This is a genomic window from Mycobacterium sp. NPDC048908, assembly GCF_043197955.1.
Classification (GTDB): Bacteria; Actinomycetota; Actinomycetes; order Mycobacteriales; family Mycobacteriaceae; genus Mycobacterium.
The window spans coordinates 650,029-707,417 of sequence record NZ_JBICUE010000001.1 but is presented as its reverse complement, the minus strand read 5'-3'; the positions used below and the strand labels follow the sequence as shown (position 1 = coordinate 707,417).

General features: G+C 66.6%; 52 protein-coding genes (2 of these 52 only partly in view). 16 read left to right on the top strand and 36 right to left on the bottom strand.

The window, feature by feature from the left end; all coding sequences use genetic code 11:
• Positions 1–1,159, top strand: the 3' portion of a protein-coding gene (gene mtr, locus ACGFK1_RS03420; protein WP_393425553.1) for a mycothione reductase. The gene continues 257 nt to the left of window position 1, outside the view; 1,159 of the gene's 1,416 nt are visible here — the last part of the coding sequence; the start codon falls outside the window, past its left edge; the stop codon is at positions 1,157–1,159.
• Between the two features lie 11 nt (positions 1,160–1,170).
• Here the strand turns inward: mtr and ACGFK1_RS03415 are convergent, their stop codons facing one another.
• The 5 genes from ACGFK1_RS03415 to ACGFK1_RS03395 all read right to left on the bottom strand — a co-directional run bounded on the left by ACGFK1_RS03415 (position 1,171) and on the right by ACGFK1_RS03395 (position 9,529).
• A complete protein-coding gene (locus tag ACGFK1_RS03415) occupies positions 1,171–2,286 on the bottom strand; it encodes a HoxN/HupN/NixA family nickel/cobalt transporter (RefSeq protein WP_393425550.1) in 1,116 nt (371 codons plus the stop codon).
• Positions 2,287–2,348: 62 nt separating this feature from the next.
• Positions 2,349–3,188 (bottom strand): class I SAM-dependent methyltransferase, encoded by an 840-nt coding sequence (locus tag ACGFK1_RS03410; protein ID WP_393425547.1) that lies wholly within the window; start codon positions 3,186–3,188, stop codon positions 2,349–2,351.
• A gap of 99 nt (positions 3,189–3,287) precedes the next feature.
• Positions 3,288–6,107, bottom strand: a complete 2,820-nt coding sequence (locus tag ACGFK1_RS03405; protein WP_393425544.1) for a BTAD domain-containing putative transcriptional regulator — start codon at positions 6,105–6,107, stop codon at positions 3,288–3,290.
• 30 nt (positions 6,108–6,137) lie between these two features.
• Entirely contained in the window at positions 6,138–8,597 is a 2,460-nt protein-coding gene (locus ACGFK1_RS03400) for an FAD-dependent oxidoreductase (protein ID WP_393425541.1), read from the bottom strand.
• 8 nt (positions 8,598–8,605) lie between these two features.
• Positions 8,606–9,529, bottom strand: coding sequence for a phosphotransferase (locus ACGFK1_RS03395; RefSeq protein ID WP_393425538.1), 924 nt, complete (start codon positions 9,527–9,529; stop codon positions 8,606–8,608).
• Between the two features lie 46 nt (positions 9,530–9,575).
• Here ACGFK1_RS03395 and ACGFK1_RS03390 point away from each other — a divergent pair, with 46 nt between their 5' ends.
• Positions 9,576–10,316, top strand: coding sequence for an HAD family hydrolase (locus tag ACGFK1_RS03390; protein WP_393425535.1), 741 nt, complete (start codon positions 9,576–9,578; stop codon positions 10,314–10,316).
• Here ACGFK1_RS03390 and ACGFK1_RS03385 read toward each other — a convergent pair.
• Entirely contained in the window at positions 10,267–11,052 is a 786-nt protein-coding gene (locus ACGFK1_RS03385; RefSeq protein ID WP_393425532.1) for a GntR family transcriptional regulator, read from the bottom strand. The genes ACGFK1_RS03390 and ACGFK1_RS03385 overlap by 50 nt on opposite strands.
• Positions 11,053–11,078: 26 nt before the next feature.
• Complete coding sequence (locus tag ACGFK1_RS03380; RefSeq protein ID WP_393425529.1) at positions 11,079–11,408, bottom strand: ArsR/SmtB family transcription factor; 330 nt, start codon at positions 11,406–11,408, stop codon at positions 11,079–11,081.
• A gap of 99 nt (positions 11,409–11,507) precedes the next feature.
• Here ACGFK1_RS03380 and ACGFK1_RS03375 point away from each other — a divergent pair, with 99 nt between their 5' ends.
• The 6 genes from ACGFK1_RS03375 (at position 11,508) to ACGFK1_RS03350 (ending at position 16,551) form a co-directional block, all read left to right on the top strand.
• Complete coding sequence (locus ACGFK1_RS03375; RefSeq protein ID WP_393425526.1) at positions 11,508–13,034, top strand: PucR family transcriptional regulator; 1,527 nt, start codon at positions 11,508–11,510, stop codon at positions 13,032–13,034.
• 115 nt (positions 13,035–13,149) lie between these two features.
• Entirely contained in the window at positions 13,150–13,977 is an 828-nt protein-coding gene (locus ACGFK1_RS03370; RefSeq protein ID WP_393425523.1) for an SPW repeat protein, read from the top strand.
• Positions 13,977–15,242, top strand: a complete 1,266-nt coding sequence (locus ACGFK1_RS03365; protein WP_393425520.1) for an NAD(P)/FAD-dependent oxidoreductase — start codon at positions 13,977–13,979, stop codon at positions 15,240–15,242. The genes ACGFK1_RS03370 and ACGFK1_RS03365 overlap by 1 nt, the downstream gene beginning before the upstream one ends.
• A 108-nt stretch (positions 15,243–15,350) precedes the next feature.
• Positions 15,351–15,815 (top strand): GreA/GreB family elongation factor, encoded by a 465-nt coding sequence (locus tag ACGFK1_RS03360; RefSeq protein ID WP_393425517.1) that lies wholly within the window; start codon positions 15,351–15,353, stop codon positions 15,813–15,815.
• Complete coding sequence (locus tag ACGFK1_RS03355; protein WP_393425514.1) at positions 15,815–15,985, top strand: hypothetical protein; 171 nt, start codon at positions 15,815–15,817, stop codon at positions 15,983–15,985. Before ACGFK1_RS03360 ends, ACGFK1_RS03355 begins: the two co-directional genes overlap by 1 nt.
• A gap of 68 nt (positions 15,986–16,053) precedes the next feature.
• Entirely contained in the window at positions 16,054–16,551 is a 498-nt protein-coding gene (locus ACGFK1_RS03350) for a universal stress protein (protein WP_393425511.1), read from the top strand.
• A gap of 18 nt (positions 16,552–16,569) precedes the next feature.
• On the opposite strand, the gene ACGFK1_RS03345 is transcribed toward ACGFK1_RS03350, so the two are convergent.
• Positions 16,570–17,982 (bottom strand): APC family permease, encoded by a 1,413-nt coding sequence (locus ACGFK1_RS03345; protein ID WP_393425508.1) that lies wholly within the window; start codon positions 17,980–17,982, stop codon positions 16,570–16,572.
• Between the two features lie 103 nt (positions 17,983–18,085).
• Between ACGFK1_RS03345 and ACGFK1_RS03340 the strand changes: the two genes are divergently transcribed.
• Both ACGFK1_RS03340 and nagB read left to right on the top strand, forming a co-directional pair.
• A complete protein-coding gene (locus tag ACGFK1_RS03340) occupies positions 18,086–19,294 on the top strand; it encodes an ROK family protein (RefSeq protein WP_393425505.1) in 1,209 nt (402 codons plus the stop codon).
• On the top strand, positions 19,295–20,074 hold the full coding sequence (gene nagB, locus ACGFK1_RS03335; protein ID WP_393425502.1) for a glucosamine-6-phosphate deaminase: 780 nt from the start codon (positions 19,295–19,297) through the stop codon (positions 20,072–20,074). It begins immediately after the preceding gene.
• Between the two features lie 99 nt (positions 20,075–20,173).
• On the opposite strand, the gene ACGFK1_RS03330 is transcribed toward nagB, so the two are convergent.
• From ACGFK1_RS03330 to eat, 10 genes are all read right to left on the bottom strand, one after another.
• Complete coding sequence (locus ACGFK1_RS03330) at positions 20,174–20,920, bottom strand: FadR/GntR family transcriptional regulator (protein ID WP_393425499.1); 747 nt, start codon at positions 20,918–20,920, stop codon at positions 20,174–20,176.
• Positions 20,920–21,696: a 3-oxoacyl-ACP reductase gene (locus ACGFK1_RS03325; RefSeq protein ID WP_393426331.1), complete on the bottom strand. Its 777-nt coding sequence runs from the start codon at positions 21,694–21,696 to the stop codon at positions 20,920–20,922. Before ACGFK1_RS03325 ends, ACGFK1_RS03330 begins: the two co-directional genes overlap by 1 nt.
• Positions 21,693–23,057 (bottom strand): aldehyde dehydrogenase family protein, encoded by a 1,365-nt coding sequence (locus ACGFK1_RS03320; protein WP_393425496.1) that lies wholly within the window; start codon positions 23,055–23,057, stop codon positions 21,693–21,695. The genes ACGFK1_RS03325 and ACGFK1_RS03320 overlap by 4 nt, the downstream gene beginning before the upstream one ends.
• Entirely contained in the window at positions 23,054–23,824 is a 771-nt protein-coding gene (locus ACGFK1_RS03315) for a gamma-glutamyl-gamma-aminobutyrate hydrolase family protein (protein WP_393425494.1), read from the bottom strand. Before ACGFK1_RS03315 ends, ACGFK1_RS03320 begins: the two co-directional genes overlap by 4 nt.
• A gap of 43 nt (positions 23,825–23,867) precedes the next feature.
• A complete protein-coding gene (locus tag ACGFK1_RS03310) occupies positions 23,868–25,226 on the bottom strand; it encodes a glutamine synthetase family protein (RefSeq protein ID WP_393425491.1) in 1,359 nt (452 codons plus the stop codon).
• A gap of 102 nt (positions 25,227–25,328) precedes the next feature.
• Positions 25,329–26,075 (bottom strand): GntR family transcriptional regulator, encoded by a 747-nt coding sequence (locus ACGFK1_RS03305; RefSeq protein WP_393425488.1) that lies wholly within the window; start codon positions 26,073–26,075, stop codon positions 25,329–25,331.
• A gap of 10 nt (positions 26,076–26,085) precedes the next feature.
• Positions 26,086–26,778 carry a 1-(5-phosphoribosyl)-5-((5-phosphoribosylamino)methylideneamino)imidazole-4-carboxamide isomerase gene (locus ACGFK1_RS03300; RefSeq protein WP_393425485.1) on the bottom strand — a complete coding sequence of 231 codons (693 nt, stop codon included), beginning with the start codon at positions 26,776–26,778 and terminating at the stop codon, positions 26,086–26,088.
• A 10-nt stretch (positions 26,779–26,788) separates the two neighbouring features.
• Complete coding sequence (locus ACGFK1_RS03295) at positions 26,789–28,159, bottom strand: iron-containing alcohol dehydrogenase (RefSeq protein WP_393425482.1); 1,371 nt, start codon at positions 28,157–28,159, stop codon at positions 26,789–26,791.
• On the bottom strand, positions 28,156–29,622 hold the full coding sequence (locus ACGFK1_RS03290) for an FGGY-family carbohydrate kinase (RefSeq protein WP_393425479.1): 1,467 nt from the start codon (positions 29,620–29,622) through the stop codon (positions 28,156–28,158). Before ACGFK1_RS03290 ends, ACGFK1_RS03295 begins: the two co-directional genes overlap by 4 nt.
• Before the next feature lie 13 nt (positions 29,623–29,635).
• Complete coding sequence (gene eat / locus ACGFK1_RS03285; protein WP_393425476.1) at positions 29,636–31,210, bottom strand: ethanolamine permease; 1,575 nt, start codon at positions 31,208–31,210, stop codon at positions 29,636–29,638.
• A 247-nt stretch (positions 31,211–31,457) separates the two neighbouring features.
• Between eat and ACGFK1_RS03280 the strand changes: the two genes are divergently transcribed.
• From ACGFK1_RS03280 to ngg, 3 genes are read left to right on the top strand one after another with little or no spacing between them, the layout of a single operon-like run.
• Positions 31,458–33,029, top strand: coding sequence for an amino acid permease (locus tag ACGFK1_RS03280; protein ID WP_393425473.1), 1,572 nt, complete (start codon positions 31,458–31,460; stop codon positions 33,027–33,029).
• A gap of 54 nt (positions 33,030–33,083) precedes the next feature.
• Positions 33,084–34,925, top strand: a complete 1,842-nt coding sequence (locus tag ACGFK1_RS03275; protein WP_393425470.1) for an N-acetylglutaminylglutamine amidotransferase — start codon at positions 33,084–33,086, stop codon at positions 34,923–34,925.
• Positions 34,922–36,709, top strand: a complete 1,788-nt coding sequence (gene ngg / locus ACGFK1_RS03270) for an N-acetylglutaminylglutamine synthetase (protein WP_393425467.1) — start codon at positions 34,922–34,924, stop codon at positions 36,707–36,709. The genes ACGFK1_RS03275 and ngg overlap by 4 nt, the downstream gene beginning before the upstream one ends.
• Before the next feature lie 4 nt (positions 36,710–36,713).
• On the opposite strand, the gene ACGFK1_RS03265 is transcribed toward ngg, so the two are convergent.
• The 3 genes from ACGFK1_RS03265 to ACGFK1_RS03255 are packed head-to-tail and all read right to left on the bottom strand — an operon-like array spanning position 36,714 to position 38,737.
• A complete protein-coding gene (locus ACGFK1_RS03265; protein ID WP_393425464.1) occupies positions 36,714–37,277 on the bottom strand; it encodes an alpha/beta fold hydrolase in 564 nt (187 codons plus the stop codon).
• 50 nt (positions 37,278–37,327) lie between these two features.
• Positions 37,328–37,990: a hypothetical protein gene (locus tag ACGFK1_RS03260; RefSeq protein WP_393425461.1), complete on the bottom strand. Its 663-nt coding sequence runs from the start codon at positions 37,988–37,990 to the stop codon at positions 37,328–37,330.
• 18 nt (positions 37,991–38,008) lie between these two features.
• On the bottom strand, positions 38,009–38,737 hold the full coding sequence (locus ACGFK1_RS03255) for an SDR family oxidoreductase (RefSeq protein ID WP_393425458.1): 729 nt from the start codon (positions 38,735–38,737) through the stop codon (positions 38,009–38,011).
• Positions 38,738–38,767: 30 nt separating this feature from the next.
• On the opposite strand from ACGFK1_RS03255, the gene ACGFK1_RS03250 reads away from it, so the two are divergent.
• Entirely contained in the window at positions 38,768–39,406 is a 639-nt protein-coding gene (locus ACGFK1_RS03250) for an HAD-IA family hydrolase (RefSeq protein ID WP_393425456.1), read from the top strand.
• Position 39,407: 1 nt separating this feature from the next.
• Here ACGFK1_RS03250 and ACGFK1_RS03245 read toward each other — a convergent pair whose 3' ends face one another.
• Genes ACGFK1_RS03245 through ACGFK1_RS03230 form a run of 4 tightly spaced genes read right to left on the bottom strand, consistent with a single transcriptional unit; the run spans position 39,408 to position 43,316 of the window.
• Positions 39,408–40,469 (bottom strand): ABC transporter substrate-binding protein, encoded by a 1,062-nt coding sequence (locus tag ACGFK1_RS03245; RefSeq protein WP_393425453.1) that lies wholly within the window; start codon positions 40,467–40,469, stop codon positions 39,408–39,410.
• Positions 40,466–41,539 carry an ABC transporter permease gene (locus ACGFK1_RS03240; RefSeq protein WP_393425450.1) on the bottom strand — a complete coding sequence of 358 codons (1,074 nt, stop codon included), beginning with the start codon at positions 41,537–41,539 and terminating at the stop codon, positions 40,466–40,468. Before ACGFK1_RS03240 ends, ACGFK1_RS03245 begins: the two co-directional genes overlap by 4 nt.
• Entirely contained in the window at positions 41,536–42,300 is a 765-nt protein-coding gene (locus tag ACGFK1_RS03235) for an ATP-binding cassette domain-containing protein (RefSeq protein ID WP_393425447.1), read from the bottom strand. The genes ACGFK1_RS03240 and ACGFK1_RS03235 overlap by 4 nt, the downstream gene beginning before the upstream one ends.
• Positions 42,297–43,316: a class I mannose-6-phosphate isomerase gene (locus ACGFK1_RS03230; protein ID WP_393425444.1), complete on the bottom strand. Its 1,020-nt coding sequence runs from the start codon at positions 43,314–43,316 to the stop codon at positions 42,297–42,299. The genes ACGFK1_RS03235 and ACGFK1_RS03230 overlap by 4 nt, the downstream gene beginning before the upstream one ends.
• Positions 43,317–43,466: 150 nt before the next feature.
• On the opposite strand from ACGFK1_RS03230, the gene ACGFK1_RS03225 reads away from it, so the two are divergent.
• A complete protein-coding gene (locus ACGFK1_RS03225) occupies positions 43,467–44,501 on the top strand; it encodes a LacI family DNA-binding transcriptional regulator (protein WP_393425441.1) in 1,035 nt (344 codons plus the stop codon).
• On the opposite strand, the gene ACGFK1_RS03220 is transcribed toward ACGFK1_RS03225, so the two are convergent.
• Both ACGFK1_RS03220 and map read right to left on the bottom strand, forming a co-directional pair.
• A complete protein-coding gene (locus ACGFK1_RS03220; RefSeq protein WP_393425438.1) occupies positions 44,482–45,951 on the bottom strand; it encodes a cobyric acid synthase in 1,470 nt (489 codons plus the stop codon). The two genes, ACGFK1_RS03225 and ACGFK1_RS03220, sit on opposite strands and share 20 nt — an antisense overlap.
• A gap of 73 nt (positions 45,952–46,024) precedes the next feature.
• Complete coding sequence (gene map / locus ACGFK1_RS03215; RefSeq protein WP_393425435.1) at positions 46,025–46,882, bottom strand: type I methionyl aminopeptidase; 858 nt, start codon at positions 46,880–46,882, stop codon at positions 46,025–46,027.
• A 39-nt stretch (positions 46,883–46,921) separates the two neighbouring features.
• Here map and ACGFK1_RS03210 point away from each other — a divergent pair, with 39 nt between their 5' ends.
• The gene (locus ACGFK1_RS03210; protein WP_393425433.1) at positions 46,922–47,368 is read left to right on the top strand and encodes a nuclear transport factor 2 family protein; all 447 of its coding nucleotides are present in this window, start codon (positions 46,922–46,924) and stop codon (positions 47,366–47,368) included.
• On the opposite strand, the gene ACGFK1_RS03205 is transcribed toward ACGFK1_RS03210, so the two are convergent.
• The 9 genes from ACGFK1_RS03205 to dxr all read right to left on the bottom strand — a co-directional run.
• A complete protein-coding gene (locus tag ACGFK1_RS03205) occupies positions 47,365–47,946 on the bottom strand; it encodes a DUF1707 domain-containing protein (protein WP_393425430.1) in 582 nt (193 codons plus the stop codon). The genes ACGFK1_RS03210 and ACGFK1_RS03205 overlap by 4 nt on opposite strands.
• Before the next feature lie 27 nt (positions 47,947–47,973).
• A complete protein-coding gene (locus ACGFK1_RS03200) occupies positions 47,974–49,788 on the bottom strand; it encodes a penicillin-binding transpeptidase domain-containing protein (protein WP_393425427.1) in 1,815 nt (604 codons plus the stop codon).
• Positions 49,789–49,843: 55 nt separating this feature from the next.
• Positions 49,844–51,088 carry a DUF1501 domain-containing protein gene (locus tag ACGFK1_RS03195; RefSeq protein WP_393425424.1) on the bottom strand — a complete coding sequence of 415 codons (1,245 nt, stop codon included), beginning with the start codon at positions 51,086–51,088 and terminating at the stop codon, positions 49,844–49,846.
• 10 nt (positions 51,089–51,098) lie between these two features.
• Positions 51,099–52,421 carry a DUF1800 family protein gene (locus tag ACGFK1_RS03190; RefSeq protein WP_393425421.1) on the bottom strand — a complete coding sequence of 441 codons (1,323 nt, stop codon included), beginning with the start codon at positions 52,419–52,421 and terminating at the stop codon, positions 51,099–51,101.
• A 97-nt stretch (positions 52,422–52,518) separates the two neighbouring features.
• Positions 52,519–53,178 carry a GNAT family N-acetyltransferase gene (locus ACGFK1_RS03185; protein ID WP_393425418.1) on the bottom strand — a complete coding sequence of 220 codons (660 nt, stop codon included), beginning with the start codon at positions 53,176–53,178 and terminating at the stop codon, positions 52,519–52,521.
• An 11-nt stretch (positions 53,179–53,189) separates the two neighbouring features.
• Complete coding sequence (locus ACGFK1_RS03180) at positions 53,190–54,044, bottom strand: GNAT family N-acetyltransferase (RefSeq protein ID WP_393425416.1); 855 nt, start codon at positions 54,042–54,044, stop codon at positions 53,190–53,192.
• Positions 54,045–54,099: 55 nt separating this feature from the next.
• On the bottom strand, positions 54,100–55,263 hold the full coding sequence (gene ispG / locus ACGFK1_RS03175; RefSeq protein WP_393425413.1) for a flavodoxin-dependent (E)-4-hydroxy-3-methylbut-2-enyl-diphosphate synthase: 1,164 nt from the start codon (positions 55,261–55,263) through the stop codon (positions 54,100–54,102).
• 8 nt (positions 55,264–55,271) lie between these two features.
• Positions 55,272–56,498, bottom strand: a complete 1,227-nt coding sequence (locus ACGFK1_RS03170; RefSeq protein WP_393426328.1) for a M50 family metallopeptidase — start codon at positions 56,496–56,498, stop codon at positions 55,272–55,274.
• On the bottom strand, positions 56,498–57,389 hold the 3' portion of the coding sequence (gene dxr, locus ACGFK1_RS03165; RefSeq protein WP_393425410.1) for a 1-deoxy-D-xylulose-5-phosphate reductoisomerase. 284 nt of this gene lie beyond the right edge of the window; the window shows 892 of its 1,176 coding nt (coding positions 285–1,176); the start codon falls outside the window, past its right edge — the gene reads right to left on this strand; its stop codon occupies positions 56,498–56,500. Before dxr ends, ACGFK1_RS03170 begins: the two co-directional genes overlap by 1 nt.

Here is a 57,389-nt window from a genome sequence, read left to right as displayed (position 1 = left end):
GCGTATCGACCCGATCGCGCTCGGTGGTGAGAACTACCGCCGCTCCTCACCCAATGTGCAGGTGTTCGCCAGCCACACCCGGTTCCGGCCGACGCTTCCCGACGGTCGCTACGTGCTGCGCACCGACGACGGCGACGAGTTCACCGCCGATCAGGTGGTGATCGCCGCCGGGGCGCGCGCGGTGGTGCCGGACGCGGTGGCCGAATGCGGTGTGCCGCATCACACCAGCGACACCATCATGCGTATCGCCGAGGTGCCTGAGCATCTCATCATCATCGGCGGCGGATTCGTGGCATGTGAGTTCGCCCATGTCTTTTCGTCGCTCGGCAGTCGGGTGACGATGCTGATCCGCGGCAGTTCGCTGCTCCGCGGCCACGACGACGACATCACGATGCGCTTCACCGACATCGCGAGCAAGAAGTGGGAACTCCGCAACCACCACGAGTTGGCCGACGCACGTGCCGTCGGCGACGGGGTGGAGATCCATTGCACGGACGGTTCGATCGTGCGCGGCGATGTGCTGCTGGTGGCGACCGGGCGGGTGCCCAACGGCGACCTTCTCGACGCCGAACACGCGGGCGTGAAGGTCAACGCCAGCGGGCAGGTGGTGGTCGATCAGTTCCAGCGCACCTCGGCACGCAACGTCTTCGCGCTTGGCGACGTGTCGTCGGACTATCAGCTCAAGCACGTAGCCAACCACGAGGCCCGCGTGGTCAAGCACAACCTGTTGCAGGACTGGGACGACACCGAGGCGCTGATGTCGTCCAACCACCGGTATGTGCCGTCGGCGGTGTTCACCGACCCGCAGATCGCCAGCGTCGGCCTCACCGAAAACGAGGCGCGGGCAAAGGGATTCAAAATCAAGGTGAAGATCCAGGACTTCGGCGACGTGGCTTACGGGTGGGCCATGGAGGACACCACCGGCATCGCGAAGATCGTCGTCGACGAGGACAGCGGGCTGATACTGGGCGCCCACATCATGGGTCACCAGGCGGCGTCGCTGATTCAGCCGTTGATTCAGGCGATGTCGTTCGACCTGCGGGCGCAGGACATGGCCCGTGGTCAGTACTGGATCCACCCGGCACTGCCAGAAGTGGTCGAGAACGCGTTGTTGTCGCTATGCGGCGAACCGCCGTGGCCGCCGTCCAAACGGCACTAGTCCAGACCGCGCTACGGCGCGTCGACGGCAGGCGCCCACCGCTTCTCGACCTGCCCGAACCGCCAGACCGCGACGGCGATCAACCACGCCGCGATGAACAAACCGACGATCATGAACCCGACGAACTCCAGGTTGGCCGACGCGATCGCGGCCAGTGGACCCGAATGGATGCCGAGGCGGTCGGCCACCAGACCGGAGAGCACGATGACGCCGATCACCAGCGCGACGATCACCGACAGCACCGTCACCGTGAGGTTGTAGTAGACCTTGCGAACCGGTTGCAGAAACGCCCAGCCATAAGCCCTCGACATCAGGATGCCGTCGAGCGCGTCGAACAGGCTCATCCCCGCGGCGAACAGCACGGGCAGCACCAGGATCGCGTACCAGGGCAGCGTGAAGGCCGCCGTTCCCGCGGCGAGCACCAGCAGCGCCACCTGTGTCGCGGTGTCGAAGCCAAGGCCCATCAGCAGCCCGACCGGGTAGAGGTGCCACGGCTTGCTGACCCGGCGCATCACCCTGGCGAAGATCCTCGCCAGGAATCCCCTGCTCTCGAGTTGCCGCTCGAGTTCGGCCTCGTCGAGTTCGCCGGAGCGCATCCGGCGGAACACCTTGGCGATGCCCACCGCGGCGAACAGGTTCGACAACCCGATCAGGATCAGAAACGTCCCCGCCACCAACGAGCCGATCAGGCCGAGGGTCTGCAGCAGCGGCGAACCCTCGTCCTGCACCGGGCCCACCACCGCACGCACGCCGATCGCCAGCAGAAACGCCAGCCCGAACACCACACTGGAATGTCCGAGCGAGAACCAGAATCCGGCCGATAGCGACCTGGTGCCCTCACCGACCAGCTTGCGGGTGGTGTTGTCGATGACGGCGATGTGATCGGCGTCGAACGCGTGGCGCACCCCGAGCAGGTAGGCGGTCACGCCGAGCCCGATGCCGAACACACCGGCCGATCCGAGGGTGATGTGCTGCGGTGCCACCCCGAAGACCAGCGCACCCCAGCCGAAGAGGTGCAGCGCCACGACCACGCCGGCCATCGCGGCGATCGTCGTCCAGTCCGTGCGGTCGAATTGCCGGTTGAATTGCTTGGAAACCTTCGCTTCGGGCTGTTCGGCGATGGTCATCTGGCGAGCCTATGCCGCCGCCCGCTCATCTGTCTAGATGTTCAGATGATCATGCCAATGTTTTAACGCTTGGTGGCGGTCACCAACAGATACTCGGCGTCCCAGACTCCGTCCCGTTGCCACTGTGTCAGAAACGTCAGGAAGTCGCGATCCAGGGCTTCGACTCGTTCCTCGTTGTCCTCGTTGAACCGGTAGGCCGCGATGGTCGGGCCGTAGTTGCGCTTCCAGTACTCGCGAAACTCCACCGCGTCGGCGCAGTGGTCAAGGCGCACGGTCTGCCGCCGCGTCGTCAGGTGGGTAACCCGTTCGCCGAACAGTGTCCGCACGTGATCCTCGTCGCCCCACAGTGGCGCGGGACTGGCGCCGGGCGGCGGCGGGGGCGCATACGGCTTGATGGTGGCGAACAGGTTGCCGAGAAAGCCCTCGGGTGTCCAATTGATCAAGCTGATGGTGCCGCCCGGCCTGCAGACCCGAATCAACTCGTCGGCGGCGGCCTGGTGGTGCGGCGCGAACATCACGCCGACGCACGACATCACAACGTCGAAACTGTTGTCCGCGAACGGCATCGCCTCCGCGTCGGCCTCGACCCACTCCAGTTGGACGCCACGCGCTGCCGCGTTCCGCCTGCCGACGTCAAACATCTCGGGTGTCAGGTCACTGGCGGTGACCACCGCGCCCGCCGCCGCGGCGGGTATGGCGGCGTTGCCCGACCCTGCTGCCACGTCGAGGACCCGGACGCCGGGTGTGACTGCGCTGGCCCGCACGAGTTCGGGCCCGAGTTCGGGGATCAACTCCGCGGCGACGGCGGGGTAGTCGCCCGACGCCCACAACGCACGATGTTTGGCCTTCAGCGCACGGTCGGCTTCGTAGTCATACAGCCGTTCTTGTTCAGCGGTGCTCATGTCGTCCTCCTCGGATCTGCTGATCGGTTCACGCTGACAATGGCCTGCGCGCGTTCGGCGACGGTTCGGCAATTGTGAAATCGCCTGGTCACCGCGGGTTCAGCCGAAGCGGCGCAGGCCGGCGAGCGCCATGGCGACAGCCTGCGCACCGGTCAACCCCGCGCCGCCCGCCTGCTGGTCGCGCAGTGGTGAGGCCTTACCCGCCGAAACCAGGGCACGGTGCAGCGTGGCGGCGTCGTCGTGGGCGCCAAGGCGCTTCAGCAATCGCGTGACGTACCGCAGGTTGAGCCATTGCTGACTCCAGTCGCCCACCCGATCCCAGTGGTCGAGCACATCGATGAAAAGCCGTGCCGCCGTTGCGGGATCGCCGTGTACCGCGCGGGTTGCCGCAGCCTCCATCAGCGCGATGCCGTGCCACCAGAAATTCTGGACGGACGCGGCCAGCTCCGCCGCCTCGTCGAACAGGGCGAGTGCGCGCTCCGGCTCGGACTTCTTCAGCACAAGGCCGAGCGCGTACCGTGCCATCGACCGCGCAGTCGGATTGGCCGTGCTGTCGGCGACACGGACCGATTCCTCGGCGGCGGGTAAGCCGGCGGCGGGATCGCGCAACACGGCATGGCAGATCGCCAGATAGAACAACGTCCACACCAACCGAACCGGGTCCTCGTCGCCTCGCGCACGCGCCGCCTCGGCCTCATAGTGCCTCAACGCGGCGTGCGGATCACCTTCGTAGAGAGCCAGATCCGCGAGCACGTCGCCCGGGTACCCGACGCGACCGGTGCCGCGGCCGGGGTTACGTCCATGCGCTTTGGTCGCCAGAGCCCGCGCCCGAGCGAAATCGCCGCGGTTCCATGCCCCGCGCGCGGCGAATCCGACAGTTGCGGCGAACAGAGGGTGATCGGAGTCCGTCACCTCGATCAGATGTTCGGCCCAGCCCGACGCCTCGTAGCCAACGCGCAGATGCGCGAGTTCGACCATCGACGTGACCAGTCGCAGCGCGAGGTCGATATCGCCTGTCGCGAGGGCGTGTTCGTATGCGGCGCGCAGGTTGTCGTAGTCGGGGGTCATCCGCTCCACCCACCCGCGTTCATCGGCGGTGTGCATACCCGCGGCCGCCCGCTCGGCAAGCTCGGTGTAGTAGGCCGCGTGCCGCGCCGCGTAGGTGTCCCCAAGGCCGTTGTGGCGCAATCGATTGCGACCGTATGCCCGTAGCGTCTCCAGTAGGCCGAATCGTGACCGGTCGGTTCCGCCGCGCAAAGTCACCATCGACTTCTCGACGAGCCCGGTCAGCGACTCGAGCGTGTCGTGTTCGTCAGCGCCGCTGTCGGCGCATACCCCGTGCGCCGCGTCGAGGTCGAATCCGCCGGCAAACACCGACAACCGCATGAACAGCGACTGCTCTGGCCCCGTGAGCAGGTGGTAGGACCAGTCAATGGTCGCGACAAGGCTCTGCTGCCGGGGATGCGCGCTTCTGGAACCCCCGCTGAGCAGGCGAAGCCCGTCAAGTCGCCGCGCCACGTCAAGGCTGCTCATCACGCGCATCCTCGCCGCTGCCAATTCGATTGCGAGCGGCAGCCCGTCGAGTCGCCTGCAGATCTCGGCGACCGCACCGACGGGTTCGTGCTCGAGGTCGAAGTCGGGCCTGCCGGCTTTGGCGCGGTCGGCGAACAGTTGGGCGGCTTCGGCATCGGTCAGCGGCGAGACACCAAGCAGCCGTTCGCCTTCCACTCCGAGCGCCGCCCTGCTGGTGGCCAGCACCGACACCGTGGCGCAGTGCCGCGCGATCCGGTCGAGTATCGCCGCGGCGGCGTCGAGCACGTGTTCGCAATTGTCGACGACCAGCAGCAGTTCACGAGAGCGCAGATACTCGATGAGCGTGTCCTCGACGCCGAGGCCCTGCTGTTGCTGCAACCGCAAGGTGGCCGCCAACGCGTGGCTGACCGCGCCGCTCTCGACGGGCGCCAGTTCGCAGAACCACACGCCGTCGGCGTAGCGGTCCGTTGCAGCGCTGGCTGTTTCGAGCGCGAGGCGGGTCTTGCCGACGCCACCCACACCGGTCAGCGTGACCAGTGCCGCGTCCTGTAGGGCCGCGGTCACTCGCCGCACCTCTTGTGCGCGGCCGATGAAAGTGGTTGTCCGGCGTGGCAAATCGGACTGTGGGCGGCTGACAGGCGCTGGCTTCTGCGCGGGTTCGCCTACCAGGATCGTCTGATACACCTCCCGCAGCGACGGGCTCGGATCGACGCCCAGTTCGTCGGCGAGTCGGTCGCGGACACGGGTGAAGGTGGCCAGAGCGTCGGCCTGTCGGCCGCTGCGGTACTGCGCCAGCATCAACTGCGCGGCGAGCCGCTCGTCGAGCGGCTGGGTTTGCACCGCCGCGGTGAGCTCGCCGAGCAATTCGGTATGCCTGCCTGCGCGCAGCGCGGCATCGTTGCGGTCCAGCTGCGCCGAAAGCCGTTCGGACTCAAGCGCAGTCCGGACGTCGTTGACCCACGGCGTGTCGATCGACGCGAATGGCTCACCGCGCCACAGGTTCAGTCCGGCTTCGAACTTGGCCGCCGCTTCGACTGGTTCCGCGGTCGCGCGGGCCTGCGTGATCGCGTGCCGGAACTGGTGCAGGTCGACCGACAGCGGGTCGGCTGTCAGTTTGTATCCGCCGGGTTCGCGGACGATCTGAACGTCCGGTGCATCGGCGAAGAGGTGGCGAAGCCTCGAGAGGTAGGCCGCCAGCGCGTTGCGCTCCTTGTGCGGCGGGTCGTTGGCCCATACGCGGTCGATGAGCTGATCGGCGGAGACAGGTTGGTTGACGTTCACCAGCAGGGCGACCAGAACGCACCGCTGACGGACGTGACCGATTTCCAGGCGCTGCCCGTCGACTCGGGCCTCCACGTCGCCGAGCAGTCGGAATTCGGTCGCCACGGGCTACAGCTTTCCGCAGCTGAGGTCCGGCTAGGGGCGAATGCGCGCGTTCGTCGGATCGTAAAGCGGCTTGGTCGACACAGCGACCGGATACAACTGTCCGCCGACGTTCACCTCGTAGCTGCCCGCGGTCACCCAGTCGACGTCGATGACCGAGTTGTCGGCAGCGCGCACATACGCCAGCCCGACGCAGGACCCGGTCGCCTCGCCCCATGCCGCGGAGGTCACCTGGCCGGCGACGACGCCGTCACGGGTGAGCAATTCGCCACCCCACAACATCGGGTCGGGCGAATCCACTTTGAACCCCACGAGCTTCTTACGCGGGCCTTCGGCCTTTGCCTTCTCGACGGCTTCACGACCGAGGAACGCGATATCTGTTTTCAACTTGCACGCGAACAACAAGCCGGCTTCGACGGGATTCTCACTCGGGGACAGCTCGCGGCCGAACGCGCGGTACCCCTTTTCCAGTCTCAACGAGTCGATCGTGTAGTAGCCGCCGGGTCCGACGCCGAACTGCGCGCCCACCGCCATCAGATCCTGGTAGACGCCGACGGCGAACTCGGCGGGAACGTAGAGTTCCCAACCCAATTCGCCGACATAGGTGATTCGGGTGGCACGCACGGTGGCATATCCGATGGGGATCTGTTGGCTGGTGGCGAACGGGAACGCGTCGTCGGAAAGGTCGGCCGATGTCAGCGCGGACAACAGGTCGCGAGACTTCGGGCCCATCACCCCGAACACCGCATACGCCGAGGTCACGTCGACCAGTGCGGCACTCGCTCCGTCGGGCAGATTCTTCCGGATGTGGTCTTTGTCGCGCTCAGTGGTGGCCGCGCTGCTGACGATCAAGAATTCGTCGACACCGGTGCGGGTGACCGTGACGTCGGATTCGTAGGTGCCGCGCGCGTTGAGCATTCCGGTGTAGACCGAGGCGCCGATCGCAACGGCCACGTCGGCGGTGCACAGCCACTGCAGCGCTGCCTCGGCGTCGCGGCCGACGAGCAGGTACTTGGAGAACGAGGTCTGGTCGAACACCGTGACACCCGTGCGGGTGTTGATCTGTTCCGCGGCCGACCATGGCAGCCAGTTAGGCTTGCCCCAGGTGTATTCGATCGTCGGCGCGACCCCGTCGGGGGCGAAGAAGTTGGCCCGTTCCCAGCCCATCTTGCTGCCGAAGTTCGCCCCAGCGGCTTGCAGCAAGTGATGCACGGGTGACCGGCGGAACGGCCGCGCCGTTGTCATCTCGCGGTTGGGCCATGGGATTTCGTAGTGGATGCCGAGCACCTCGGCGACCCGGTCCCGCAGCCACCGGTTGTTGCCGTTGAACGGCGCGAACCGGCGGATGTCGACGCTGGTCAGATCGCTGGTCGCCGCGCCGTTGACAATCCACTCGGCCAGTGCCCGGCCCGCGCCCCCCGCGGTCGCGATGCCGACCGAATTGAACCCAGCGCCGACGAAGAAGTTGGCCACCTCCGGTGCTTCGCCGAGGAGGAACTGGTTGTCGGGCGTGAAGCTCTCGGGCCCGTTGTAGAACTTCTTGATTCCCGTCGTCTCGAGCGCGGGGATGCGCAGCAGCGCATTGTTCATCAGGATCTCGAAGTGGTCCCAATCCTCGTCGAGGAGTTGGAACTCGAACGGGTAGGGAATCTCGTCGGGCGCGACCCAGGGCTTGGCCTCGGGCTCGAAGCCGCCGATGACCAGGCCGCCGACCTCCTCCTTGAAATACGTGTAACCGTCGGGATCTCGCAGGATCGGCAGGTCGGGATGCACGCCGTCGATGTGCTCGCTGACCACGTAGAAGTGCTCGGCGGAGTGCAACGGCACGTTGACTGAAGCCATCGCGCCCACCTGCTTGGCCCATTGGCCCGCACAGTTGACGACGATTTCCGCCTCGATGTCGCCATGGTCCGTGCGTACCCCCGCCGCCCGGCCGTCGCGGGTGACAACACCGGTGACCCGGACCTTTTCGGTGATGCGGGCTCCGCGCATCCTGGCCCCTTTGGCCAGCGCGAAGGTCAAGTCCGTCGGGTTGGCCTTGCCGTCACCGGGCAGCCAGATCGCTCCGACGAGGTCGTCGACACGCATCACCGGATAGTGCTCCAGCGCTTCGTCGCCGGTGAGCAGTTCGCATTCCATGTTGAAGGCGGCGGCGTTGGCGGCGGTGCGCCGCAACTGGATCATCCGGTCCTCGGTCCGCGCGACCGTCACTCCCCCGCACTGCTTGTAGCCTGCGGACAGTCCGGTCTCGGCCTCGAGTTCGGCGTACAACTGTGTCGAATACTGCACCAGCCGGGTCGCGCTCTCGGACGCCCGCAGCTGACCGACCAGCCCTGCGGCGTGCCAGGTTGTGCCGCAGGACAATTGGCCCTGTTCGAGCAGGACGACATCGGCCAAGCCGAGCTTGGTCAGATGATAGGCGACACTGGTGCCGATGACACCGCCACCAATGATGACGACGTGGGCGCGGTCGGGAACCGAACTGGTGGCCATGTAGCTTCTCAATCCTTCGCGTGGATGTCTTCGAGGAGCCGCTCGAAGTGCGGGCTGTTGAACTCGGCAACGGCGGCTTGGTAACGCTCCATCCCCCAGGTCCAGAAATCGAACTCGATTGCGCTCGAGGCACTTTGGATGCAGCCCCACAGCGTCCAGCCGTATTTGGCGACGATGCCCTGCAGGTGTGCCCGCGCGATCTTGTGACGCAACGGCCTGCCGTAGTAGGCGGTCACCAGTTCGGCGAGCTGGTCGGTGGTCAGGCCGCACTCACTCCAGATGTTGCCGAGCTCGAAGCACGGATCGTTGTTGCCGGAGTACTCGTAGTCGATGATCCAGACCCGCTCGCCGTCTTCGATGAAGTTCTCCGCAAGCAGATCGTTGTTGCACGGCACGGTGGTGCGATCGGCGCCGCTCAGCGCATCGCGGATGCTGTCGAAGGTATCGGCGTAGTCGAGATAGTCCGCAGGCATTCTGAAGCCGTTGTCCAACACCGTTCTCAGATATGACGGCTGACGCTCGAACATGTCGAAGCGGTTGCGGAATCGGGGACCGGAGTGCAGGGCCAGGCAGCCCACCGCCACCTTGGCCAGTATCTCGTGTCGTTGAAAGTCCCTGTTTGACAACGTCTTTCCATTGAGGTAGCCCAGCAGCAGGATGCCCAGGTCGGGGCGGTAATCGATCACTGGGGCGCCGACGCCGGCACGCTCTGCGGCCACGGAGTTGTGGTACTCGTCGTCGCGGTCGATGGCCAGGTAGTTGTTGGAGGTATCGACGCAGCGGGCGACGTAGACCCCGTCCGGGGTGGTGACTTTGATGTTGCAGTTCGTCAGCCCGCCCGACAACTCCTCCAGTTGCCGCGGCCGTCCAGCAAGTGCGGGGATCTCGTCCAGCAGCGCGTTGAGTTGCGCGTCGGTCGCGGGCAACGGCATCGGTTAACTGTAACGCCGTGTTGGTTAAAGGTCTAGACTATTGCCCATGCCGTCTGCCGCAGAGGTGATCGAAGCGTGGTTGGGCAGCGACCGGCCCGCAGTGGTGTTCGACTTCAACGGCACGCTTTCCGATGACGAGCACATCCTGTTCGACATCTTCCGCGACCTGTTTGGAGTCCATCTCAACTGGGCGATGACGGCCGAGGACTACCGCCGCGACCTGCTGGGGCGCAGCGACAGGGAGATCATCGAGCGCGCCGTGGCGCTGCACGGCCGCGGCACCGACGCCGAGGTCACCGAGTTGCTGCGGTTGCGCCAAGGCGTCTACAAACAGAAGGTGGCCGAGCACAACCCGATCGGCTCCGCCACCGCCGAGCTGGTGAAGCTCTTGGCCGACAACGGGATTCCCGTCGGCATCGTCACCGGTGCACAGCGCGACGACGTCCTGGCCGTGCTCGACGGCAGCCCGACCGGCGAGTTGATCAGCTTCCTGATCGCCGAGGAAGACGTCAGCAACGGTAAACCGCATCCCGAAGGCTTTCTTTCCGCAGCGGCCGAACTCGGTCGCCGCCCCCGCGATGTGCTCGTCTTCGAAGACTCGGTGCCGGGCGTAGAGGCGGCGGTGGCGGCGGGCATGCATTGCATCGCGGTGTGTGCGACCGACCCCGGGCCCGAGTTGACTTCGGCGGCGCCTGCCATCGTCACCGCGCTGTCCCCCACCCTGGTCGACGCGCCGCTCAGCCGCTGGCGTCGCGCGCGGGCGAAACCGGTTCCACCCGCGTCTTGATGCGGATCCGGACGCGGTCGGAGCGGTGGAAGTCGCGGGAGAATTCGACCGCGACACCGTCTTCGGTGAACGACGTCCTGGTGATCAACAACAACGGGCTGCCAGGTGCGACGCCGAGGATCTCGGCCTGCTGATCGTTGGCCTGCGTCGCCTCGAGTTCCTCATCGGCCGAGCGCGGGGACGCGCCATAGTTCCGCATCGCGGCGTACAGCGATCCGGTCAGATCCGCGGTCAGCAGACCGGGAAAGACGGCGGCGGGCAGGTACGCCTCCTCCAGCACGATCGGCTCGCCGTTGGCCAGCCGGGCGCGCAGCACTTCGTGCACCTGTGCGCCGCGGGGCAGCCCCAGCGCGTGCCGGACATCAGCGGCGGGGTGCTGGGTCGTTGCCCGTAATACCTGCGCTCCCGCCTGGACGCGGATCCGGCGCATCTGTTCGGTGAATCCGGGCAGGCTGGCATGGTCGAACTCGAATCGTGGTGCGGCAACGAAGTTTCCGCCGAACCGGCCGCGCCTGCGATCGATGAGGCCCTTGGCCTCGATGGCACTGAGCGCTTGGCGCAGCGTCATCCGGCTGACGCCAAGCGCGTTGGCGATCTCCACCTCGGAAGGAAGCTTGTCGCCCGGCGCCAGCCTGCGGGACACGATCAGCTTTTCGAGCCAGCCGCCGATGCGGGTATGGGCCGGTTCACCGGACTCGGCCAAGTCGGGGCGCTCGGCCAGCAGGGGGTCGTCCATCGTCAACACGCGCATAACGCAAGCCCTCAGCCGTGCCGGGCGCCGATCCGGTGCAGCAGGTCGTGCACGATTTCGTCTTCGAGCCGGTAACTGACGAGCCGGCCCACCCTCGTCGAGGACACCCAGCCCTGCTGCCTCAGCACCCGCAACGCCTGGGAGACGGCGTTCTCCGACCGGCCCAGCGCCGCCGCCAGATCACCGACGCAGATGCCGGGTGCGCGATGCAGGACCAGCAGAATTTCCAGCCGGTTGGGGTCGGAAAGCAGATCGAACCGTTGCGCCCATCCGGAGCTGTCGACGTCGGCGAGAGCCGACGATGCGCGCCGCACCGCCGTCTGATCACCGGATTGCGTCATTGGACAAGGCTAATCCCTCGACCAGGCCGGGCGAGGGAACTACGAGCCAAGCCGTCGGATGGCTAGGCTTGATGATCGGCTCGGCATCGGGAGAAGCTCGTGGTCACACTGGACCGCCTGGTCAACGTGCTCGGAAACTACGGCGTTCGCTTGCGGTTCTGCCCGATACCCCGCACCACGGAACTGCGCAGTGTCGTCTTGCACGAGCGCACCGAGGACCGCGTCGTCGTCGGTGACGTGCTGTTGGGTGTCGGCGCCCGCTCCGTGAAGGAGGCGGTGCGTTGGGCGGCAGCGGCGCGCGCGGTGGTCGTGTTGTTTCGCGGCGGCGAAGAGGACAGCACCTTCGAAGGTCTTGCCGAGGGTGTGGCGGTGATGCTGGTTGACAAGGCGATGTCGTGGAGTGAGTTGTCCGCCGTCGTCTACGGCCTGGTGCTAGAGGGCCGGGAAACCGAATCCGGCCGTGGCCCAACAGATCTGTTCGCCCTTGCCGACAGCCTTGCCGAGGCCACCGGCGGTGCGGTGACCATCGAGGACAGGCTGACAAGGGTGCTGGCGTATTCACGGCTGCAGCACCACGCCGACCCGGCGCGGGTGCAGACGATCCTGGATCGCCAGGCGCCCCCCGGGTTGCGCGAATTCTTCGATGAGCGAAGCGTTTTCACGCATCTGTCCAATTCGGACCAGCCGCTGTTCGTCGCACCGGATTCCGACCATGGCATGACCGGGCGCATGGTGGTGGCGGTGCGGTCGGGGCGCGAACTGATCGGGTCGGTGTGGGTGGCATGCGCGGCGCCGCTGAGAGGTGCGGCCCTCACCGCGTTGGCCGATGGTGCGCGCACCGTGGCTTTGCACCTGTTGCGGTCGCGGGCGAGCGCGGATCTGGAGCGCCAGGTGGAGTCCGAACTGGTGATCCGGTTGTTGGAGGGCAGCGCGGACGCCGCCACCGTCGCCAGCCGACTGGGGGTTCGGCGGGGTCCGCTGCGGGTCATCGCGCTGCAGGCGGTCATCGGGACCAACCGGGATGCCGCCCTGTTGCTGGCCTTCGAACGCGCCACCGCCGGCTTCGGTTGGTCGCGGCCTGGCCGCAGCGCGCTGGCCGGTAACACCGTCTACACCCTGTTGCCCGGCCAGCAGTCCGCGGCGGCACGCCGCTGGGTCGCCGGTCTGCAGGCCGCGCTGCCAGATGGCGCGACGGTGCTGGCCGGCATCAGCGCCCCCGTCGACGTGGCCGACCTCGCCGCGGCCCGCCAGGAGGCCGACGAATGTCTGGCGTTACATGAAGGGTGCTCGCCCGGCACACCGCCGCCGGCCTACGACGAATCCTGGGACGACATCTTGTTGCAGCGCCTGCGCACGGCGGCCCGCTCCGGACGCACACCCGACCGCGGCCCCGTCGCCGAATTGCGCCGCCACGACCGCGACAACGCCACCGAGTACGTGGGGACCCTGCGGGCGTGGCTGGAGGCCCAGGGTGACCCCGCCGCGGCAGGCAAACGGTTGGGGGTGCACGAGAACACCGTCCGGTACCGGCTGCGCAAGATGGCTGAAATCACCAACCTTCCACTCGACGACGCCAAGAAACGCCTGGCGGTGATGATCGAACTGGCGGCTGCCGACGCCGATTAGCGGGCGTTGTCGGAATCGAACAAAGCGCGGCGGCCGCGTTGTCCGGCGCAGGCAAGCTCGACGGACCCCATCACTCCCACCATGGAATCAAGACGAAATGTGGAGGGAGTTTTCTGTGGTGGCTCGAGGCAAGTCGCGGATCGGGTTGGCCGCGGTCGTCGTCGGAGCGGGCGCCGTCGTAACGGCAATCACGACGAGTTCCACGCCGCTGGGTGGAGGCATCGCAGTCGGTTTCGCCGCGTTCATCGCGTTCTTCGGGATGTTGGCCGTGTTGACCCGCGACCGCCGATCCGATCACTGGGGCCTGGTCATCGTCGGCCTGGCCATGGTGACGGTTCCGTTCCTCGGCAACGGCCCCCAAGCCGATCCGGGCGCGTCATGGACGTGCTGGGCGGCCGGCGGCTTGGCGATGGTGCTCGGTGCCGCCGGGTTGACGACGCTCAAGACATCAATCGACAACGGCCACAACAGAATCGGTGGCGGCGAGGCCCGCCGCAGCGTGGTGAGCACATGGATCGGGCGGGCGACGCTGGCGATCGGGCTGGTCACCGTTGCCCGGGGAGTTGCCTTGCCGGGTGCGACCATCGGAACCGCGGTGCTGATCGGGCTGGGCGGACTGGCTGCCGTGATCGCGCTCTGGTCACTGCTCGCGGTGGACCCGACCTACGACTTCTTGGCCCTGGCGATCACCGGATTCGCGCTGTTCCTCTCGCCATGGGTCGGTGGATTCATCGCAGACAACGCGGCCATGACCGCGTGGGTCGTCGGCGCGTTGACCACGACCCTCGGCGTCGTCGGCTATCTGCGAGGCGACCAGGTCGACTCGGCGATGACCGCGCACAGCGACGCGTCCGCGCACATGACACGCGATTTCGGCTGGCCCGACAGTAGTCCGGACAGCACAGATGAATTGTCAATGAAGTTCAACGAGGGAGGTTTGTGATGGCCGGCGTCGAGCGCCTTGACGGCGGACCGCGATCGGTGATCGTGATCGGTGCGGGCATTGTCGGGTTGTCGACGGCATGGTTCTTGCAGGAGCGCGGAATCGATGTCACGGTCGTCGACCGCAGCGGAGTGGCCGCGGGCGCGTCGTGGGGTAACGCCGGTTGGATTGCGCCTGCCCTGACGATTCCACTGAATTCCCCTGCGGTGCTGCGCTACGGACTGCGCTCGCTGGGCGATCCGTCCTCCCCGCTGCACATCCCGTTCACCACCGACTCGTCGTTGGCCGTGTTCCTGATGCAATTCGCCGCCAACTGCAGGCGGTCGTCGTGGAACCGGGCGGTGCGGGCCAACGTCCCGCTCAACGAAGAATGCATCGAGGCCTTCGACGTCCTCGTGGCCAATGGTGTCGACGCGCCGGTGACCGATGCCCCGATCACCGCCTTGTTCCGCACCACCGACGAGGCCGACAAGATGATGCGTGAGTTCCGTCAACTCGAAAAGGCCGGGCAGGCAATGGATGTCACCGGCCTGTCCGGGGAAGCGCTGCGCGACCACGTGCCACTGGCATCGCCAGCGATCACCGCCGGGTTGAACATCAACGGTCAGCGCTTCGTCGATCCCGGCCGATTCGTGCGCGCCCTTGGCCGTGCCGTCGCGGGGCGGGGAGCAACGATCCGAACGCTGGAGGTCGACGGGGTCTTCAGCTCAGGCAACGGTGTCTCGGTGCATCCGCGCGGCGGCGCGCCGCTGACCGCCGACGCCGCCGTGATCGCCACCGGCGCATGGCTGCCGAGGTTGGTGGCCGGCCGGGTCCGGGTGCCCGTGGCTGCGGGCCGCGGCTATTCGTTCACCGTGCCCGTGGACCGACCCATTCTCGGACCCATCTACCTGCCGGACGTTCGGGTGGCGTGTACGCCGTACAACGGTGCTCTGCGCGTGGCGGGCACCATGGAATTCCGCGACCCGGCCCAGCCGGTGATCCCCGAGCGGGTGGGCGCGATCGTCGCCTCGGCCAGTCCGTTGCTGGACGGCGTGCGTTGGGACGAGCGCAGCGACATCTGGGTGGGTCCTCGCCCGGTCACCCCCGACGGCAGGCCACTGATCGGCGAAGTTTCGCGCGGGGTTTATGTGGCAGGCGGACACGGCATGTGGGGACTTGCGCAGGGCCCGGTGACGGGACGGCTGCTGGCCGAACAGATCTGCACCGGCAAGCAGCCGGAGGCGTTACGCGAATTCGACCCGCTGCGCCGGGTCGGCCGCTGACCACTTCACAACCTGACCCCCGTAAGGGGGTTCGCGAGTCGTCAGGGGCGGCGCTGAAACCGTGGCCCGCCCCTGGCGACAACCCTGACCTTTGAAAGGAAACGCATAATGACTGCGACGCAACGTGTCTGGATCTCGCCGCAGGCCTACGAGCGGCTACATCGGGAGCTGGCCACCCTGCGGCAGTTGTCTGCAGGCGGCGTCAATGACGACACCGACGAGAACGCCGCCGCCGTGCGGCGTAGTTGGCAGGCCCGGATCCAACAGATTCACGATCTGTTGATCAATGCTGTCGTCGGCGAGGATCCACCGGACGACGGGATCGCCGAACCCGGGATGGTCGTCACCATCCGCTACGACGACACCGGTGATACCGAGACCTTCCTGCTCGGTGTGCGCGGCGCCGAGTACGGCGACATGGAGGTGTACTCCGTCCGATCGCCGCTCGGGGCGGCGATCGCGGGCGCACGGGTCGGTCAGCGCTGTGCCTACACATTGCCCAACGGGGTGACCCTGACGGTCACGCTGCTCAGTGCTGTGCCGTACGGCGTTCACAGCCTGGAGGTGAACTGATGCCTGTTGAACATGTTGCGCTGCAGCGGTGGGAATCGGAGGGAGGAGCGGTGCCCTCACGATCAGCCATCCCGCGGCTTGGTTTCACCCACAGATCGGCGGTGGCCGATGGCGCGGCTCGAGTTGATGAGCACGGCGCCCGCTACGCCGCCGACCCATCACCGTTCTAACACAATCACTCACTCGTCAAAACTGCCATTTCGTCCATGCCGCGCACACGTAGGCCGAAAATGGCGACATGAGTGCCTATCAGACGCTGGTGGTCGGCACGGACGGCTCGGACACGTCGTTGCGTGCCGTGGACCGCGCGGCCGCGCTCGCCGCGGAAAACAATGCGAAGTTGATCATCGCGATGGCGCACTTGCCAACCGGGGACAAGGGCGGCTGGGGACGACCAGCCCGGCCGGATCGCGTGATGGATCCCGGCGCCGAGGTCAGCCTCGGCGGCGAGGGGGACTACAAGGTGCACGGAGAGGCGCCCGTATACGCGATCCTGCGGGAGGCACGCGACCGGGCCACCACGGCCGGTGCGAAGGATGTCGAAATGCGGCCGGTCCTTGGCAATCCGGTACGTGCGCTCTCCCGCCTCGCCAAGGAGGTACACGCCGATCTGTTGGTGGTTGGCAATGTCGGCCTGTCCACGCGTAGTGGCAAGTGGCTTGGCTCCGTGCCCGGAAACGTCTTGGCCAGGGCCAAGAAGACCGCCGATGTGCTGATCGTCCACACCACCGACTGAGGCAGGGCTGCCGACCGGTCAAGGTGCGGCGTAGGCCTCCTTGATCTCCTTGGGGCCGAACGGCCACGTGCGCTCGGCCCTGGCGTAAATCAGGAATGCGATGGCGCCAACGACGATCCAGCCGATCGACAGGCCGATCGACAGCCAACTTGCCGACACGTAGATGTACACCCAGCCGATCAGCGCGACGATCGTCGGCAACGGGTAGAGCCATTGGCGGTACGGGCGCGGCAGATTCGGCTGCCGACGGCGCAACACGATGATTGCCGCCACCTGCGCCAGCGACTGAATGATCACCAGCGTCGCCACCGCCGCGTTGATGATGGTGGTCAGCGTGAACAGCGAACCGATCATCGTGATCACTCCCATGGTGAGAACCCCGGCGGTCGGCAGTTTCAGCTTGGGATGCAAGTTCCCGTACACCGGTAGGAACACCTTGTCGCGCGCGGCCTCGAACGGGACGCGGGACCCGCCGAGCAGTCCGGCGAACACCGACCCGATGGCCGCCACCACGATCAGCACGGTGATCACCCGGGCGGTACCCGACCCCCACGCCTGTTCCAACACGGTGGAGGCGACGGAGGTCGCGGTCTTCACTTCGTCCAGCGGCACCGAGCCCAGCACGCCGATCTGCAGCAGGAAGTACAGGCTCATGATGCCAAGAATCGACAAGACGATCGAGCGGGGAATGGTGCGGCCCGGATCGCGCACCTCCCCGCCGAGGTAAGCCGTGGTGTTGTAGCCGAGGTAGTCGTAGATCGCGATGATCAGACCCGCGCCGAGGCCGGCCCAGAACGTGCCGTGGGCGCCGAAGGCTCCCGGCGTGAAAGCGAACGCCTGCGCGCTGTTGAAATGAGTCAACGCGGCGACGATCGTGCTGAGCACCGCGATCAGCATCACCACGAACAGGCCCGTGGTGAGCTTGCCGATCTGGCCGATCTTGCGGAACAACGCCACCATGATGATCAGCGTGATGCCGACGCCGATGATCTTGCCAAGGCCCGTGTTGCCGTTGGCGTCCGTAACGCCAGGGACCAGGTAACCCAGGTACTGCACCAGCCCGATCACACCTGTCGACATGATGAGCGGTATGAAAAGCACTGCGCTCCAGACGAATAGGAACGGCATCAACCGCCCCGTGCGGTACTGGAACGCCTCGCGCAAGTAGATGTAGGTGCCCCCGGCACCCGGCATGGCCGCGCCCAACTCGGCCCAGATGAGACCGTCCGCGAGAGCCACGATCGCGCCGATGACCCACCCGAACATCGCTTCGGGCCCGCCGAAAGTCGCGACCATCGCGGGGATGGTGACGAACGGACCGATTCCGCACATCTGCGTCATGTTGATGGCCGTGGCTTGTACCGGGCCGATCTTGCGTTCCAGCGTCGGCTGCTGAGACACCGTCGCTGAGCTAGAGGATGAAGAACTCACGACGCCTCCTTAGTTTGTTAGGAAAGTTTCTTAACATACAATCGCCGAGTCTGGAAGTGTTGCGGGTGAATTCCGTGCGACTGGAACGGAGAGGGACACGGTGGTGGGTCGAGCGACGCCGCGGGCGGGCACCCCGGCAAGCATGCGTGCGCTGAACCAGCGCTTGGTGTTGGAGCGGCTTCGCGGCCACGGCGAGGCCACCCGCCCCCAGATCGCCAACGACACCGGACTGTCGAAACCGACGGTGGGCCAAGCACTGCTGGATTTGGAGCAGCACGGCCTGGTGCGCGCGATCGGGCGCAGCGCGTCCGGACCTGGCCGCGCGGCCGTCGTCTATCAAACCGCTCCCGACGCCGGCCACATCGTCGGTGTCGACATCGGACGCCGCATGATTCGCGTCGCGGTCGCAGACCTTGACGGGTCGGTCGTGAGCCGTGTCGACCAGCCGAACAAGAGTCGCTCGGGCACCATGTTGCTGCGCAGCGCGTGCAGATCTGTCGAACACGCCGTCGCGGAGGCCGGCCTGAACCCGCACGACATCGTGGTCACTGTGGTTGGTACGCCGGGGATTCCCGATCCGGCGACAGGATCCGTGCACCGCTCGCCGAACCTGCCCGGCTGGGAGCGCAGGGGGCTGCTCGGAACGTTGGTCGACGCCTTGGGTGCCGGCGGTTCAGAAGTGATTGTCGAGAACGACGCGAACCTCACCGTGGTCGGTGAGCACGCCCGCGGCGCGGCGCAGGGGGTCGACGTGGTCGCCTGCCTGACGGTCGGCACGGGCGTCGGAATGGGGGTGCTGCTCAACGGCAAACTGTTCCGGGGGGCACACGGCGCGGCAGGCGAAATCGCCGATCTGCCCTTCGACCGGGTGCCCGCGGGAGTGGCCCGGCACCGCCCGGGACCGGTGGAGACGGCGGCCGCAGCCGAGGCGGTGGTGTCCGCCGCCAACGACGCCGGACTGCGCGAAGTGCGTTCCGCCAAGGCGGTTTTCGACCTTGCGAGACAAGGCGATGGGCTGGCCCTGCAAGTCGTCGCCGACGAGGCTTCCAAGCTGACCCATGTGGTTTCGATCGCCACCGCCGTACTCGACCCCGGCATGATCGTGTTGGCGGGCGGCATCGGACGCAACGCCGACCTGCTTGCCGAGCCGATCCGCCGCGAATTGGCAACCACCATTCCGGTGGTACCGGAAATCGTCGGCGGGCATCTCGGTGAGGACGCCGTTTTGGTCGGCGCAATCACATCGGCCAGGGACACCGCGTGGGATCTGGTCTTCGACCGGCTCGTGCGTCGAACGGCGAGTGAGGCGTAGGTGGAAGTCGTTATTCGCCAACACGAACAGCAGTGCGGCGTCACCGCGGCGGATATCTTCGCCGACGCGGTGCGCGCTGGCGCCACCACGCTCGGACTGGCGACGGGCTCCTCGCCGTTGTCCGTCTACCGGGAACTGATTCGCAGGCATCGCAAAGAGGGACTCTCCTTCGCCGAGGTCCAGGTGTTTCTGCTCGACGAATACGTCGGATTGCCGCCGAGCCACCCACAGTCCTACGCACATGTAATCCGTGACGAGTTCACCCGCCACATCGATATCGTCGACGATCGCGTACACAGCCCCGACGGTGCCGCCGACGACATTTTCGCCGCCGCAGCGGAATACGACATGCGGATCACTCAAGCGGGTCCCGTCGACATCCAACTACTGGGCATCGGCGGCAACGGCCACATCGGGTTCAACGAACCAGGCTCGTCGCTGGGTTCACGCACCAGGGTCAAGACGCTGACCGAGCAGACGCGGCACGACAACGCGCGGTTCTTCGCAGGCATCGACGAGGTTCCCCGGCACGTGATCACGCAGGGGCTCGGCACCATCTGCGAAGCCCGGCACCTCGTGCTCATTGCGTCCGGTGGCCATAAGGCAGACGCGATCGCGGCAGCCGTCGAAGGCCCGCTGACGGCAAGCTGCCCCGCCTCGGTCCTACAGCTTCACCCGCACGTCACGGTGGTGATCGACGAAGCGGCCGCTGCCGACCTGAAGAATGCGGACTTCTACCGATACGCGCTGAAACACAAACCACCCCAGCAGAAGTACTGAGCTCACTCCGCGAGCAGACGCAAAAGTGACTCGAAAGCGCGAGTTTTCGGCAGTTTTACGTCTGTTCGCGGGCAGGGGCAACACCGGCGGACGGCCGGATCAGTCCAGGAAGCCGTGCAGCAGCGCGGCCGAGCCGGCCACGTGTGCGCGCATCGCCGCCGCCGCCCCGTCGCCGTCGGCGGCCAGGATCGCGACCACGATGGCCTCGTGCTGATCGTCGGAGTGCGCGATGTTGCGCGGTAGCAACGGTATCTGGTCGAGCAGCGCATTGAGCCGCATCCGGTTCTCGGCCACCAACGGAACCAGTGACGGTGAGCCCGCCGCCTCAGCGATCGCCAGATGCAGCCGTGAGTCCAGCCGTCGATAGTCGTCCGGCGGCGCGCCACGCACATCGGCCAGCCGCGCCCACAACACCTCCCGCTCCGCCGCGGTCAGCGTGCGACTGGCGGCCATCCGGGCCGCGCCCACCTCGAGGATCTCGCGCAGCCGCAGTGCGTCGTCGATCTCCTCGCGGGTGACGCGCGGAGCGTCGGTGTGCCGGGGCAGTTCGTCGGCGAGGAACGTGCCGCCGTACCTCCCGCGCCGCGACACCAGATATCCGGCGTCGGCCAGTGACTTGATGGCCTCGCGCACCGTGTCGCGGCTGACGCCGAGCTTGGCCGCCAATTCGCGTTCCGGCGGCAGCGATTCACCCGGCGCCAACACACCGAGCCTGATGGTCTGCAGCAACCGTTCCACAGTGTCCTCGAACGGATTACCCGGCCGCACCGGGCGCAGCAATGCTTCAGCCGCCGCCTTCGCGGCGAATTCAGCCTGCGCCAGTGGGGTGTCCGGGTCGGCCGACATTAGATCGGCGTGACGTAGTGGCCGCTGATGCCGCCGTCGACCAGGAAGGTCGCGCCGGTGATGAACGACGAGTCGTCGCTGGCCAGGAACGCCACCGCCGCCGCGAGTTCCTCCGGTTCGGCGAACCGCCCCATCGGCACGTGTACCAGGCGACGCGCCGCACGTTCGGGGTCCTTGGCGAACAACTCCTGCAGCAGCGGGGTGTTGACCGGTCCGGGGCACAGCGCATTCACCCGAATTCCGCTGCGCGCGTATTGAACTCCGAGCTCGCGTGACATCGCCAGCACGCCGCCCTTGGATGCCGTATAGGAGATCTGCGATGTCGCCGAGCCCATCACCGCCACGAACGAGGCGGTGTTGATGATCGAACCCTTCTTGGCGGGCACCATGTGCCGCAACGCTGCGCGGCAGGACAGGTACACCGACTTCAGATTGATGTCTTGCACCTTCTGCCAAGCGGGCAACTCGGTGGTCTCGATGACATCGTCCTCGGGCGGCGAGATACCCGCGTTGTTGAACGCGATGTCGACGGACCCGTACGTGTCGGCGGCGGTGTCGAACAGGTTGTCGACGGCCGCTTCATCCGAAACATCAACGGGCACAAACAATCCGTCGAGTTCGTGGGCTGCCGCCTTGCCGGCCGTCGGATCGATGTCGCCGACCACGATCGTCGCGCCCTCGGCATGCATGCGCCTGCCTGTCGCCAGTCCGATTCCACTGCCGCCGCCGGTGACGACCGCGACCTTGCCGGCCAGTCGTTGGGTCAGATCCATCAGGCATCTCCGATCGCGTAGAAGACGTTCTTGGTTTCGGTGAAGGACAGTGGGGCGTCGGGACCCAGTTCGCGACCGAGTCCCGACTGCTTGAATCCGCCGAACGGCGTGTTGTAGCGCACCGACGAATGCGAATTCACCGATAGGTTGCCCGATTCCACCGCACGTGATACCCGCAGCGCCCGGGACAGGTTGTCGGTCCAGATAGAACCGGACAGTCCGTAGGGCGTGTCGTTGGCCAGTGCGATCGCGTCGGCCTCGTCGTCGAACGGCAGCACCGTGACCACCGGACCGAAGATCTCCTCGGTGACGGTGCGGTCGGCGCGCGACGGGGTCAGCACGGTCGGCGGGAACCAATAGCCCGCACCCGACGGCGCGTCACCGCGGAACGCGACAGGCGCGTCGTCGGGTACGTACGACGCCACCGTCTCCCAGTGCGGCTTCGACACCAGCGGCCCCATCTCGGTGTCCTTGTTTCTCGGATCACCGACCACGACACCCTTGACGGCGGGCTCGAGCAATTCCATGAACCGGTCATATACGCTGCGCTGCACCAGGATCCGGCTGCGCGCGCAGCAGTCCTGGCCTGCGTTGTCGAACACGCCGTACGGCGCGGTCGCCGCGGCCTTCTCCAGGTCGCAGTCATCGAACACGATGTTGGCACTCTTACCGCCCAGCTCCAGCGTGACGCGCTTGACCTGGGCGGCCGCACCGGCCATCACCCTGGTGCCCACCTCGGTGGATCCGGTGAACACGATTTTGCGCACGTCGGGGTGGCTGACGAAGCGCTCCCCGACCACCGATCCCTTACCGGGCAATACCTGGAACAGGTCGGCTGGCAGGCCGGCGTCGACCGCGAGCTCGCCGAGCCGGATCGTCGTCAGCGGCGTCCACTCGGCCGGTTTGACCAGCACCGCGTTTCCTGCCGCCAACGCGGGTGCGAAACCCCACGACGCGATCGTCATCGGAAAGTTCCACGGCGTGATGACGCCGACCACACCGAGCGGTTCGTTGAACGTGACGTCCAGGCCGCCGGCGACCGGGATCTGCTTGCCGGACAACCGTTCCGGGGCGGCGGAGTAATACTGCAGCACATCGCGGACGTGGCCTGCCTCCCACTCCGCATTGCCGATCGGATGCCCCGAGTTGGCGACTTCCAACGCCGCGAGTTCACCGACATGAGCGTCGACTGTCGCGGCGAACGCCCGCAGCGCGGCCGCCCGCTCGGCGGGTGCGCGTCGCGCCCATTCGCGTTGTGCGTCCTTCGCGCGTCCGATCGCATCGTCGACGCCCGCCTCGGAAGTCTGCTCGACGGTGCGCAGCACTTCTTCGGTGGCCGGGTTGATCAATTCCGATGCAGTCACGCGTTCACCTTCTCCTTTGCATATGCTGCCGCCGCCTCCACCACCGCGGCGAACAGCCGCAGGTCATCCAGCCGCTCCTCGGGGTGCCACTGCACCGCCAAGACGAAGTTGTCGCCCGGCATTTCGATGCCTTCGATCACGCCGTCGCTGTCCTGCGCACTGACCGTCAAGCCGTCGCCGAGCCGGTCGATGGCCTGATGGTGGTAGCACTGCGCATCCGAGGATTCGCCAATCACCGACGCCAGCCGGGTGCCGGGCACCGTACGCACCGCCGACGTGGAGAACACCGCGTTGCCCATCTGGTGATGGGTGTGCCCGATGACGTCGGGCAGGTGTTGATGCAGCGTTCCGCCGAGCGCGACATTGATCACCTGGGCGCCGCGGCAGATGCCCAGCAGCGGCATGCCTCGCCGGATCGCCCCGTCGACCAACGCGAACTCCAGGGCGTCGCGCTGCCGGTTGTCGGCCACCGCCTCGTCGGTGGCCGGGTGCGGTTGGGCTCCATAACTTTCCGGGATCACGTCCCTGCCGCCGGTGATGATCAAACCGTCCAGCCCGTCGAGGATCCGCGAGGCGATCTCCTGGTCCGCAGGTTGCGGCGGCAGCAGCGTGGCGACGCCACCCGCCAGATTGACTCCTTCGATGTAGATCGCCGGCAGAAAGCTGGCCCGCACATCCCACACCCCGGTCTGCGCCTGCTGCAGATAGGTCGTCAGGCCGATCACTGGGCGAGCTGGGCCCCCGCGAGCAGACGCAAAACTGCCCATTTCGGCGGATTTTTGGGCAGTTTTGTGTCTGCTCGCGCCGGAACTAGAGCCGTTCAAAGCCGCGCACCCTTTCCCAGTCCGTCACCGCCGCGTTGTATGCGTCCAGTTCCACCCGCGCGTTGTTGAGGTAGTGCTCGACCACGTCGTCGCCGAACGCCTCGCGCGCCACCTCCGACTTGCCGAACAGTGCCGCCGCTTCCGCCAGCGTGGTCGGCAGCCGCTCCGCACCGGAGGTGTAGGCGTTGCCCTCCAACGCTTCCGGCAATTCCAATTCGCGTTCGATGCCGTAGAGTCCGCCGGCGATCAACGCGGACACCGCGAGGTACTGGTTCACATCGCCGCCCGGCGCCCGATTCTCCATCCGCATCCCGTGCCCGCGCCCGACGACCCGCAACGCGCACGTGCGGTTGTCGAGGCCCCATGCGATGGCTGTCGGCGCGAAACTGCCCTCGACAAACCGCTTGTAGGAGTTGATGTTCGGCGCATAGAACAACGTGAGTTCGCGCATGGTGGCCAGCTGGCCCGCGATGAAGCTGCGGAACATGGGCGACATCCCGAGTTCGTCATCGTCGTCGGCGAACACCGGGGAGCCGTCGTCACCGCGCAGCGAGATGTGGATGTGGCAGCTGTTGCCCTCGCGCTCGTCGAACTTCGCCATGAACGTCAGGCTCTTGCCGTGCTTGTCGGCGATTTCCTTGGCGCCGTTCTTGTAGATGGTGTGGTTGTCACATGTCAGACGGGCATGGTCGTACCGGAAGGCGATCTCCTGCTGGCCGAAGTTGCACTCGCCTTTCACCCCTTCGCAATACATGCCCGCGCCCTCCATGCCGAGCCGGATGTCGCGCAGCAGCGGCTCCATCCGGGTCGAGGCCAGCATCGCGTAGTCGACGTTGTAGTCGGTCGCCGGTGTCAGCCCGCGGTAGCCCTTCGACCACGCCTCGCGGTAGCCGTCGTCGAACACCATGAATTCCAGTTCGGTGCCGACGTAGGGCACCAGCCCCTTCTCGGCCAGCCGGTCGATCTGGCGGTTGAGGATGGACCGTGGCGCCTGAGTAACCGGCCTGCCGTCGGTCCACGACAGGTCCGCCATCACCAGCGCGGTGCCGGGCAGCCAGGGCAGCAGCCGCAGGGTGGCGAAGTCGGGCGTCATCACCATGTCGCCGTAGCCGGTCTCCCAGCTCGAGATGGCATATCCGTCGACGGTGTTCATGTCGACGTCCACGGCGAGCAGGTAGTTACAACACTCGCAGCCATGGGCGGCGACGTCCTCGACGAACAACCGGGCCGACACCCGTTTGCCCGTCAGCCTGCCCTGCATATCGCAGAACGCGACGATAACGGTGTCGATGTCGCCGGCCGCTACCAACGACTCGAGCTCTGATTGCGACAGCATGCCGGTCATGACGAGAAGTCAACCATTGGAAACCGCCTCCCGCCTGCCTGACCTTGGAGATTTACCGAATTCTCACTCTAAAGGTAGGTTACCCGACCAATAGAAATCTGCCTACGCCGTAGAGGCGGGCAGCGCGTGCAGGGCGTTCGCCTTGCGGTTGATCCTGACGTCGAAGGCTTCGGACACGTGCCACTCCCGCGACAGCATCACCGGGGTGCCGTCGCGGCCGTAGTCGATCTCCTCGATGTACAGCAGTGGCCTGCCCCGCCGGATGCCGAGCACCTTGGCGGTATGGCTGGTGCTGGCGACCGCCCGCAGCGTCGCGGTCGCGTGGTCGGCGGCGTGGCCAGAGGAGCTCAACAACGCGAACAACGACGGGTCAAGCTTGTCGAGATCGAAGTCGGCGCGCAGCAACCGTGCCGGTATCCGATCGAGTGAATAGATCACCGGTTGGTCGTCGGCCGTCCGCACCCGTTCGACCGCTAGCACGGTGTCGCCCGGTTTGAGCTGCAGCGGCGCGTCGTCCTGGCAGTACGGTTCGAAGGCGGCCGCGAGCACGCGCAAACCCGCGTGCGCGCCGGCCGTCTCGATCATCGCGAGATAACTCAGCGTCGAGTCCAGCCCGTGTGGCATCCTGCGCCGCTCGGTGACGTAGCTGCCCGAACCACGACGACGGGTGACGTACCCGGCTTCCACCAACGCGCGCACCGCTTCTCGCACCGTCGCACGAGATACGTTGAACCGCTTGGCGAGTTCGCCTTCGGTCGGCAGCTTGGCCCCCGGCTGCAGCTGCGCATCGGAGATCTCCGCCAGCAGCTCGTCACGCAGTTGGTCAGCGAGCAGGGTTCTGCCGGTCACGCTGAAGAGCCTACGTCCGGCTTTCCCTGGCGGCGTCAGCGGTTGCCGCCGCGAGGACGCTACGAACCTGATCGGCTATCGATGGTGCGCCGGGCAGCAGGCCGTCGAAAATCGCGCTGCCGATGGTGAACCCCCACGCCCCGGTTTCGCCGACGGTGAGCACGCGGTCGATACTCGCGATCGACCCGGCCACGATGACCGGACCCCGTGAGCGCGCGACGACCTCGCGGATCAACGCCTGGTGGTCGGCGGTCGGATGGCGATACGCCAGCAGGTCCACCCCACTGACATGGTCTAGCGCAGTGAGCCTTTCGGCGTCCGCCGCGATTTCCTCGACGCTGCCAAGCAGCACGCTCGGATGGTCGACGACCCTTCCTGGGAACGGGCAGTACTGCACGCTTCTCGGCAGGATGTTTGCCCCGTCGGAGGCGTGCGTGCCGCCGAGCACCCAGTCGACACCGGCCGCCGCCGCCGCACGCAGGGACGCCAACTCCTCCTCGCTACTGGTCGACACGACTTCGAGCATCACCTCGAAACCGGCATCATGGGCCAGCGCCGTCAACGCGCGCTGTCGCGAGGCGTCCGCGCCGACGTCCTTGAACCCGATGTACCGCAGCCCGGTGCCTGCCAAATCCGGCACGACGTCGGCGGCGTGCTCGATAGTTCTGTCGCCGTGGGTGAGCATGAACACGAAGTTGGACACGGCAGAACTCCTATTCCTTTACCTTGGCTTCTTTTTCCCTGGCGGCGTCGACCACGATCGATCGCGCCGTATCGTCCGTCCACACGCCGAGCAGGTCGGCGAGGTCGGTGATGGAAATGCGTTCGCGCAGCAGGTGGGAATTTCGCAGCGCCCAGAACAGAAGGGCATCGTCGTAGTCGTCGCCGAGATCGCGTGCCAGGCGCGGTAATCCACTGGCGATGCCGATCTCGTCGAACTCCGCGGGCGATGTCAGTGACAGCGAACGCGAGAAGGCGTCCCACTCGCAGATCAACGCCTCGACAGCGGCTTGATGCGTGACAAGCCAGTCACGCTTGGCCGAATACGCCGCCCAACATTCCTCGGCGGTCTGCCGGTCGAAGTCGGCGAATGCGTGTGCGACGGCGTCGCGGCTCGCCGCCTCATCGGGTACCCGCACCTTCGCGTCTCCCGAGCGGATGGTGGCGTCCACCAATCGCCAGACCCGCAGAGCCAGCCGGGTCGCGACGGTGACCTGCATGCCGTGCGCCGCAGCGGGTCTGCCCTGGCGGCTGCGCGCCATCTCCATCAGGTGCGACACCGCATGTTCGGTGCCCGACGCGGGCGCCGTCGAACCGACGATGCCCATCGACAGTCCGCTGACCGCCAGCAGCCGGGCCAGGTCAGCGATTCCGTCGGGTTCGAAGGCGCGGGCCGCACGCGCGAGTGCGGGCAGGGCAGGCCCCGCGGCGAGCACGTCTTCGACGACGGCCGCGGCGTACGGCGGTCCGTGCCCGAGCCGGGCAGCCAGCCGCCACTCGGCCACCGCGTTCGGGACTGTCGAAAGATCGCCCACCCCGGCCAGATTCAACCGGACCGGGGCCGACGCGAGGATGTCGGTGTCGGCGACCAGCATGTCGGGCCACCTCGACTGCACTGTTCGCTTCGCGCCCGCAATGACCAGAACGCTGCGATCAGCGATGAAACCATTGATACTGCAGGCGGTTTGGACTGCGACGTGGTGGTTTCCGGTGCGCTGTGCTGTGACTTTCGCGATGTCGGTGAGCGTGCCGGAGCCGACGGAGATCAGCAGCCGGTGCTCACCCACCTCGGCGACCGCGGTGTCGACGGTCTCTTCGTCGGCCCTGACCGTCCCCCTGCCGAGTTGCACCACCGGGCAGCCGAGCCGGCCCGCGAGTCGATCCACCACAGCCCCGTCCGGTGTGCAGTACGGTCCGCCGTCGCTGAGGATCAGCGGCTCCCGTCCGACGAATTTGTCGATGCTGTCGGCAATCGCACTGTCCAACACCGATTTTCCGATGCGGACATCTACCTGGGGCAGCCCGTCGATTCCGGCGGCGCGCAGGTTCGACAGCAGCGTCGCCGGATCCGGAACGGTGATCATCCCAACGCCGATTCGACGGCATCGAACGCGGCGAGGTAGCGGCAGTAGGCTTCGGCGTAGGTCTTGGTCGCCTCGGGATCCGGCTCAATGGCGGTCGGGGCAAGTCGGACGGCAGTCAATGCGGCGGCGAAGTCGGCGAAGAAGCCGGTGCCGACACCCGCGACCATGGCCGCGCCGACAGCGGTGGCCTCCTCGGTCAGCACCCGCCGCACGGGCCGCCCCAGCACGCTGGCTTTGATGGCCGCCCACAGGTTGTCGCGCGCACCGCCACCGACGATGCGGACTTCACCCCGTCCGAGGCCCATCGCGTCGAGTCGTTCGACGATGTCGCGCAACGCAAATGCGCAGCCTTCCAGCACCGCCCTTGCGATGTGGGCCGGGGTGTGGTTCATCGCGAGGCCGAGCAGGCCGCCGCGCATGCTGTCGTTCCACCGCGGTGCCGTCGCCCCTGACAGCGCGGGGATGAACAACACGCCTTCACTGGCCGCAGGCGCTGTGCAAGCCAACGGAAACACCTCAGCCTGCGGCAGTCCGAGCAACCTCGCAAGCCACAGAGTGCTTCCGCCGCTGACGAACCCTGGGTTCTCGATCAGCCAGGCGCCCGGAACCGCGTGGCCGTGCGTCTCGACGAGGCCCACGGGGTCGCGCACCGGCGCTTCGGAGGCCGTCGTCACCGGTTCCGCGGTGCCGGTGACGTCGACGACAACGCCCGCCTCGATCGCGCCCGCACCCACCGACGCGGCATGCTCGTCACCGGTGCCGACGACGACCGCGCAATCGGGAGCGAGACCGAGTTGCGCGGCGACGTCGGGCCGCAACGTGCCTACCACGTCGGTGGAGCGGCGCACCGGCGCGAACATCGACGGATCCAAATCAGCTGCGCTGCAGAGCGATTCGTCGAAGTTCCCGCGGCACACGTCGTACACCATCGTCGACGACGCGTTCGCGGCGTCCTGGGCGTGCGCGCCGGTCAGATGATGTAGCAGATACGACCCGACGGGCGCCAACGTCGACGTCCGCCGCCAGACCGACGGTTCGTGGTCGCGAATCCACATCATCTTCGGTGCGCTGTGTGACGCATCGGCGACCAGACCTGTCCGCTCGGCCAGCGCCTCCTGCCCGACCGCAGCCACCAGTCGGTCGCACTGCTCGGTGGCGCGTTTGTCCAGCCAGATGATCGCTGGTCGCAACGGTGCGCCGTCGGCGTCGCAAGCGACGACGCCGTCGACCTGACTGCCAAGGCCGACCGCCACCACCCGGGAAGGATCGATGTCGGCCGTCGCCACCCTGATGGCGTCTCGCAATGCGGCGCAATAAGTTTGCGGATCCTGCTCGGCCCAGCCGTCGTGCGCATGGGTCATGCTCAGCGCGGCCGCACCGGTGGAGACCACATCGCCCCCCTCGTCGACGAGGACGACCTTGATGCTCTGCGAGCCGACGTCGACCCCCAGGACAACAGACACGGCGGTCCTCAGCTCACGCCGAGGTGGTCTTCGTGTCGTCGGTCGCAATCTCCGTGGCGGACATCGCGCCGTAGCCCTCCTTCTCCAGGTTCACCCCGTACTGCCCATGCGACAGCGCGAACTCCTCTTCAGGCGAGAGCACCAGCTTGTGCCTGCCGACGATTGCGAAGTAGAGCAAACCGATCACGAAGTAGACAAGTGTTCCGACCACACCAGGCCGGTAGTCGGCGTTGAAGAACAGCGAGACCAGCGCGACGAGCGCGATGAAGCCCGCAACGGCCGCGCCGCCAATGCCCCACGGACTGCGGTACGGCCGTTCGATGTTCGGCAGTTTGCGCCGCAGCATGATGAACGACATGCACTGCATGAAGTAGGAGATCACCGCTCCGAACACGGCCATGTACAGCAGCGCCCCCACGATCTTTCCCGCGAGCGCGTTCTCGCTCTGGCCGAGCAGATACATCAGCCACACCAGTAGGAACCCGATCACCGCGCCTGCGATCAGCGCGACGTACGGGGTGTGGCGCTTCGGATGGGTGATCGAAAGCACCTGCGGGAAATAGCCTGCGCGGGAAAGCGAATACGTGTTGCGGCCGTAGGCGTAGATGATCGTGAAGAAGCTCGCGATCAACCCGATCAGCCCGATGGTGGCAAGCACCGCGGCGCCTGTGCCGTCGCCGAACACCGCCTTGAAGCCGTCGAACAACGGGGTGGCCGACGTGCCGATCGCCTGCGCGCCGCCGCCGACACCCGTGTTCAGGAACAGCGTCAGCACCGCGAACAGCACCAGCGTGTTGAGACCCCAGATGGTGGCACGCGGGATGTCGCGCTTCGGATCATGCGACTCCTCCGCCGCCAGCGGCAACTCCTCGATCGCCAGGTAGAACCAGATCGCGAAAGGCAAGGCGGGGAAGATTCCGGCGATGCCCTTCGGCAGGAAGCTGCTGCCACCCTCCTCCGGTGGGATGTTGGTCAGCAGGCTGAAGTCGAACTTGCCGGAGAAAAGCACTGCGAGGAAGAAGAACCCAAGGATGCCGAGCGCCAGCAGAGTGATCACCACGGTGAACCGCATGGTGATCTCGATACCCATGATGTTGATTCCGACGAAGATGATGTAGAAGACCGCCGCCCACAGCACGGGGCTGTTCCACCATCCGTCCGCTGCCGTGAGTTCGACGACGATGTCGTGGGACAGAAATCCCATCGCGCTGACCACCACCGCGGGTGTGATGACGTACTCCATGTTCTCGGCGAGGCCGGTGACGAAGCCGCCCCACGGCCCCATCGCCGACCGCGAGAACGAATAGGCACCGCCCGTGTGCGGCAGCGCCGGGGACATCTCGGCGATGCTGTAGCACAGGCCGTAGTACATCACCGTGATGATGACACCCGCGATCAGCAGACCGCCGAAGCCGCCGGCATCCAGGCCGACGTTCCAGCCGTAGAAGTCTCCCGAGATGACCGCGCCAACGCCGAGCGCCCACAGTGACCAGAACGCGGCGTGCCTGCGCAGCTTGCGCCGCTCGAAATAACCGTGTTCTGCGTCCCGATAGGTGACCGATCCGACTGCCCGCTTGTTCTCCGCCATGGCGCCCTCCTTGGCAATTTGGCGCAAGTTGTCAGACAACTTGGACAATAATGAGGGCGAATGCGCACGTCAATATCGAGTCGGAGACAGTTCGGAAACACCAGAAACGCCAGCTAGTCGACCCGCGGGGTGCTCTCGTGGGCAAGTTTTACGCGGCCGTCATCTCCAAAGGTAGGACGCCAGACCAATAGCGGCCTATTGTCCCTAGGGAACCTTGCTCGCCTCCGATCCCCGAAGGAGAACCGTCGTGCCAGAGGCCCATGAGCATTTGAATGAAGACGAGCGGCATCTCGCCAGGCTCGGCTATGTGCAGGAGTTGCAGCGGTCCTGGTCCGGCTTCTCCAACTTCGCCATTTCGTTTTCGATCATCTCGATCCTCGCGGGCTGTTTCACCTCGTTCGGGCTGGGCTGGAACAACGGCGGCCCCGCCGCGATCGCATGGGGCTGGCCGCTGATCTCCGTCTTCATCCTGATCACCGGCCTGTGCATGTCCGAACTCGTGTCGGCATTTCCCACCTCAGGCGGAATCTATTGGTGGGCAAGCAAATTGGGCGGGGTGAAGGCCGGCTTCTACACCGGCTGGCTGAACCTGATCGGGCTGATCGCGATCCTTGCCTCGGTGGCCTACGGCTGCGCGACGTTTTTGGACCTGACCCTCGGGACCTTCAGTGAGACCTGGCTGGCCGGCTACAGCTTGACCCGGACGTTCTATCTGTTCGTGGCCATCCTGGCCATATCCGCCATCATCAACATCTTCTCCAGCCACCTGCTGGCCATCATCAACAACATCTCGGTGTGGTGGCACGTCGCGGGCGCGGCGGTGGTGATCCTGTTGCTGTGGGTGCTGCCCGAACAACATGCCAGCCTCGGTGACGTGTTCGCCAGGACGATCAACAACAGCGGCATGTTCGGCGGCTCGACATCGGGTTGGGGCTTCCTGTTCTTCGTGCTCCCGATCGCCGCGATCCTGACGCAGTACACGATCACCGGATACGACGCGTCAGCGCATCTGTCCGAGGAGACCAAGAGCGCCGCCAACGCGGCGGCCAAGGGCATCTGGCAGTCGATCTTCTACTCGGCGATCGGCGGCTGGATCCTGTTGCTGAGCTTCCTGTTCGCAGTGCAGGACGCCGACGGTGTATCCAAGGGCGGCGGCGCGGTAGTCACCATTTTCACGCAGGCGATGAGCTCGAAGTGGGTGGTGCTGATTCTGTTCATCTCCACCGCGGGCCAATTCTTCTGCACCACCGCGTGCCAGACGAGCGCCTCCAGAATGTTGTTCGCATTCAGCCGCGACCGCGCGGTGCCCGGCCACCAACTCTGGTCGGCGGTCAACAAGAACCGGGTGCCCGCCAACGGTGTGATCGTCACCGCTGTGCTGGCGGCCGTCATCACGCTGCCCGCTCTGGTCAAGGTCGACGTCAACGGCGCACCCGTTCCCGTCGCGTTCTTCGCGGTGGTGTCGATCGGCGTCGTCGGGTTGTACCTGTGCTTCGCGGTGCCGATCTATTACCGCTGGAAGGCGGGCGACGCGTTCGAGCAGGGCAGCTGGAATCTGGGCCGCCACTGGAAGTGGATGGCGCCGGTCTCCATTGCCGAGATCCTCATCACGTCGGCAATCGCGATGTTCCCGACGTCGTCGGGTGGCGTGCCGTGGGGTGACGCCTTCGAGTGGAAGTACGTGAACTACACCCCGCTTCTGGTCGGCGGTGTGGTGCTCCTGCTGTGGATCTACTGGCACGCCTCGGTGAAGAACTGGTTCACCGGGCCGATCAAGCAGGTCGACGAAACCGGCGAAGAATTGGAAGGCGTTTCCTAGCCGGCTCACAGGCGGGACGTTTAGCCCACCGTTGAAGTGGGTAGGGTGGGCTGAGTGTGTGGAGCCACCGGCGAAGTGCGTCTTGATGGCCTGACACCCGACGTCAGCGCGGTATCGGCGATGGCCGAAGCGATGGCGCCGCGGGGTCCCGACGCCGCGGGCGTGTGGTCCCAGGGCAGGGTTGCCCTGGGCCATCGACGCCTCAAGATCATCGATCTGTCGGAAGCGGGCGCGCAGCCCATGATCGATTCCGAGCTTGGGCTCGCCGTCGCCTGGAACGGCTGCATCTACAACTACAAGCAGTTGCGACGCGAACTGACCGACCACGGCTACCGGTTCTTCTCGCACAGCGACACCGAGGTACTGCTCAAGGCCTACCACCGGTGGGGCGACCGCTTCGTCGACCGTCTCTACGGCATGTTCGCGTTCGCGATCGTGGAGCGCGACAGTGGCCGGGTGTTGCTGGGGCGCGACCGGCTTGGCATCAAGCCGCTGTATCTGACCCAGGACGCCAAGCGGATCCGGTTCGCGTCGTCACTGCCCGCGCTGCTGGCGGGCGCCAGCAGGGACAACTCGATCGACACCCGCATCGATCCGGTCGCGCTGCACCACTACATGACGTTCCACTCCGTCGTGCCCGCGCCGCGCACGATCCTGCGCGGCGTCACCAAAGTGCCGCCCGCCACGCTCGTCGCGATCGAAGCCGACGGTCGCGTTACGTCCACCACGTACTGGACGCCCGACTTCAGCAGGCGCGACGACCGCGCCGACTGGTCCGAACGCGATTGGGAGGACGCGGTTCTGGAATCTCTGCGGTTAGCCGTTGACCGACGCCTGGTCGCCGACGTGCCCGTCGGATGCCTGCTGTCCGGCGGTGTGGATTCCAGCCTGATCGTCGGACTGCTGGCCGAGGCCGGCCAGCACGGCCTCGCGACGTTCTCGATCGGGTTCGAATCCGTCGGCGGCGTGCAGGGCGATGAGTTCAAGTACTCCGACATCATCGCCGAGCGTTTCGACACCGATCACCACCAGATCCGCATCGGCACCGACCGGATGCTGCCCGCGCTCGACGGCGCCATCGGCGCGATGAGTGAGCCGATGGTCAGCCACGACTGCGTCGCCTTCTACCTGCTCAGCCAGGAAGTCGCCAAACACGTCAAGGTCGTCCAGTCCGGTCAGGGCGCCGACGAGGTGTTCGCCGGCTACCACTGGTATCCCCCGATGGCGGAGGCCACCACGGTCGCAGAGTCGGTGGCCGGCTACCGCAAGGCGTTCTTCGACAGGGACCCGTCGGGTTACGCGGCCATCGTGGCGCCGGGCTATCTGACGGAGGCGGTACGTCGCCGACCAGACGGCTCCGACGGTGATCCCAGCGAGGAGTTCGTCACCGAGCATTTCGCCCGGGCGGGCGCGGCCACCGGTGTCGACCGCGCGCTGCGGCTGGACACGACCGTGATGCTGGTCGACGATCCGGTCAAACGCGTCGACAACATGACCATGGCATGGGGGCTGGAAGGCAGGGTGCCGTTCCTCGACCACGACCTGGTTGAACTGGCCGCCACCTGCCCGCCGAAACTGAAGACCGCGCACGACGGCAAGGGTGTGCTGAAGCAGGCCGCGCGCAAGGTGATTCCTGCCGACGTCATCGACCGGCCGAAGGGTTACTTCCCTGTGCCCGCGTTGACGCATCTGGAAGGTCCCTACCTCGACCTGGTCCGCGACGCGCTGTACGCGCCCGCGGCCAAGGAGCGGGGCCTGTTCCGCCCGGAGGCGGTCGAGCGGCTGCTCGCCGACCCCAACGGCAGGCTGACCCCGCTGCGCGGTAATGAGTTGTGGCAGATCGCGCTGCTGGAACTGTGGTTGCAGCGGCACGGCATCACGGGTGCGGCAGCATGACTGCCGGAGCGGCCCGGCCGGCGACATCCGGCCCCGTCGATCGCGACCAGGAAGCCATCACCCTCGGCTTGCATGACGCCTCGCCGCAGCACATGGTCGACGCGATGGCCGACGATGTCGTCATCGAATTGGGTTGGGGCCGGCTGGTTTTCGGCCAGACCTTCGCTGACCCGGAGAAGCTCGCGGAGGTGCTGCGGCACGAGGGGCGGGGCAGGCGCGACATCTGCATGTACGCCCGCGAACCGCAGGTTCTCGTCGCGCTCGCGCCCGCCGAACTGTTCATCGACCCGAGCCACACCTACCGACTGCGCTTCTCAGAGGAACTGCAGTCGGTCTCCCCCACCGGGTTCACGGTGCGCGCCCTTGACAGTGCCGACGACGCCGACGCGATGAACCGGGTATATCTGCGCTGCGGAATGGTGTCCGCACCCGTCGACGTCATCTGGGACAACCATCTTCATCGCGATGCGGTCGACTACCTGGTCGCCGTGCGCGACGACGACGGCACCGTCGTCGGCACCGTCACCGGCGTCGACCACAAGCGGTTGTTCTCCGACCCGGAGAACGGTTCGAGCCTCTGGACGCTCGCCGTCGACCCGACGTCCAGCCTTCCTGGCGTCGGCGCGGCCCTCACCAGTGCGCTGGCCGCGATCTACCGCGACCGCGGCCGCGCTTACATGGATCTGTCGGTGGCGCATGACAACGTCGCCGCGATCGGGCTGTACGAGAAGCTCGGCTTCACTCGGGTCCCCGTGATGGCGGTCAAACGCAAGAACGCGATCAACGAGCCGTTGTACACCCATCCGCCGGAGACCGTCGACGACCTCAATCCGTACGCACGCATCATCGCCGACGAAGCCATGCGCCGTGGCATCTGGGTCGAGGTGCTCGACGCCGAGGCCGGTGAGATGCGGTTGACGCACGGCGGGCGCAGCGTGGTGACTCGAGAGTCGTTGTCGGAGTTCACCTCAGCGGTGGCAATGGCGCGGTGCGATGACAAGCGGCTGACCCGTCGCCTCGTCGCCGAAGCCGGAATCGCCGTCGCCAAAGGCCGACTGGCCACCTTCGACGAAGAGGACTACGCGTTCCTCGAGGAGGTGGGCGATGTCGTGGTCAAGCCCACCAGAGGCGAGCAGGGCAAGGGCATCACGGTCGGCATCGACAGCCATAAGGAACTCGATGCGGCGCTGGCACGAGCGCGCGAGCAGCATCCCGACGTCCTCATCGAGCAACGCGCGAGCGGCGATGATCTTCGACTGGTGGTGATCGACCGCAAGGTGGTCGCCGCAGCCCTGCGGAAGCCCGCGGAAGTGATCGGCACCGGGCACCACACCGTTCGCGAACTGATCGACGCCCAGAGCAGGCGCCGCGCGGCGGCCACCGGAGGCGAATCGCGGATCCCGATCGACGAGGTGACCGAGGCGACGGTGGCCGAAGCTGGTTGGTCGTTTTCGGACGTGCTGCCCGAGGGCAGGCGGGTGCGCGTTCGGCGCACCGCGAACCTGCACCAGGGCGGCACCATCCACGACGTCACCGCCGAGGTGAACCCCGAGTTGTGCGCGGTCGCGGTGACCGCCGCGGAGGCGATTGGGATACCGGTGACGGGCGTCGACCTGCTCGTTCCCGACGTCACCGGCACCGAGTATGTGTTCATCGAAGCCAATGAGCGGCCGGGGCTGGCCAATCACGAGCCGCAGCCGACCGCACAAGCATTCATCGACTTCTTGTTCCCGCAGAGTCCTGGCCTGCCGCAGGCATGGACACCCGACCAGCCGCAGCAGTAGCCGGCTACCAGATGCTGGTGCGCATCACGATCTCTGCGGCCAGCTGAGCCGTTGACTCCTGCGCGTTACGCCTGCCGAGGAGATCGACCAGCCGGAAGTCGCCGTATACGTAGCGTTGACTGGCCTTGGCGACCGCCCGCGCGGCGGGTGTGCTGACCAGCGCTGTGGTGTTCATCTCGACCGGCGGGCAGTGCTCGTCACGGATCACCCCGGTGAGGTCGGCGACGCGGGGATGACCACGGTCGATCACCACTAGCCCGATGAACCGGTCCAGCCGGGTGGCGGCCAGCTCCCAGGCCAGTTCCCCACCGATGCGGTCGCCGACCAGCAGCGCCCAGCGGACGTCGAGGGTGTCCAGGATGCCGACCACCGATTTCGCGGTCAGCCGCGGATCCGGGCCGATCACGATCGTTCGCAGCGACGCGGTGTGCAGCCGCTCGCAGACCGCGTCATAGGCGGACGGGGCGTGATGCGCCGCGCCGAGCACCACCACAACGGACCCTTTGTCGGGGCCCGCGACGCCGATCGGCACGCCGAAGCCGTCGACGGTGACCATGGTGGAGGGCATTCGGCCACGCTACAGCGACGGGACCAATCGGTGGGCGGATTTTCCAGCTGTCAACGGGTTGCGGCACGCTCGCCCTGTTTTGCTGCGATGTCCATAAATGTCTGCGGCAGCGCGGCTTTGACGGCGATCGACGGATTCGGCGTCGGGAACGCGAGCCCGAATACCCCCATCTGCCCGATGTTCTCGAATGAGAAGTACGCACTGCTGGATTCGTTGCCCAGCCGCATGGTCTGCTCGTAGAGCAGCGCGTCGGGGCGCGGTGTTTCCAGTCGCGTGGTCGTCATCGGGATGCCGGGCATCGCGGTATCGAAGAACGTCTGAAAGTAGGCACAGCGTTCGGCGGTGGCGGCCAGTCGGGGAAGGTCGAGCGGCCACGTGAGCACCGTCATCACGATGCGCGCCCCGTCGTAGGCGACCACGTACTCGGCGGCGCTGCCAGGCCCGCGCTCGGCCGAATCGGCGATGGCCCGGGTGAGCCCGTCCGAACAACCCTCGGGATCGGACATCATCGCGGGCGGCCCACTCTCGCCGTCCCCTTCCGGCCGGGCGATGCGATCGAACTGCACGCCGGGCGGGAAGTCCGCCGCGGTCAGCACCGCCTTGTCCAGCCTGGCGCCGGGCCACGTCGCCGTGCCGGTGATCGTCTGCGCGCATCCGGTCAGCACCGCGGCGAGAAGCACCGCCAGCACCACAACCGTCTGCCGCCTGGTCATACCGCCAGGTTACCGACGCTAACGGCAGGTGTACCCCCCGTCGACCGGCAAACAGACCCCGGTGATCATCGCGGCGTCGTCGCCGAGTAGAAAACAAATCGGGCCGGCGATCTCGTCTTCGGTCGCCCACCGGCCCAACGGCATCTGCTCCAGAAAAGGCCCTCCGACGTCGGGGCGGCCCCAGTACGGGGCCGACATGTCGGTCATCACCACGGTCGGATTGACCGAGTTGACGCGGATGTTGTGTTTGCCGAGTTCCAGTGCGGCGACCCGGGTGATGTTGTCGAGCGCCGCCTTCGACGAGCCGTACGAGATGTGCCCAGGCAGCGCGACGAGGCCCGCCTGGCTGGAGACGTTGACGATCGACCCGCCCGCACCGCGCTCGATCATTCCGGGGGTCACATGCTTGATGACCAGCAGGCTGCCGCGGGCGTTGACCGCGATCACCTTGTCGAACACCGCGATGTCGGTGTCCTGCGGTGTGGCGATCTCACCGCCGAAGCCGCCGCAGTTCACCACGCCCCACAAGTCGAGACCCGCTAAGGCCGCCTGGATCTCGTCCTCCGACGCCAGGTCGAAGACGACCGGCAACGCACCCGTCTCGTCGGCCAGGTCCGCCAGCTTGTCGGCATCGCGGCCGCCCGCATACACCGTCGCGCCCCGACTCGCGAGTCTGCGCACAGTCGCGGCACCGATCCCGCCACTGGCGCCCGTCACGAGGACGGCGCGACCGGCGAAGTCGGTCATCGGAAAACTCGATGCCATAGCCTGCTGTCCGTGGCCGTGAGTCTTTCCGTCGACGGACTGCTGCTCGACTGCGACGGCGTGCTGGTCGATTCCCATGACGCTGCCGCCGTCGCCTGGAACCGGTGGGCCGAACGCTGGGCCCCCGGCTTCGACTTCCACCGCGATGTCGAGCACGGTCGGCGGATCGCCGACCTCGTCGGCGACTTGGTAAGCACGCCACGCGATGTCGCTGAAGCGACGGCCGAGCTGATCCAGCAGGAGCTGGACCTTGCCACCGAGGTGGTGGCGTTGCCTGGCGCACGCGAACTTCTCGAGACGGCGCCGACGGGACGGTGGGCGGTCGTCACGTCGGGCGGTCGCGCGATCGCCACCGCGCGGATGGCGTCGGCGGGTCTGGTTGCGGCGCACGTCCTCGTCACCGGTGAGGACGTCGAACGCGGAAAGCCCTGCCCCGACTCGTATCTGCTGGCCGCGCGACGTCTTGGCCTATCCCCCGCGCGGTGTGCGGTGTTCGAAGATGCGCCGGCGGGCATCGCGTCGGCGCGCGCCGCCGGCGTCGAGGTGATCATCGGTGTCGGCCGCGGCGTCGCAACCGAGAACGTCACCGCCTCCGTTGCCGATCTGCGCGGCGTGCGGTTCGACGGACGGTGGTTGCTCATCGACGGTTAGGTCAGCAACTCGACTTGTACGCCGCCGCAGCGCCGTCGCCGTTCAGGTTCTCCTGCGTGATGACCGTGAAGCCGGTCTGCACCTTCTTGGTGTTCTGACCGCCGTCGAGAGCGCTGACCGCCTCGTCAACACCGTATTTGCCGATAATTCCCGGCTCCTGCGCGACCAGCGCCTGCACGGTGCCCTCTTTCAGCGCCTGCATCTGGTTCGGGCCCGCGTCGAACCCGACGATCTTCACCTGGCCGCTCTTACCCGCCTGCTTGACGCCGGTGGCCGAGCCCTCGGCGGCGAACAGGTTGGTAGCGAAGACGCCGACCAGATCGGGGTCCTTCTGCAGCTGGGCGCCGATGAGCTGGGCCGCGGTCGCCGGATCGTCGTGGCTGTACTGCACACCCACGTAGGTGAATTTGCCGTCGGCCTTGACCGCGTCCTCGAAACCCTTCGCCCTGGCGTCGGTGGTCGAGATGCCGGGATCGACGTTCATCACCATCACCTTGCCGCCCTCGGGGTGCAACTGCTTGATGGCGTCGAACGCCGCCTTCCCGCCGCCCTCGTTGTCGCTGGCGATCGACGACACTGCATACGACGGGTCGTTCGTCGTGGTGTCGACGAGCACCACCTTGATGCCCGCGGCGGCGGCCTGCTCGAGAGGCTGCTGCATGGCCTGCACGTCGGTGGGAGCCACCAGTAGCGCGTCCGGTTTGGCCGCCACGATGGAGTCGAGGATCGGCTTCTGCAGTGTCGGATCGAACTTCTGCGGGCCCTGCGTGTTCAGCGTGACGCCCAGCTTCGCCGCCTCCTCCTGCGCGCCGCATTGCATTGTGATGTAGAACTGGTCGCCGACGACACCGGCCAACAGCTGGATCTTGTAGTCCTTACTGGCTTTGGCGGGGGCGGTCACGGTGGTCGCGGCCGCGGCGGGCGTTGCGCCGTTCGATGTTTCGCCGGAGCCGCTCGACTGCGGCTTGGACGACGTGCAACTCGTCATCGACAGCGTCAGCACCACCGCTGTCAGAGCAGCGCACGTGACGCCGTTGCGTGGCTTGCGGTTGTCTTGCTTCATATCGCTCCTTTGCGTGTGAACAGACGGCGCGACCGTGCGCTGCGCATGGCAGCGGCGCGGCGGCTTTGGTCGACGTAGACGGCGGCGATGAGCACCGAACCGACCGCGACGCCCTGCCAGAACGGCTGGACGCCGATGATGACGAACCCGGACTGCAGCACGGCGGGGATGAATAGACCGACCACGGTGCCGAAGATCGTGCCGAAGCCGCCGAAGATCGAGGTGCCGCCGATCACCACCGCGGCGATGACGTTGAGGTTGGTCAACGACTGGCCTGCGATGGTCGTGGTGCCGTACTGGGCCAGCGACAGCAGCGCACCGAGTCCCGCCAGGGTGCCCGCCAATGCGTAGACGAGGACCAGGTGCCGCGACACCTTGATGCCGGTGCGACGGGCGGCCTCCTCGTTGCTGCCGATCGCGTAGGTGTAGCGGCCGAACCTGGTCTTGTGCAACAGAATGCCGCCGACGACGATCACCACAAGCGCGATGAACGGCAGCCCAGGAATCCCCAAAACCTTTGTGTAGGCGCTGAAGTCGGTCAGCTCGCTGGGCACCGAGCGAATGTCGATACCGCCGGTGAGCACCTGTGCCAGACCGAGCGCAACCGACAGCGTGCCCAGGGTGACGATCAGCGCGGGTACTTTGGCGACGGCGACCAGCGCGCCGTTGACGACGCCCCACGCCATGCCGGACAGGATGGCGGCGACGATCCCGGCCGCAGCCACGCCCAATCCGCTGCCGCCCATCGCCTCCATCACTTTGGCCGCCACCACCGACGAGAACACCAGCACCGAACCCACGGACAGGTCGATGCCCGAGGTGATGATCACGAACGTCATCCCGACCCCGAGCACCGCCCAGACGGCGACGTTCTGCGAGATGAGCGAGAAGTTGCCCGCCGAAAGAAACCGGTCACCCGCGATGATCGTGAAGAACGCGCAGATGACGATCAGCACCCCGAGGATCCAGAATGCCTGAAGTCCCACAACGCGTTTCAACCACGATTGGGTGCCGTCGAAGCCGTCCTGCCCGTCGGGGACGGCGGTCTGCTGGTTGGCCAGCGTGCTCACGCGGCGCCGTCCTTCGCATCAAGGGCACCGGTCATGGCACCGACCAGCGTCTCCACCGATGTGGTTCGACCGGGGAACGTGGCCACCCGTCTGCCGAGCCGCAGCACCTGGATGCGGTCACAGACCTCGAGCACATGTGGCATCGAGTGGCTGATGAACACCACGGCAATCCCTTTGTCGCGCACCCGCTTCACCGACTCCAACACGTTCTGGGTCTGGACCACCCCGAGCGCAGCGGTCGGCTCGTCGAGAATGACCACCTTGTCCGCCCACGCGATGGCGCGTGCGATCGCGATGCCCTGCCGCTGGCCACCCGACATCGAACCGACCGGCGAGTTGAGCGACCGCACCGTCGCGCCGAGTTCTCTGAAGGAGGCGGCCGCTTGTTTGCGCATCTGTTTCTCGTCCATGAAGCCGAGCAGGCCCAGAACACCCTTGCGTGGAATTTCCCTGCCAAGGAACACATTCTGGACGGGGTCGAGATGGGGGGCGAGTGCCAAATCCTGATAGACCACCTCGATGCCGAGGTCGTTCGCCTGCCGAGGCGACGACAGCCGCACCGGCTTACCGTCGAAGTAGATCTCCCCCTCGTCGAGTTCCAGGCTGCCCGACAACGCCTTGATGAGCGTCGACTTGCCAGCCCCGTTGTCACCGATCAGACCGACTACCTCACCCGCATTGACGTCGAAGTCCGCGCGGTCGAGGGCGCGGACGTGACCAAAACTGCGCGAGACGGCACGCGCCTCCAGCAGCGCGGTCATCCGTTGCCTCCCTTGATGTTCGGCGGCCAGGTGGTGCCAGGCCGGCAGACCAACAACCGCACGTCACCTTCGACGCCCCAGTCTCCGCAACCCGCAGGCACCACCAGCGTCTGGCCGCGTTCGATGCCGACGGACACGGCGTCCTTGGCTGTCAGCGCGCCGGTACCGGACAGCACGACGGCCACCGCGAATCCGGCGGGCACTTCGACACCGGCGGTGAGTAGCTCCATGCGGAAGTAGGGCGCAGCCGTTTCAGGCAACACCTCAACGAGCCCGGCCACGTGCGAGCCCGCGTGCCGTCGCAGTGCGGCGATATCGGTGACGGCCGCGCTCTCGACGGCGGACAGTGCCACCTCGCGGGACAGACCGAGGAACACTTCCTCGTCCGAGGCGTTGGTGTTGGTGCGCTCCAACAGGATTGACTGATCTGTTGGCTCCTGAGCCTCGATCAGCAAAATGCCTGCCCCGATCGCGTGCGGCGTACCGCCCGGCACCAGCACGCCGTCTCCGGGTCGTACCGGCACGCGGTGCATGAGCTCCAGCATCGCATCGGCGTCCTGGTTGTCGACCAGCTCGGTCAGCCGGTCCGGGCTGACCTCCTCACGCCAGCCGACCCACACCGCGGCGTCGTCATCGGCTTCGAGGATGTACCACGCCTCGGTCTTTCCGTACCCGCAGCCAAGGTGGTGCGTGGCGTACGCGCGGGTGGGATGCACGTGCACCGGAAGCCGCTGCCCTGCGTCCAGCAGCTTGACCAGCACACCGACATCGCCTGGCTCTCCGTCGTCGCGGCCCACCCAGCCGAGCGGATCGGCGGACACCGCGTCGCGCAGCAGCGTGCCGTCGGCCAGTCGGGCAGGCCCCAGCTCAGGCTCGCCGAACCGGGCCACGGTCGCGCCCACCCATTCCTCCGGCGAGTGATCGCCGACCGGCGGCAGCCCGCGCCATGCGGCCAGCGCGGGTCCGCCGGCGTACCAATGCCGTACCACGTTGGGCGGCAGCAGCTGTGGTCGCACGATAGCGGTGGCCCTTTCGCGTCGGTGTTAGGTGAGTCACGCCGGACAGTACGCCATCTTCCCGGCTATGTCACCGGTGTCAGAGAATCAACACTCCCGCTCTGACAACGGTGACATACTGGCCGCTGACGGACCGCGAAAGGATGCTCGATGGCGACCATGCGCGACGTTGCCGACCGGGCGGGCGTGAGCACCAAGACGGTGTCGCGCGTGGTCAACAACGACCGCTATGTCTCCGCCGATGTCCGGGAACGCGTCGAGCGGGCCATCGATGAACTCCAGTACGTGCCCAACATGCTCGCCGTCACCTTCCGAAGCGGTCGCGACGCCGCGATCGGCGTCGCGGTGCCCGGCGTGGCGGACCCGTTCTTCGCCAGCATCATCGGCGCCATCGAGCGCGAAGCGAGCCGCCGAGGTGTCGCCGTGATTGTGACCGGCGTCGGATGGGAACCCTCACACGAACAGCAGTCGATCGAATCCCTGTTGAAGCGACAGGTGGCGGGCATGATCATCTGCCCGGTCGGCCGCGACATGTCCTACCTTCGGCCGTGGCAGCAGCGCACCCCGCTGGTGTTCGTCGATCGCGAGCCCGGCAAGTTGAGCGCCGATACGGTGCTGCAAGACGACGTCGGAGGTGGATACGGCGCGACACGGCACCTGATTTCGCACGGCCACCGCGGCATCGCGTTCATGGGCGACGACACCGTGACCGGACGATTGCGGCTCAAGGGATTGCAGCGGGCGCTGGACGACGCCGGACTGCCGCAGCGCAGCGAACTGGTGCACATCGGTGCGATCGACGAAGCGACACTGACGGCCGAGCTGCGTCGGGTGCTCGCGGTCCCCGACCCGCCGAGCGCGGTGTTCTCCTCAAACGCGCGGATCAGCATCGCGGTCGTGACGGCTCTGCAAGCTCTGCGGCGCAGCGACATTGGACTCGTGGGTTTCGGCGACTTCCCCACGGCCGCTGTGTTGAACCCGGCTGTCACGGTGATCCATCAGGACGGCGACGAGATGGGTCGCTTCGCCGCCGATCGGCTCTTCACGCGGCTGGACCATCCGGCCAAGCGGCTGCGCCGCCGCACCGTGCTGCCCGTGTCGTTGGTGACGCGGGCGTCGTGCGCCCTTCCGGGCGAGAAGGTGCGCGCCGGGCACGGCGACGTGGTCAGCCCCGCAGCGTCGTGACGATGGTCGGCCGCGGCGGCGGCCCGTTGTCGAGCAGCGTCAGGACGGCGTCGACGTCGATGTGAGCGGTGAGCAGATCGGCCATCAGGTCGAGTTGCCCGTCGCGGCGGGCCATCACGTCGACGTCGTCGGCAACCACGAAACCGCGCTTTCCGATTTCGGTCAGCCACGTGCGGCGCACGTCGTCGTTGTCCAACAACCCGTGCCAGTGCGTGCCGTAGACGTGACCGCGCCTGATGCCGACCGACAGCCAGTCGTCCTCGGTGTGGCGCTCGAGTTGGCCGTGGTGAATCTCGTAGCCGTGCAGCGGGGAATCCCAGTGCCGCAACGTTTTCTGCGGTGCGAACGTGATGTCGGCGTCGAGCAGACCGAGGCCCTCGACCACGCCCGACTTGGACTCCACCCGGTCGTCGATGCGCGCGCAGAGCATCTGGAAGCCGCCGCAGATACCGAGGACCGATTTGCCTTGTGCGGCGTGCTCACGAATCCGCTCGGCGAGACCGCGTTGCTTCAGCCATGCCAGATCGGCAACGGTGGCCTTGCTGCCAGGAAGTACCACCGCGTCGGCGTCGGCGAGGTCGGCCGGATCGGTCACCCACCGCACCAGCACACCGGGCTCGCAGGCCAACGCCTCCACATCGGTGGAGTTGGAGATACGCGGGAACCGGACAGCGGCCACACGCAGCCATTCGGTGCCGCGCGGCGGTTGAGCCACACCGAGCGCGCCGTGCACCGACAGCGAGTCCTCGGTGTCCAGCCACAGCCCGTCGGTGTGAGGGATGACGCCGTAGGTGGGCCTGCCGGTCAGCCGCTGCAACGCCTCGAGGCCGGGTGCCAGCAGCGTCGGGTCGCCTCGGAACTTGTTCACCACGAACCCGGCGATGAGCCGCTGATCGTCCGGTTCGAGGATCGCGACGGTGCCGTACAGATGTGCCAGCAGCCCGCCGCGGTCGATGTCGCCGACCAGGACGACGGGCAGGTCCGCGGCACGCGCCAATCCCATATTGGCCAGATCGGTCGCGCGCAGGTTGATCTCGGCAGGCGAGCCAGCGCCCTCACAGATCACGGCGTCGAATTCGGTTCGCAGCGAATGCAATTCCGCCGCCACCACCGCGGACAATCGGTCACGGTGGCGGAAGTAGTCGCCGGCGCTGACCGTGTCGGCGACCTGACCGCGCAGCACCAGTTGGGAGGTGCGGTCACTACCGGGCTTGAGCAGGATCGGGTTGAATCTGACGCTGGGCGCCAAACCGGCGGCGCGGGCCTGCACGGCTTGCGCACGGCCGATCTCGCCGCCTTCGACGGCGACCGCCGAGTTGTTGGACATGTTCTGCGCCTTGAACGGCGCGACGCGAATACCCTTGCGCGCCAACAACCGACACAGCCCGGCCACGACCATGGACTTGCCCGCGTCGGACGTGGTGCCCGCGACCAGCAGCGCGCCGCTCATGTCCCTCCCGCGAGTGTGAAACCACTGCGAGATTTCGACGGATTTCTCCCAGTGAGTTCACACTCGAGGCCCATCAGGCGACCGTCAGGATTTCCGCGCCGTCGTCGGTGACCACCAGCGTGTGCTCGAACTGCGCGGTCCACTTCTTGTCCTTGGTGGCGACGGTCCAACCGTCGTCCCAGATCTCGTAGTCCAGCGCGCCGAGATTGATCATCGGCTCGATGGTGAACGTCATCCCCGGCTCCAGCACGGTCTCGACGGCGGGTTGGTCGTAGTGCAGCACCACCAACCCGTTGTGGAAGGTGGTACCGATGCCGTGCCCGGTGAAATCGCGAACGACGTTGTAGCCGAACCGGTTTGCATACGACTCGATGACCCTGCCGATGACCGACAGCTGCCTGCCGGGTTTGACGGCCTTGATCGCGCGCATCGTCGCTTCACGGGTGCGCTCGACCAGCAGCCGGTGCTCCTCGGACACGTTGCCCGCCAAGAACGTGGCGTTGGTGTCGCCGTGCACGCCGTCGATGTAGGCGGTGACGTCGATGTTGACGATGTCGCCGTCTTCGATGACCGTCGAGTCCGGGATGCCGTGGCAGATGATCTCGTTGAGCGAGGTGCAGCACGACTTCGGGAAGTCCTTGTAGCCAAGCGTGGACGGGTAGGCGCCGTGGTCGACCATGTACTCATGCGCGATGCGGTCCAGGTGGTCGGTGGTGACACCTGGCGCGACGGCCTTGCCTGCCTCGGCGAGCGCGCCCGCCGCGATGCGGCCCGCGACGCGCATCTTCTCGATCACCTCCGGCGTCTGCACCCACGGTTCGCTGCCTTCTCGCACGGTCGCCTTCCACACGTACTCGGGCGGTTCGATCGAGCGCGGCACCGGCAGCGTCGGTGACAGCACGCCGGGGCGAAGTGCAGTGCGAACAGGCATGACGCCAGGGTAGCTGGACCGGCTAGCTAGATTCAGGCCATGACCATCGATGAGGTTGATCAGCAGTTCGCGACCGAGTTCGCCGAGCGGTTCGCCGACACCTGGCGGACGCCGGACCTGGCCAAGCACGAGGCGTTGTGGAGCGACGACATCGTGCTCGTGCAGCCGATGATGGGCACCCTGCGCGGCAAGCAGGCCTGCCGGGAATCGTTTCAGCGATTGTTCGCGCTGGTGCCCGACCTGCACGCCGACGTGCACCGCGTCGGGTTCGGCACGCACGAGGTGTTCATCGAGTTCACGTTGAGCGGGACATACGGTGGCAAGCCCATCGCGTGGGATGCGGTCGACCGCTTCACGTTCACCAACGGCCTGATCGCGGAGCGGGTTTCGTACTTCGATTCCACCCCGCTGCTCGGCAAACTGGTCGCCCGGCCAGCGGGCTGGGACCGGCTGGTCCGCATCGGGTCTCAGCTGTTTCGGCGCTAACGACGATCGAAGGGCCGCCATGACCGGCGGGGTCCGCGGATCGAGACGCTGCCGCAGACCACCTTGCCGGTGAGAATGACGTGCGGAGTGCCCTCGGCGGGGGCGTCCTTGCGGTGGTCGTGCGCGCTACCGACGTTCACCTCGACGTCGTCGATCGACGCGCTCGCGCCGTCGGGCAACCGGATATCCAGCCCGCCGAATCTCAAGTCCAACTCGATGACCACGATCGGGCCCGCGAAACGGGCCCGCGTCAAGTCCAGATCGACCGAGCCCATCCGGCGCCGCAGGGCCAGCCGGGTCGGCACGATCCACTCGCCCTGACGTTTCAGCGAGCCCAGCACGCCGCGCAACTCGACTCGGTCGGTGGCGGTGGTGACGATCGCGCCGGGCCCAGGCAGGTCGCCGACGAGCGCGTCGAGATCGGTCCGCAATCGCGCCTTCGACACCAGCGCGGAGCGCTCCTCGAACTCCTCGATGTCGATCAGGCCGAGCGCGACGGCGTTGTGCAGCCTGCGCAGCGTACCGTTGCGATCCGCATCCGAGATGCGCATCGTGTATTCACCGTTGATCTCCGTCATAGCCGCTACCAACGGTACCGCCGGGTGTCACGCCAGGTAGTCGGGCGGCAGCTGGTCGAACATGCCCTTGAGCATCCGCACCGCGTACTCCGACGACCCGCCGCCGACGATGAGCGCCGCGAACGCCATGTCGCCGCGGTAGCCGGCGAACCATGAGTGCGAACCGCCATTGAATTCGGCCTCACCCGTCTTGCCGCGCACATCGCCCGAACCCGCCAGATCCTTGGCGGTGCCGTTGGTCACCACCAGTCGCATCATCGGTCGCAGCCCGTCGAGCATCTTCTGCGAAATCTGCGTGTGGTCGCCGGTGACCACCGTCTGCCGCCCTTCAATCAGTTGGGGCACAGGCGTTTTGCCTGCCGCCACCGTCGCGGCCGCCAGGGCCATCCCGAACGGCGTCACCAACACCTTGCCCTGACCGAAGCCGTCCTCCGTGCGCTCCGCGAGGTTCACCGTGGGCGGCACCGAACCGGTGAGCGTGTCGATGCCCTCGATCTGATAGTCGGCGCCGAGCCCGTACTGGGCCGCGGCCATCGTCAAGCCGCGCGGGGGCATCCTGCTCGCCAATTCGGCGAATGTGGTGTTGCAAGAACTCGCGAAGGCCCGCGACATCGGCACGACGCCGAGGTCGAATCCGCCGTAGTTGGGCACGGTGCGGTGGCCGATGTCCATGGTGCCCGGGCAGCCGAGCAACGTGTTCGGCGTGGCCATATCGCGGTCGATCGCAGCGCCCGCGGTGACGATCTTGAAGGTCGATCCCGGCGGATACAGCCCGGTGGTGGCCAGTGGTCCCTCGGCGTCGGCGGACGAGTTCTGCGCGACGGCAAGGATCTCGCCGGTCGACGGCTTGATCACCACGATCATCGCCTTCTTACCGGTCGTGTTGACCGCGTTCTGCGCCGCGTTCTGCACCGATCGGTCCAGGCTGATCGTGACCGACGGCGCCGGAGCACCCTGCACCTCGTTCAGCACGTCGACGTCCACGCCGTTCTGGTTGACGCTGACGATGCGCCATCCGGCCTCGCCGTCGAGTTCGTCGACCACCGCCTTTTTGACCTGACTGACGATGTCGGGTGCGAACGTGTCGTCGGTGGGCAGCAGCTCGGCCTGCGGGGTGACTACGACACCAGGCAACGCGTCGATCGCGCCCGCCACCCTGTCGTGATCGGACTGGCGCAGCGTGATCAGGCTCATCGACTCCTTCGAGGAGCTGGCCTGCTCGGCGAGCCGCTGGGGGTCTAACGTGTTGTCGAACTGCCGCAGCGCGTCAACGACGGCCCGCGCGGTCGGCATCAGCGCAGCGCCTGCCGATTTCGCGTCCAGCGCATAGTGATACAGGTTGCCGGGCACCAGTACATCGGTGCCGCCGCGCTCATTGACCGACGCTCTGCGGGGCGGGTCGGCGCGCAGCGCGAAGGTCTGGTGCTCACCGAGTCGCGGATGCAATCCGGTGGCGCTCCAGCGCACCTCCCACTTCCCTTCGTCGCGGACCATGTTCAGCTGCCCGTCGTAGGTCCACGTCCGGTTCTTCGGCAGATGCCATGTGTAGCGGTAGGTGATGCTGCCGGTGTCGTCGGCGTACTTCGAGCCGAGGATCTGCGCATCCAGGCGCTGGGCCTGCAGCCCGGCCCATGCCTCGTTCAAAGCGGCACGTGCGTCAGCGGGTTTATCGGCCAGGTCGGCGGCGGCCGCGGTGTCGCCGGTCGCGAGTGCGGCAAAGAACTTCTGCGCCGTCGGTTCCGGTCCGTTCGGTTTCGGGGTGCACGCGTTCAGCGAGGCGATCAGAGCAGACGCAGTCAGCAGACCCGCCAAGCGTGTTGCAGATGAGAGCCAAGTTGCCATTGGGGCTGATGTTACGAATTCGACACCTCGATGCCGTGGAGGCGCACCGTGACGTTCAGGACAGGAATCCGATGTCGCGGCGCCCGGCGCCGATCACCGGCACCGGATCGGTGTTGACCGTGTGCACCAACAACTCGTGATACACGTCGCGGAAATCGGTCGTGCCCTTCAGGTCGCCGTCGTCGAGATCCGAGAGGCTGGGCTGCTCGCCGTAGAAGCCGCCGTTGACCGGTTGCCCAGCGATCAACACCGGACCCGCGGTGCCGTGGTCGGTGCCTTGCGACGCATTGGCCGCGACCCGCCGACCGAACTCCGAATAGACCATCACGACAACGTCCTTGCCGTGCTCGGTGGTGCTCATCGCCTTGAGGAACGGCGTCAGCGCGTTGTCGACGACCCGCAGCAACTTCTGCTGTGCCCCACGTTCGTCGGCGTGCGTGTCGAAGCCACCGAGCGCGACCATGTACACCCGGGCAGGCACGGCCGCCTTGATGCACGTGCTCACGACGTTCAGTTGCGCCGACAACGGATTACCGCGATCCATGTTCGGCGCGGTCAGGCCGCCTGCACTAGGGACGAGCGACAGCGCCGACGCGCCATCGCCGAGCACGGGCGCAATCGACGCGTTGAAAGCCCGACTGGAGCGGTAGGCGGCGCGAATCGCTGACATCGGCTTGGTATCGCGCGGATCGTCGACGCCCACGGTGTCGAGCGTGCCGGCGACCTCGGCGGACATCGGCGCGAAGTCGCCGGCCAGCGCGGAGGCGGTGCGCTTTTGCCCCACCGCCATCGGCGGGAGTACCGCACCGATGTTGATGGCCCGCATCGGATCGTCACCGGTCGCGTCGAGCCAGCGGCCGATCCAACCGGTGGGCACCGGCGATTGCGGCGATGCGGTCTGCCAGATGTCCATCGAGCGGAAGTGACTGCGATCGGGCTTCGGGTAACTCACGCCGCGCACGATCGCCAGCTTCCGTTCTGTCCACAACTCGTGCAATCCCGTCAGTGCAGGGTTGAGGCCTAGTTCGGTGTCGAGTGGCAGCACATCGCGTGGGGCGTAAGCCAAATCGGGACGGGCGTCGTGATAAGCGTTGTCCGCGAACGGGATAACGGTGCTGAGTCCGTCATTGCCACCGTAAAGTGTGACGATCACCAGCACGCCTTGTCCGTCTGCCAGCTTCGCGCGCTGGGTCGCGTCGTGCAGATCGGCCATGCTGCAGGACGCCACGCCGGCCAGCAGTCCTGCCGCCCCGACGCCGACGCTGGCGGTCAGGAACTTGCGGCGATTCATTTCAGGCACGTCAAAACCATTACGTCGTAAGGTATTCGGGCGAATTGACGGCCGCGGTGAAGAGCCCCTTGGCATTCTTGGTGAACGGTTTCAGCGCCGCGACCGTCTGATCCGTCCATGCGCCGACGCCGATCAGGTAACCGGTAGCGTCGATACGCTCGCTGACGGCTGCGTCGTCGATCACCGAGATGTCACCGCGTTCGGCGAGCTGGTGGGCGACATAGGCCTGCGTGCTGATGCTTGCCGTCGACACCCACGCCCTGCCGTGTGGCCATCCCGCGACATCCGGCGGGTACAGCGGTCGTTGCCCGAGCGTCGTCAGGATGTCGAGGGCTACCCGCCGCAGTCCGGGGGTGTCGAGCGCCAACCCGAGCGTGCGGGCCAGGCCGAGCAGCCACTCCACCGGGCCGTTCACCGACGCACCTTTGACGAACTCGGGATCGAGCAGAATCGCTTTCGTCAATGCCTTCAGGTTGCGCGTCGGGCCGTACGCCGTGACAAGCCGTCCCAACGCCTGCGGCGACGGCTGGATGTCGGAGGCCAGCTGCTGCCATAGCCTGCCCGCCACATGCGGCGCCGACGCCGGGTGGTTCACCACGGCGTTGCAGAACGCGGCGGCGTCCAGGTCTCCCGACTTCTCGAGCACCGACTTGTGCCTGCCGTCGTGCCTTTCCTCCAGCACGCTGGTTCGGCCGTCGGGCGCGATGGTCCACCCGGTCAGCGCCCTGGCGCCCTCCTTGACGTCGGCCTCGGTGTAGCCGTTGCCCTGGCCAAGCGCGAACAGCTCCATGAATTCACGCGACAGATTCTCATTGGGCGACGACGCTACATTGTCCTCGCCGTCCAGCCAGGACAGCATGGCGGCGTCGGTCAGCATCGCGTACGCGAGCACGCGGAAGTCGCCGAGTTTGAGTGCGCGCAACTTTCGATTCTGGGCGCCCATGTAGGTGGAGAACTGAACCTTCGCCGCGGACGTCGCAAAGTGGTTGTGCCAAATCAGCGTGAGCTTTTCGTGGATTGGTTCGTGCACCGCGACGATGCGGCCGACCCACCACTCGGCTAGCTCCTCCGCTTGCTCGGACACCAGGTCGTTCCACCGCTGTACCGCAGCGGCGAAGTCCTCGCCGTCGTTCCACTTCGGGTATTCAGGGACCGACGACACGATTGGCATCGGTGTGGCGCGGGCGCCGGGATCGGCGTCGGGGTCGGAATCGAGCACCTCATCGAGATACGTCGACCAGTCCTTGCCGACGACCGCGTCGACCCGCGGCCCGGTCGTGCCAAACCCTGTGCGTCGCAACAGACGGGCGGTGGCAATCCACCGCGAAGACTGTGCTGACATACCCGACCCCCAGTCGCTGCGGGCAGGTTAGCAAATGCGTCGCGACGACGTAGCGCGAGCGCGGGAGCTCATTGCAAAGGCAATGACAATTGCCGGATCAGGGCCCGGCGGCGGGCGCGCGCACCACCAGCGGGACCGCCGGGAAGTAGGCGGCCATCTCAGAGCGCGACTTGCGCAGCGCCGCCGTGCCGTAACCCTGCTTGCGGTAGCCGGGATGGATCCAGATTCGGACGTTCACTTCGCCGCCGGACAATTCGCCGAACACCATGCCGACCTTCTCCGAGCCGTCGACGGCCACCAACCAGGCCGCCTCCTCTGCATCGACCCGGTCGAGGGCGGCGCGGATCTCGTCGTCGAGGTCACCGGGCGGAGCGCCCGACCCGTCACCCGCGGCGCGCACGTCGCCAGTACGGGCGGCGAAGATATCGCGGTCCTTCTCCGCGGCGAACGGCCGCAGCACCAGGTTCTGTCCCGCGCTGACGGGCTGCTCGGCGATGAACGTCAGCTGACCGTTCAGATCCTCGAGTTCCGCGGCGATCCTGTCCCGGGACACCTTCGTCAGCCGGTCGAACGACAACCTCAGCACCGCCTCGGCCGCCACCGGCGTGGTGGGGACCAACCGGGCGATCGCCTCGATGGCGGCGTCGTAGTCCTCCGATTCGACGACCGCGTCGAGCAGTTCGTGCCGGCGGTCGAGCGCACGGACCATCGCACGGGCGATCTCTCTGCGTTGGATCTTGTCGTCGTGGTCGGTCATAGCGCCAGACGCTAGTCCAGTAGGACGGTGGCGAAGGTGCCGACCTGTTGAAAACCGATGCGCGCGTAGGTCGCGCGGGCGACGGTGTTGAAGTCGTTGACATACAAGCTCGCGACGCGGCCGCTGCGCACCACAGCCGAGGCCAGCGTCGCGGTGCCCGCGGTGCCAAGCCCGTGGCCGCGGTAGTCGGGATGCACCCAGACGCCCTGAATCTGCCCGACAGACGGCGACTGCGATCCGACCTCCGCCTTGAACACCACCTGGCCGCGCTCGAACCGGGCCCACGCCCGGCCCGCGGCGATCAGGCCCGCGACGCGACGCCGGTAGCCGCGCCCGCCGTCGCCGATGCGCGGATCGACGCCGACCTCGCCGATGAACATGTCGATGGCCGCCACCAGATAGGCGTCAAGCTCGTCGACGCGAACCGGGCGGACGGCCGGGTCCATCGGCGACTGCGGCGTCGATGCCAATGCCATCAACGGCTGCTGCTCTCGCACATCGCGTGCGGGTCCCCAGGCCTGCTCGAGGCGGCGCCACATCGGCATCACGAACTCGGCGCGGCCAACCAGTGAGGAGCAGCGACGCGCGGTGCTCATCGCCTTGTCTGCGAAGGCATTCAGGTCGGTCAGCTGACCGCGCAGCGGAATCAGGTTCGCGCCTGCGTAGCACAGCGACTCGCTGACCCGCCGACGCGTCCACAGCTCACCGCCGATGGCCGACGGCTCGACACCGTGTTCGGCGACACGCGACGCCACCATGCAGGAACCCACCGGATCGTCGTCGAGCACCTGGCGCACCGCCGCGGCGTCATGGACCACCGATACCCGTCGGTCGTCGACGAGGCGAAATAGCGGCGGAGCCGACATGAAGACTCTTTCTGACCGATCCCGGGGCTGGGTGACCCCGCTCACAGGGTCATGCTCAGCTTACGGTGACAACCGGCGAACCGCTCGCAGATGTTTCCTCGCCACGTTCTTCCGCGATTCGCATCGCTTCTTCGATCAACGTCTCGACGATCTGGGCTTCGGGCACGGTCTTGATCACCTCGCCCTTGACGAAGATCTGTCCCTTGCCGTTTCCGGACGCGACGCCAAGGTCCGCCTCGCGCGCCTCGCCGGGACCGTTGACGACGCAACCCATCACGGCGACGCGCAGTGGGACGTCCATGCCCTCCAGGCCGGCGCTGACTTCGTTGGCCAGAGTGTAGACGTCGACCTGCGCGCGACCGCAGGACGGGCACGAGACGATCTCGAGCGACCGCGGGCGCAGGTTCAGCGACTCCAGGATCTGGTTGCCGACCTTGACCTCTTCGATCGGCGGCGCCGACAACGACACCCGGATGGTGTCGCCGATGCCCCGCGACAACAATGCGCCGAACGCCACCGCTGATTTGATGGTGCCCTGGAACGCCGGGCCCGCCTCGGTGACGCCGAGGTGCAGCGGGTAGTCGCACTGCGCGGCCAATTGTTCGTAAGCCGCGACCATGACCACCGGGTCGTTGTGCTTCACGCTGATCTTGATGTCGCCGAAGCCGTGCTCCTCGAACAGCGACGCTTCCCACAGCGCCGATTCGACGAGCGCCTCAGGGGTGGCCTTGCCGTACTTCTCCATGAACCGCTTGTCCAGACTTCCGGCGTTGACGCCGATCCGGATCGGGATGCGCGCGTCGCCGGCGGCCTTGGCCACTTCGGCGACCCTGCCGTCGAATTCCTTGATGTTGCCGGGGTTCACCCGCACCGCGGCGCAGCCCGCGTCGATGGCGGCGAAGATGTACTTCGGCTGGAAGTGGATGTCGGCGATCACCGGGATCTGGCTGTGCTTGGCGATCTCGGGCAGCGCGTCGGCATCTTCCTGGCGTGGACAGGCGACCCGCACGATGTCGCAGCCCGACGCGGTCAATTCGGCGATCTGCTGAAGCGTGGAGTTGACGTCGTGGGTCTTGGTGGTGCACATGGACTGCACCGCGATCGGATGGTCGCTGCCGATGCCGACGTTGCCGACCATCAACTGGCGGGTCTTGCGGCGCGGCGCGAGCGTGGGAGCAGGCGGGGCCGGCATACCCAGCCCGATTGCCTGGCCTGTCATGGGTTCTCCTACTGGAATGGTCTGATCGGATTGACGAAGTCAGCGGTCACCGTGAGCGCCATGTAGCCGATGACGAAGACCAGGATGACGTACGTGGCCGGCATGAGTTTGAGGTAGTTGACCGGCGGCGCCGCGTCGATGCGGCGCGCTTTGCGAATCATATTGCGGATCTTCTCGAACACCGCAATCGCGATGTGGCCGCCGTCGAACGGCAACAGCGGCACCAGGTTGATGGCACCGAGCACGAAGTTCAACTGGGCCAGGAAGAACCAGAACGCCATGAAATAGCCGTGTTCGAATGCGTCACCGCCGATGATCGAGGCGCCGACCACACTGATCGGAGTCTCCGGATCGCGTTCGCCGCCGCCGATGCTGTGCACCAGCGCGCCGATCTTGGTGGGGATCTTCGCCAGTGACTTGCCCAGTTCGACGGCGAGGTCACCGGTGAACGCGGCCGTGCCGGGAACGGCGGTCAGCGCGTTGAAGTGCTGGTATTTGATGGGGCCGAACTCCGACGCGGAGATGCCCACCGCCGAGACCGTGGTGGGTGCGGTGGCGTCTTTGGAGGTCCAGCGCGCAGTGCGGGTGACGTCGACCATGGTGGTGAACTTGCTGCCGTCGCGCTCGATGACGAACTGCGTCGGGCCGGTCAGCGCGCGTACCGCGGCCACCATCTCGTCGGGGTTCGACACGTCCTTGTCGCCCACCTTGACGATGACGTCGCCCGCCTTGATACCCGCGGCGGCCGCAGGCCCGATTCCCTCACACTTGCCCATCTGGTCTTTGCTGAGTTGCGGTGCGACACAAGAAGTTTCGGCAACGTAGGCGGCTGGCTGGGGATGCAGGTTCGGCAGCCCCCAGATCAACGCCATCCCGTAGATCAGCACCAGGCCGATGACGAAGTTCATGCCGGGGCCGGCGAACAGCACCAGCACCCGCTTCCAAGTCTTCTGCTTGTACATCGCGTAGGGCTCATCTTGCGGCGCGATCTCGTCGATCGCGGTCATGCCCGCGATATCGCAGAAACCCCCGAGCGGGACGGCCTTGACGCCGTATTCGGTGTGACCGAGTTTGTTCGGCCTGCGCGTCGACCACAGCGTGGGGCCGAACCCGACGAAATAGCGGCGCACCTTCATCCCGGTCGCGCGCGCCGCCCACATGTGGCCGCATTCGTGCAGCGCCACCGACACCAGAATGAAGAGCGCGAACAGCGCGACGCCGATGATCCACATCATCATTTGGTGGTGACGACCTCCCGGGAAACTGCGCGCTTTGCCCGCTCGCGGGCCCAGCGTTGCGCATCGAGTACGTCTTCCACGGTAGCGGGTTCGGCCGCCCACTGGTCGGCAGCGCGCAGGACCTCGGCGATCGTTCGCACAATCGCCGGGAACCGGATCCTGCCATCCAGGAAGGCCTCGGCGGCTTGTTCGTTGGCGGCGTTGTAGACCGCGGTCAGGCAGCCACCCTTCGTGCCCGCTTCCTTCGCCAACTCGACGGCCGGGAACACCGTGTTGTCGAGCGGCTCGAAATCCCAGCTCGACGCGGTGGAGAAATCGCAGGCCAGGGCCGCGTCGGCCACCCGCGACGGCCAGCCAAGCGCCAGCGCGATAGGCAGCTTCATGTCCGGCGGGCTGGCCTGGGCCAGCGTCGAGCCGTCGGTGAACGTGACCATCGAGTGCACGATCGACTGCGGGTGCACCACGACGTCGATGCGGTCGTACGGGATGTCGAACAGCAGGTGGGTTTCGATCAACTCCAGGCCCTTGTTGACCAGTGACGCCGAGTTCAGCGTGTTCATCGGGCCCATCGACCAGGTGGGGTGCGCGCCCGCCTGCTCGGGGGTGACGTCCTCCAGTCGCTCGGCGGACCAGCCGCGGAACGGCCCGCCGGACGCGGTCAGCACGATCTTGGCGACCTCGTCGGCGGTGCCGCCGCGCAGGCACTGAGCCATCGCGGAGTGCTCCGAGTCCACCGGCACGATCTGGCCCGGCTTGGCGGCCTTGAGCACCAGCGGGCCGCCCGCGACCAGCGACTCTTTGTTGGCCAGTGCGAGCCGCGCGCCGGACCCCAGCGCGGCCAGGGTGGGCTTCAGCCCCAGGGCGCCGACGAGGGCGTTGAGCACGACG

What these genes read in the sequence shown, in the direction of transcription:
- ACGFK1_RS03255 (WP_393425458.1), bottom strand. Translation starts at nt 38,737, where the DNA reads ATGACCGACTTCGCCGGTCGCGCCGTCCTCGTGACGGGCGCCAGTGGC.
- ACGFK1_RS03365 (WP_393425520.1), top strand. Translation starts at nt 13,977, where the DNA reads ATGGCCGGCGTCGAGCGCCTTGACGGCGGACCGCGATCGGTGATCGTG.
- ACGFK1_RS03390 (WP_393425535.1), top strand. Translation starts at nt 9,576, where the DNA reads ATGCCGTCTGCCGCAGAGGTGATCGAAGCGTGGTTGGGCAGCGACCGG.
- ACGFK1_RS03415 (WP_393425550.1), bottom strand. Translation starts at nt 2,286, where the DNA reads ATGACCATCGCCGAACAGCCCGAAGCGAAGGTTTCCAAGCAATTCAAC.
- ACGFK1_RS03310 (WP_393425491.1), bottom strand. Translation starts at nt 25,226, where the DNA reads ATGACCGGCATGCTGTCGCAATCAGAGCTCGAGTCGTTGGTAGCGGCC.
- ACGFK1_RS03225 (WP_393425441.1), top strand. Translation starts at nt 43,467, where the DNA reads ATGGCGACCATGCGCGACGTTGCCGACCGGGCGGGCGTGAGCACCAAG.
- ACGFK1_RS03410 (WP_393425547.1), bottom strand. Translation starts at nt 3,188, where the DNA reads ATGAGCACCGCTGAACAAGAACGGCTGTATGACTACGAAGCCGACCGT.
- ACGFK1_RS03260 (WP_393425461.1), bottom strand. Translation starts at nt 37,990, where the DNA reads ATGACCAGGCGGCAGACGGTTGTGGTGCTGGCGGTGCTTCTCGCCGCG.
- ispG (WP_393425413.1), bottom strand. Translation starts at nt 55,263, where the DNA reads ATGACAGGCCAGGCAATCGGGCTGGGTATGCCGGCCCCGCCTGCTCCC.
- eat (WP_393425476.1), bottom strand. Translation starts at nt 31,210, where the DNA reads ATGGCGGAGAACAAGCGGGCAGTCGGATCGGTCACCTATCGGGACGCA.
- ACGFK1_RS03355 (WP_393425514.1), top strand. Translation starts at nt 15,815, where the DNA reads ATGCCTGTTGAACATGTTGCGCTGCAGCGGTGGGAATCGGAGGGAGGA.
- ACGFK1_RS03385 (WP_393425532.1), bottom strand. Translation starts at nt 11,052, where the DNA reads ATGGACGACCCCCTGCTGGCCGAGCGCCCCGACTTGGCCGAGTCCGGT.
- map (WP_393425435.1), bottom strand. Translation starts at nt 46,882, where the DNA reads ATGCCTGTTCGCACTGCACTTCGCCCCGGCGTGCTGTCACCGACGCTG.
- ngg (WP_393425467.1), top strand. Translation starts at nt 34,922, where the DNA reads ATGACTGCCGGAGCGGCCCGGCCGGCGACATCCGGCCCCGTCGATCGC.
- ACGFK1_RS03190 (WP_393425421.1), bottom strand. Translation starts at nt 52,421, where the DNA reads ATGTCAGCACAGTCTTCGCGGTGGATTGCCACCGCCCGTCTGTTGCGA.
- ACGFK1_RS03185 (WP_393425418.1), bottom strand. Translation starts at nt 53,178, where the DNA reads ATGACCGACCACGACGACAAGATCCAACGCAGAGAGATCGCCCGTGCG.
- ACGFK1_RS03245 (WP_393425453.1), bottom strand. Translation starts at nt 40,469, where the DNA reads ATGAAGCAAGACAACCGCAAGCCACGCAACGGCGTCACGTGCGCTGCT.
- ACGFK1_RS03210 (WP_393425433.1), top strand. Translation starts at nt 46,922, where the DNA reads ATGACCATCGATGAGGTTGATCAGCAGTTCGCGACCGAGTTCGCCGAG.
- ACGFK1_RS03400 (WP_393425541.1), bottom strand. Translation starts at nt 8,597, where the DNA reads ATGGCCACCAGTTCGGTTCCCGACCGCGCCCACGTCGTCATCATTGGT.
- ACGFK1_RS03180 (WP_393425416.1), bottom strand. Translation starts at nt 54,044, where the DNA reads ATGTCGGCTCCGCCGCTATTTCGCCTCGTCGACGACCGACGGGTATCG.
- ACGFK1_RS03220 (WP_393425438.1), bottom strand. Translation starts at nt 45,951, where the DNA reads ATGAGCGGCGCGCTGCTGGTCGCGGGCACCACGTCCGACGCGGGCAAG.
- ACGFK1_RS03360 (WP_393425517.1), top strand. Translation starts at nt 15,351, where the DNA reads ATGACTGCGACGCAACGTGTCTGGATCTCGCCGCAGGCCTACGAGCGG.
- ACGFK1_RS03380 (WP_393425529.1), bottom strand. Translation starts at nt 11,408, where the DNA reads ATGACGCAATCCGGTGATCAGACGGCGGTGCGGCGCGCATCGTCGGCT.
- ACGFK1_RS03200 (WP_393425427.1), bottom strand. Translation starts at nt 49,788, where the DNA reads ATGGCAACTTGGCTCTCATCTGCAACACGCTTGGCGGGTCTGCTGACT.
- ACGFK1_RS03265 (WP_393425464.1), bottom strand. Translation starts at nt 37,277, where the DNA reads ATGCCCTCCACCATGGTCACCGTCGACGGCTTCGGCGTGCCGATCGGC.
- ACGFK1_RS03315 (WP_393425494.1), bottom strand. Translation starts at nt 23,824, where the DNA reads ATGGGCAGTTTTGCGTCTGCTCGCGGGGGCCCAGCTCGCCCAGTGATC.
- ACGFK1_RS03330 (WP_393425499.1), bottom strand. Translation starts at nt 20,920, where the DNA reads ATGTCGGCCGACCCGGACACCCCACTGGCGCAGGCTGAATTCGCCGCG.
- ACGFK1_RS03295 (WP_393425482.1), bottom strand. Translation starts at nt 28,159, where the DNA reads ATGATCACCGTTCCGGATCCGGCGACGCTGCTGTCGAACCTGCGCGCC.
- ACGFK1_RS03170 (WP_393426328.1), bottom strand. Translation starts at nt 56,498, where the DNA reads ATGATGTGGATCATCGGCGTCGCGCTGTTCGCGCTCTTCATTCTGGTG.
- ACGFK1_RS03235 (WP_393425447.1), bottom strand. Translation starts at nt 42,300, where the DNA reads ATGACCGCGCTGCTGGAGGCGCGTGCCGTCTCGCGCAGTTTTGGTCAC.
- ACGFK1_RS03205 (WP_393425430.1), bottom strand. Translation starts at nt 47,946, where the DNA reads ATGACGGAGATCAACGGTGAATACACGATGCGCATCTCGGATGCGGAT.
- ACGFK1_RS03350 (WP_393425511.1), top strand. Translation starts at nt 16,054, where the DNA reads ATGAGTGCCTATCAGACGCTGGTGGTCGGCACGGACGGCTCGGACACG.
- ACGFK1_RS03395 (WP_393425538.1), bottom strand. Translation starts at nt 9,529, where the DNA reads ATGCCGTTGCCCGCGACCGACGCGCAACTCAACGCGCTGCTGGACGAG.